General features: G+C 69.8%; 39 protein-coding genes. 19 read left to right on the top strand and 20 right to left on the bottom strand.

Features of this window, described 5'->3' with window-relative positions:
* Positions 1 to 176: 176 nt before the first annotated feature.
* Positions 177 to 938 carry an RNA methyltransferase gene (locus tag AB0J91_RS30255; RefSeq protein ID WP_363875722.1) on the bottom strand — a complete coding sequence of 254 codons (762 nt, stop codon included), beginning with the start codon at positions 936 to 938 and terminating at the stop codon, positions 177 to 179.
* 81 nt (positions 939 to 1,019) lie between these two features.
* Between AB0J91_RS30255 and AB0J91_RS30250 the strand changes: the two genes are divergently transcribed.
* Positions 1,020 to 2,456 (top strand): wax ester/triacylglycerol synthase family O-acyltransferase, encoded by a 1,437-nt coding sequence (locus tag AB0J91_RS30250; RefSeq protein ID WP_363875719.1) that lies wholly within the window; start codon positions 1,020 to 1,022, stop codon positions 2,454 to 2,456.
* Positions 2,453 to 2,950, top strand: a complete 498-nt coding sequence (locus AB0J91_RS30245) for a hypothetical protein (RefSeq protein ID WP_132673233.1) — start codon at positions 2,453 to 2,455, stop codon at positions 2,948 to 2,950. Before AB0J91_RS30250 ends, AB0J91_RS30245 begins: the two co-directional genes overlap by 4 nt.
* Here AB0J91_RS30245 and AB0J91_RS30240 read toward each other — a convergent pair whose 3' ends face one another.
* From AB0J91_RS30240 to aroA, 3 genes are all read right to left on the bottom strand, one after another.
* Entirely contained in the window at positions 2,951 to 3,805 is an 855-nt protein-coding gene (locus tag AB0J91_RS30240) for a hypothetical protein (protein ID WP_363875716.1), read from the bottom strand. It lies immediately after the preceding gene.
* A 154-nt stretch (positions 3,806 to 3,959) separates the two neighbouring features.
* Positions 3,960 to 4,967, bottom strand: a complete 1,008-nt coding sequence (gene rsgA, locus AB0J91_RS30235) for a ribosome small subunit-dependent GTPase A (RefSeq protein ID WP_363875713.1) — start codon at positions 4,965 to 4,967, stop codon at positions 3,960 to 3,962.
* 16 nt (positions 4,968 to 4,983) lie between these two features.
* Positions 4,984 to 6,252 (bottom strand): 3-phosphoshikimate 1-carboxyvinyltransferase, encoded by a 1,269-nt coding sequence (gene aroA, locus AB0J91_RS30230; protein WP_363875710.1) that lies wholly within the window; start codon positions 6,250 to 6,252, stop codon positions 4,984 to 4,986.
* Between the two features lie 126 nt (positions 6,253 to 6,378).
* Between aroA and AB0J91_RS30225 the strand changes: the two genes are divergently transcribed.
* From AB0J91_RS30225 to AB0J91_RS30215, 3 genes are read left to right on the top strand one after another with little or no spacing between them, the layout of a single operon-like run.
* Entirely contained in the window at positions 6,379 to 7,134 is a 756-nt protein-coding gene (locus tag AB0J91_RS30225; RefSeq protein WP_363875707.1) for an SOS response-associated peptidase, read from the top strand.
* Between the two features lie 20 nt (positions 7,135 to 7,154).
* Positions 7,155 to 7,871 carry an SOS response-associated peptidase gene (locus AB0J91_RS30220; RefSeq protein WP_363875704.1) on the top strand — a complete coding sequence of 239 codons (717 nt, stop codon included), beginning with the start codon at positions 7,155 to 7,157 and terminating at the stop codon, positions 7,869 to 7,871.
* Positions 7,868 to 8,479 carry an alpha/beta family hydrolase gene (locus tag AB0J91_RS30215; protein ID WP_210973735.1) on the top strand — a complete coding sequence of 204 codons (612 nt, stop codon included), beginning with the start codon at positions 7,868 to 7,870 and terminating at the stop codon, positions 8,477 to 8,479. Before AB0J91_RS30220 ends, AB0J91_RS30215 begins: the two co-directional genes overlap by 4 nt.
* A gap of 280 nt (positions 8,480 to 8,759) precedes the next feature.
* On the opposite strand, the gene ybaK is transcribed toward AB0J91_RS30215, so the two are convergent.
* Positions 8,760 to 9,236: a Cys-tRNA(Pro) deacylase gene (gene ybaK, locus AB0J91_RS30210; protein ID WP_363795766.1), complete on the bottom strand. Its 477-nt coding sequence runs from the start codon at positions 9,234 to 9,236 to the stop codon at positions 8,760 to 8,762.
* Between the two features lie 174 nt (positions 9,237 to 9,410).
* Between ybaK and AB0J91_RS30205 the strand changes: the two genes are divergently transcribed.
* Both AB0J91_RS30205 and rsrA read left to right on the top strand, forming a co-directional pair.
* On the top strand, positions 9,411 to 10,130 hold the full coding sequence (locus AB0J91_RS30205) for a sigma-70 family RNA polymerase sigma factor (RefSeq protein ID WP_363795768.1): 720 nt from the start codon (positions 9,411 to 9,413) through the stop codon (positions 10,128 to 10,130).
* Entirely contained in the window at positions 10,127 to 10,450 is a 324-nt protein-coding gene (gene rsrA / locus AB0J91_RS30200) for a mycothiol system anti-sigma-R factor (RefSeq protein WP_132623453.1), read from the top strand. Before AB0J91_RS30205 ends, rsrA begins: the two co-directional genes overlap by 4 nt.
* Before the next feature lie 196 nt (positions 10,451 to 10,646).
* On the opposite strand, the gene AB0J91_RS30195 is transcribed toward rsrA, so the two are convergent.
* From AB0J91_RS30195 to AB0J91_RS30185, 3 genes are all read right to left on the bottom strand, one after another.
* On the bottom strand, positions 10,647 to 11,285 hold the full coding sequence (locus AB0J91_RS30195) for a response regulator transcription factor (RefSeq protein WP_363875699.1): 639 nt from the start codon (positions 11,283 to 11,285) through the stop codon (positions 10,647 to 10,649).
* Positions 11,286 to 11,341: 56 nt separating this feature from the next.
* Positions 11,342 to 11,857, bottom strand: a complete 516-nt coding sequence (locus AB0J91_RS30190; RefSeq protein WP_363875696.1) for a DoxX family protein — start codon at positions 11,855 to 11,857, stop codon at positions 11,342 to 11,344.
* A 75-nt stretch (positions 11,858 to 11,932) separates the two neighbouring features.
* Positions 11,933 to 12,547, bottom strand: coding sequence for a macro domain-containing protein (locus AB0J91_RS30185; RefSeq protein ID WP_363875693.1), 615 nt, complete (start codon positions 12,545 to 12,547; stop codon positions 11,933 to 11,935).
* A gap of 175 nt (positions 12,548 to 12,722) precedes the next feature.
* Between AB0J91_RS30185 and pheA the strand changes: the two genes are divergently transcribed.
* The 3 genes from pheA to AB0J91_RS30170 are packed head-to-tail and all read left to right on the top strand — an operon-like array spanning position 12,723 to position 14,915.
* Positions 12,723 to 13,646, top strand: coding sequence for a prephenate dehydratase (pheA, locus tag AB0J91_RS30180; RefSeq protein WP_363875690.1), 924 nt, complete (start codon positions 12,723 to 12,725; stop codon positions 13,644 to 13,646).
* A complete protein-coding gene (locus AB0J91_RS30175) occupies positions 13,643 to 14,290 on the top strand; it encodes a histidine phosphatase family protein (protein WP_363875687.1) in 648 nt (215 codons plus the stop codon). Before pheA ends, AB0J91_RS30175 begins: the two co-directional genes overlap by 4 nt.
* Positions 14,291 to 14,336: 46 nt before the next feature.
* A complete protein-coding gene (locus tag AB0J91_RS30170; protein WP_363875685.1) occupies positions 14,337 to 14,915 on the top strand; it encodes a TIGR03086 family metal-binding protein in 579 nt (192 codons plus the stop codon).
* 69 nt (positions 14,916 to 14,984) lie between these two features.
* Here the strand turns inward: AB0J91_RS30170 and AB0J91_RS30165 are convergent, their stop codons facing one another.
* Together AB0J91_RS30165 and AB0J91_RS30160 are read right to left on the bottom strand one after the other, a co-directional pair.
* A complete protein-coding gene (locus tag AB0J91_RS30165; protein WP_363875682.1) occupies positions 14,985 to 15,335 on the bottom strand; it encodes a metallopeptidase family protein in 351 nt (116 codons plus the stop codon).
* A 1-nt stretch (position 15,336) separates the two neighbouring features.
* Positions 15,337 to 16,332, bottom strand: a complete 996-nt coding sequence (locus AB0J91_RS30160; RefSeq protein ID WP_363795783.1) for a septum formation family protein — start codon at positions 16,330 to 16,332, stop codon at positions 15,337 to 15,339.
* 147 nt (positions 16,333 to 16,479) lie between these two features.
* Between AB0J91_RS30160 and AB0J91_RS30155 the strand changes: the two genes are divergently transcribed.
* The 3 genes from AB0J91_RS30155 (at position 16,480) to serS (ending at position 19,822) form a co-directional block, all read left to right on the top strand.
* Positions 16,480 to 17,133 carry a hypothetical protein gene (locus AB0J91_RS30155; protein WP_363875679.1) on the top strand — a complete coding sequence of 218 codons (654 nt, stop codon included), beginning with the start codon at positions 16,480 to 16,482 and terminating at the stop codon, positions 17,131 to 17,133.
* Positions 17,134 to 17,136: 3 nt separating this feature from the next.
* Positions 17,137 to 18,300 carry a glutathionylspermidine synthase family protein gene (locus AB0J91_RS30150; protein WP_363875676.1) on the top strand — a complete coding sequence of 388 codons (1,164 nt, stop codon included), beginning with the start codon at positions 17,137 to 17,139 and terminating at the stop codon, positions 18,298 to 18,300.
* Between the two features lie 259 nt (positions 18,301 to 18,559).
* Positions 18,560 to 19,822: a serine--tRNA ligase gene (gene serS / locus AB0J91_RS30145; RefSeq protein ID WP_363875673.1), complete on the top strand. Its 1,263-nt coding sequence runs from the start codon at positions 18,560 to 18,562 to the stop codon at positions 19,820 to 19,822.
* Positions 19,823 to 19,889: 67 nt separating this feature from the next.
* On the opposite strand, the gene AB0J91_RS30140 is transcribed toward serS, so the two are convergent.
* Together AB0J91_RS30140 and AB0J91_RS30135 are read right to left on the bottom strand one after the other, a co-directional pair.
* Positions 19,890 to 20,516: an endonuclease gene (locus AB0J91_RS30140; protein WP_363875669.1), complete on the bottom strand. Its 627-nt coding sequence runs from the start codon at positions 20,514 to 20,516 to the stop codon at positions 19,890 to 19,892.
* A gap of 51 nt (positions 20,517 to 20,567) precedes the next feature.
* Complete coding sequence (locus AB0J91_RS30135; protein ID WP_363875666.1) at positions 20,568 to 21,440, bottom strand: LLM class flavin-dependent oxidoreductase; 873 nt, start codon at positions 21,438 to 21,440, stop codon at positions 20,568 to 20,570.
* Positions 21,441 to 21,559: 119 nt separating this feature from the next.
* On the opposite strand from AB0J91_RS30135, the gene AB0J91_RS30130 reads away from it, so the two are divergent.
* On the top strand, positions 21,560 to 22,372 hold the full coding sequence (locus AB0J91_RS30130; RefSeq protein WP_363875663.1) for an HAD family hydrolase: 813 nt from the start codon (positions 21,560 to 21,562) through the stop codon (positions 22,370 to 22,372).
* A 140-nt stretch (positions 22,373 to 22,512) separates the two neighbouring features.
* Here AB0J91_RS30130 and AB0J91_RS30125 read toward each other — a convergent pair whose 3' ends face one another.
* Both AB0J91_RS30125 and AB0J91_RS30120 read right to left on the bottom strand, forming a co-directional pair.
* The gene (locus AB0J91_RS30125; RefSeq protein WP_363875661.1) at positions 22,513 to 23,571 is read right to left on the bottom strand and encodes an N-acetylmuramoyl-L-alanine amidase; all 1,059 of its coding nucleotides are present in this window, start codon (positions 23,569 to 23,571) and stop codon (positions 22,513 to 22,515) included.
* Positions 23,572 to 23,705: 134 nt separating this feature from the next.
* Entirely contained in the window at positions 23,706 to 24,947 is a 1,242-nt protein-coding gene (locus tag AB0J91_RS30120; protein ID WP_363875658.1) for a glycosyltransferase 87 family protein, read from the bottom strand.
* 310 nt (positions 24,948 to 25,257) lie between these two features.
* Between AB0J91_RS30120 and glf the strand changes: the two genes are divergently transcribed.
* From glf to AB0J91_RS30095, 5 genes are all read left to right on the top strand, one after another.
* Positions 25,258 to 26,448, top strand: coding sequence for a UDP-galactopyranose mutase (gene glf / locus AB0J91_RS30115; protein WP_363875655.1), 1,191 nt, complete (start codon positions 25,258 to 25,260; stop codon positions 26,446 to 26,448).
* Between the two features lies 1 nt (position 26,449).
* Positions 26,450 to 28,405, top strand: a complete 1,956-nt coding sequence (locus AB0J91_RS30110) for a glycosyltransferase (protein WP_363875652.1) — start codon at positions 26,450 to 26,452, stop codon at positions 28,403 to 28,405.
* Positions 28,406 to 28,427: 22 nt separating this feature from the next.
* Positions 28,428 to 29,000 (top strand): phosphatase PAP2 family protein, encoded by a 573-nt coding sequence (locus tag AB0J91_RS30105; RefSeq protein ID WP_363795805.1) that lies wholly within the window; start codon positions 28,428 to 28,430, stop codon positions 28,998 to 29,000.
* Positions 28,993 to 30,093 (top strand): decaprenyl-phosphate phosphoribosyltransferase, encoded by a 1,101-nt coding sequence (locus tag AB0J91_RS30100; RefSeq protein ID WP_363875649.1) that lies wholly within the window; start codon positions 28,993 to 28,995, stop codon positions 30,091 to 30,093. The genes AB0J91_RS30105 and AB0J91_RS30100 overlap by 8 nt, the downstream gene beginning before the upstream one ends.
* A 126-nt stretch (positions 30,094 to 30,219) precedes the next feature.
* On the top strand, positions 30,220 to 31,812 hold the full coding sequence (locus AB0J91_RS30095) for an alkaline phosphatase D family protein (RefSeq protein WP_363875646.1): 1,593 nt from the start codon (positions 30,220 to 30,222) through the stop codon (positions 31,810 to 31,812).
* A 162-nt stretch (positions 31,813 to 31,974) separates the two neighbouring features.
* Here the strand turns inward: AB0J91_RS30095 and AB0J91_RS30090 are convergent, their stop codons facing one another.
* From AB0J91_RS30090 to AB0J91_RS30065, 6 genes are all read right to left on the bottom strand, one after another.
* The gene (locus AB0J91_RS30090; RefSeq protein ID WP_363875643.1) at positions 31,975 to 33,237 is read right to left on the bottom strand and encodes an NAD(P)/FAD-dependent oxidoreductase; all 1,263 of its coding nucleotides are present in this window, start codon (positions 33,235 to 33,237) and stop codon (positions 31,975 to 31,977) included.
* Complete coding sequence (locus tag AB0J91_RS30085; protein WP_363795813.1) at positions 33,234 to 33,632, bottom strand: GtrA family protein; 399 nt, start codon at positions 33,630 to 33,632, stop codon at positions 33,234 to 33,236. The genes AB0J91_RS30090 and AB0J91_RS30085 overlap by 4 nt, the downstream gene beginning before the upstream one ends.
* Complete coding sequence (locus AB0J91_RS30080; RefSeq protein WP_363875640.1) at positions 33,619 to 34,629, bottom strand: glycosyltransferase family 2 protein; 1,011 nt, start codon at positions 34,627 to 34,629, stop codon at positions 33,619 to 33,621. The genes AB0J91_RS30085 and AB0J91_RS30080 overlap by 14 nt, the downstream gene beginning before the upstream one ends.
* A 2-nt stretch (positions 34,630 to 34,631) precedes the next feature.
* A complete protein-coding gene (locus tag AB0J91_RS30075) occupies positions 34,632 to 37,625 on the bottom strand; it encodes an arabinosyltransferase domain-containing protein (protein ID WP_363875637.1) in 2,994 nt (997 codons plus the stop codon).
* Positions 37,626 to 37,760: 135 nt separating this feature from the next.
* On the bottom strand, positions 37,761 to 40,937 hold the full coding sequence (locus AB0J91_RS30070) for an arabinosyltransferase domain-containing protein (protein ID WP_363875634.1): 3,177 nt from the start codon (positions 40,935 to 40,937) through the stop codon (positions 37,761 to 37,763).
* 122 nt (positions 40,938 to 41,059) lie between these two features.
* Positions 41,060 to 41,884, bottom strand: a complete 825-nt coding sequence (locus AB0J91_RS30065) for a class I SAM-dependent methyltransferase (RefSeq protein WP_363875631.1) — start codon at positions 41,882 to 41,884, stop codon at positions 41,060 to 41,062.
* Positions 41,885 to 42,512: the final 628 nt, after the last annotated feature.

The raw sequence follows: 42,512 nt of genomic DNA, 5'->3' as shown, positions 1-42,512 counted from the left end.
AGAGTAAGACACCGCCGACACAATCCTTATGTGGGGTGGGCAGGAGAAGAAATTCTTCTGCCCACCCCATTTTTCATGCCCGAAAAACCCGCGGGAGAACGCAATCCCGGGCTAATCGACCGACGGACACCGCAGTAGTCGCAACGGCGAGAACTGCGGTGCCCGTCCCGAGCGGGTCAGCTGAGGCTGCGGCGGCGGAGTTCGAAGCAGAGGACCGCAGCCGCGCTGGCGACGTTGAGGGATTCGACCTCGTTGGCCATCGGGATCGACAGCGGCTGGGCGATGCGCTCCTCCACCTCTGTGGAGAGACCGGCGGTTTCACTGCCGAGCACGAACACGGCGCGGTCACCGAAGTCGGTGTTGTAGAGGCTGTGCTCCGAGTCGGCGTCGAGCGCGTAGAGCGGGTAGCCGGCCTCGGTGAGCATCTCGGCCGCTTCGGCCGCGGTGCGGCTGCGCAGCACGGGAGCGTGGAAGGCGACTCCGGCGGAAGCCTTGATGACCAGCGGGTCCAGTCCGGCCACGCCGCGGTGCGGCACGACGATGCCGTCGATGCCGGAGGCGGTGGCGGTTCGCAGGATCATGCCGACGTTGGCAGGAGTGGTCAGGCCGTCCAGCAGGAGGATGGTGCGCGGGGCGGTGGCGTGGTCGGCGAGCGCGTCCGCGAGCGGCCGCATCTTGCGGGCGACGACGTCGGCCACGACGCCCTGGTCGTGACGTCCGTTGCCGGCCAGCACCTTCACCCGATGAGCGCTCGCGCGCTGCACCTTCACGGCGCGGTCCGCGGCCGCCTCCTCGATTTCCGCGATGGCCCCACCGCGGAGTCCTTCCGCGACGATCACCTTGTCGACCCGCAGGTCGTAGTCGGCCAACGCCTCCAACACGGGCTTGCGGCCGTAGACGGTGACGAATCGGTCCTTCGGGGAAACTTCGCTGGTCACACCATCAAGTGTCACATGCCCGCGTTGCGGCCCGGCGGGTGAACCCCTCGGTCCGGCCGGGATGTGTGCCAGGATCTCCGCATGCCCGATCGCCTTTCCGCCGTCGACGCCTCCTTCCTCTACCTGGAGGACTACACGACACCGATGCACGTCGGCGGTGTCGCGGTTTTCCGCCGGCCTCGCAGCGATTTCGACTACGAGCACCTGTTGTCGATGGTGGATCGGCGGCTCGGTCTGGTGCCCCGCTACCGGCAGCGGGTGATGGAGGTTCCGGGCAGCCTGGCGCGTCCGGTGTGGGTGGACGATCAGGACTTCGACCTCACCTACCACGTTCGCCGGTCGGCGCTGCCGAAACCGGGCAACGACGATCAGCTGCACGACCTCGTGGCGCGACTGATGTCCCGCAAGCTCGACCACACCCGGCCGCTGTGGGAGCTGTACCTCGTCGAAGGCCTGTCGAAGAACCGTGTCGCGATCATCACCAAGACCCATCAGGCGATGATCGACGGCATCGGTGCGATCGACATCGGGCAGGTCATCTTCGACCTGCAGCGCAACCGCGAGATCGAGGACGTGGACGCGCTGTGGATGCCGCGACCGGCTCCGACCGTGGCTCAGTTGCTGGTGGAGGCGGCGACGGACGCGGTGCAGCGGCCGGGCGAGGTGGTGGAGAACGTCCGGGCGGCCATGGTCGACGCCTCGGCGACGGTGCAGAAGGTGACGCGCGCTCTCGGCGGCGTCGCTTCGGCCGTCCGGGCGGCAGTGGTGCCCGCACCCAGCGGCCCGCTGAACGCGCCGACGTCGACGCAGCGGCGGTTCGCCGTGGCGAAGGCGAAGCTGGACGATCTGCGGGCGGTGCGGCAGGCGCACGGCAGCACGGTCAACGACGTGGTGCTGGCGGTGGTCGCCGGCGCCCTGCGGAACTGGTTGCTCTCGCGAGGCGAGGTGGTCACCCCGTCGACGACGTTGCGGGCCATGGTGCCGGTGTCGGTCCGCGACGACGACGCGGAGGCGGACGCCGCCTACCAGGACACGGCGAGCCTGCCGGTCGGCACCGCGGGCAACAAGGTGTCGGCGTACCTCGTGGACCTGCCGGTGGGCGAGGGCAACCCCACGATGCGGTTGCACCAGGTCAGCCATGCCATGCGGGCGCACGCCGAGTCCGGCCAGTCGGTGGCCGCGGACGCCCTGGTGAAGGTCAGCGGTTTCGCTCCGCCGACGTTGCACGCGCTGGGCGCGCGGGTGGCCAACGAGTTCTCGGACCGGTTGTTCAACGTGCTGGTCACCAACGTCCCGGGGCCGCAGGTGCCGCTGTACGCGGCTGGGGCGAGGATGATGGAGATGTTCCCGGTGGTGCCGCTGGCCAAGAACCAGTCGCTGTCGGTCGGTGTCACCTCGTACAACGGCGCGGTGTACTTCGGGCTGAACGCGGATCGGGATGCGATGCCCGACGTCGGCGTGCTGGCGGCGATGATCGGTGAAGCTGTAGACGAGATGATCGGGACGGTCGACGCATGAGGATTTACCTGCCTGCCACGCTGCCGATGCTGCAGCAACTGGTGGCGGACAAGCAGATGCAGCCGCTGGGCGGGACGGCGTTCGCGCTGACTCCGGCGCTTCGCGAGTCCTACGCGACCGGCGACACCGAAGAGCTGGAGTACGCCGCGATGCGGGAGGCCGCTCGTGCCTCGTTGCGGCTCCTGGCCGCTGACGAGGAAGGCAAGATCGAGCAGCGGCGGGTGGTGATCTCCGCCGACGTGGACGACGTGACGCTGCGGCCGGACCTCGACCACGCGGTGGTGAAGGTGTCAGGCCCGGTGATCTGGAAGCAGCTCGCGGCCGTGCACGTGGACACCACCGAGGCCGAGGACGCGGTCCGGTCGGCGGCCGAGGTCATCGACGCCGCCGACCTGGGAGATCCGGACGCGGAGTTCGCCCTCGGCGACGCCGAGGATCACGAACTCGCCTGGTACGCGCCGCAGGAAGTCCCGTTCCTGCTCGAACTCATGTGATCAGCGCGGCGGCTGCGCCATCGGCGGGAGGTCGTCGAAGACTCCGACCTGGGCGGCCGGGGGCAGCTGGATGTCCACCGGGGTTCCCCAGTCGCGGTAGGTGGAGGTGAGCGAGACCTCGCCTGCCTGGGCGATGTTGGTGGTGGAGGCGAACTTGGCGGGAAGGCCCTGCTCGTCGAGCCACAGCTGGAAGCCGAGCTCGCGCTCGCCGTCGTCGGCGGCCCGCTGGAAGCGTTCGCGCTGCTGCTCGTCGGGGGCCGTCCTGGCGGCTTCCTCGGTGAGGATCCGCAGGTCGTAGCGGGTGGTGGGGCGGCCTTCGACGGTGTCGGGCGCCGACCCCTGGATGCGGGTGGCCTGCTCGACGCCGCTGAACGTGGCGCGCGGGTCGACGGATTCGTGCAGCTGGTCCAGGGCGGGGCTGAGCAGCTTCGAGCCGAAGTCCGAGCCGTCCTGGGAGATCTTCAGCCACGGCTTGGTCGCGTCCGGCCGGGCCAGCGGGGTGTTGAGGTAGCCGACCTCGTCCACGATGGACACGGCGAGCTTCTCGGTGCGCGCGTTGCGGGTCTTGCCGTCGAGCGCGAGGTCGGCCTGCGGGCCCCGGTACCGGACGGCTCCGTCGGCGTTGAGCTGTCCGACCACGCCGAGGCTTCCGGTCATGGTGGCGTGCGCGGTGCCGCGCGCGTTGATCTTGTTGATCGTGTCGGCGAGAAGGGCTTCGGCGACCGGACGCGGATCGGGACGGGCCATCGGCAGTGCCGCGTGTGGTTGGGGTGGCGCGCTGGTGCAGGCGTTGAGGGTTGCGGCAAGGGCGAGACCAGCGGACAGCACCGCAGTCCTGGTGCGGGCACGGGGCATCGGACGTGCTCCTCGGCGGGTGGCGGATGGCTTGGACGTCGTCGCTGGCCAACGCTAGCAACGAAGTTCCAAACCCACCGGGAACGCGATTCCCCATTAGAGGGATGGATTGAGCGCCGCGGTTGCCCCGCTCAGGGGGCCGCGCGCCGCACCGTCAAGCCTCGTCGAGACCGGCTCGGGAGCGCAGGAGGCGGCGGAGCGAGGCGAGCTGGTCGGAGCTGCCGCCTTCCTGCTCGGCGTAGGTGTCGAGGTAGCAGTCGGGGTCGTCGGCCCCACCGAGGTGGCCGCAGTTCGGCGGGCACTCCTCGGCGGCTTCGGCGAAACCCTCGAACGGGGCGATCACGTCGTCGGCGGTGACGTGGGCCAGGCCGAAGGAGCGGATGCCGGGTGTGTCGACGACCCAACCGTCGCCGGGCAGGGCGAGTGCGACCGCGGAGGTCGAGGTGTGGCGGCCCTTGCCGACGCCGCTGACCTCGCCCGTGGCTCGTTCGGCGGCCGGGACCAGCTTGTTGACCAGCGTGGACTTGCCGACGCCGGAGTGGCCGACGAGCGCGGAGACCCGGCCGGCGAGCATGTCGCGCAGCTCGTCGGGTTCGGCGTCGAGGCTGGTGATGGTGATCGGCATGTCCAGCGACGAGTAGCTGGCGATCCACTCGCCGGGGTCGGCCAGGTCGGCCTTGGTCAGGCACAGCACCGGCGCCAAGCCGCCCGCGTAGGCGGCGACCAGGCAGCGGTCGATGAATCCGGGGCGCGGTGGCGGGTCCGCGAGGGCGGTGACGATGATCAGCTGCTCCGCGTTGGCGACGACCACTCGTTCGTAGGGGTCGGTGTCGTCGGCGGTGCGGCGCAGCACGCTGGCGCGGTCGGCGACGCGGACGATGCGCGCGAGCGTGTCGGGCTTGCCGGAGACGTCGCCGACGACGCCCACCAGGTCGCCGACGACGACCGGGGTGCGTCCGAGCTCGCGGGCTCGCATGGCGGTGACGACGCGGCCCGGGTCGCTGTCGAGGGCGACGGTCCACCGGCCTCGGTCGACGGCGATGACCATGGCTTCGGCGGCGTCGGAGTGCTTGGGCCGCTGCTTGCTGCGCGGCCTGCTGCCCCTCCCGGGGCGCACCCGCACGTCGGACTCGTCGAGGTTCCGCCAGCCGCGCTTGCTCATCTGCGGGCCCCCGGGATCATGCGGGCTCCCCGAGCATCGCGGTCCACATCCCGGGGAAGTCCGGGATGGTCTTGCTGGTGGTGGCGATGTCCTCGACCAGCACGCCGGGCACCTTGAGGCCGAGAATCGCGCCCGCGGTGGCCATCCGGTGGTCGGCGTAGGAGTGCCATTCGGCGCCGGTCAGCGGGCGGGCGTCGATGATCAGGCCGTCCTCCGTCTGCTGGGCGTTGCCGCCGAGGTTGTTCAGCTCGGTCTCCAGGGCGGCGAGCCGGTCGGTCTCGTGGCCGCGCAGGTGCGCGATGCCGCGCAGGTGGGACCGGCCGGTTGCCAGCGCTGCCAGCGCTGCGACGGTGGGGGTGAGTTCGCCGACGGCGCGCAGGTCGATGTCGACCGGTGCCAGCTCGTCGGGGCCGGTGACGGTCAGGCCGTCGGAGTCGAGGCGGACGTCGGCGCCCATCTTGGTGAGGATGTCGCGGATCGCGTCGCCGGGCTGGGTGGTCCGGGCCGGCCAGCCCGGCACGGTGACGGTGCCGCCGGTGACGGCCGCGGCGGCCAGGAACGGGGTCGCGTTGGACAGGTCCGGTTCGACGTCCGCGTCGAGCGGGCTGATCGGGCCGGGTTCGACGCGCCAGGTGTTGCGCTGGGAGGCGTCGACGATGACTCCGGCGTCGCGCAGCATCGCTACGGTCATCTCGATGTGCGGCAGCGACGGCAGCGGAGGGCCGGAGTGCCGGACGGTGACGCCCTTGTCGAAGCGCGGGCCGGACAGCAGCAGGCCGGAGACGAACTGCGACGACGCCGAGGCGTCGATGGTGACCGTGCCGCCGGTCAGGTTGCCGCTGCCGCGCACCTCGAACGGCAGGGAGTCGCCGGTGATGTCGGCACCGAGCTCGCGCAGCGCGTCGAGCACGGTGCCCAGCGGTCGTGCGCGGGCCTGCGGGTCGCCGTCGAAGGAGATCCGGTCGGTGGCCAGTGCGGCGACCGGGGGCAGGAAGCGCATCACGGTTCCGGCCAGGCCGCAGTCGACCTCGGCTGGTCCGCGCAGGTCGGCCGGGGTGACCTGCCACGATCCGTCCGGGCCGTCGGCGATCGTGGCGCCCAGCGAGCGCAGCGCTGAGGCCATCAGCTCGGTGTCCCGGCTGCGCAGCGGCGCGCGCAGCGCGGAGGGCCCGTCCGCGAGCGCCGCGAGCACCAGAGCCCGGTTGGTGATCGACTTGGATCCGGGCAGCGGGACGGTCGCGCGCACCGCGCCGGTGGCGGCGGGAGCAGGCCAGAGCTGGGTCATGCACCAATGATCCCGCATTCCACCCGGGTATTTCAGCGCCGGGGCGGTCAGGACGCTCGCCTGGGATGAACGGGACTGCCAGGATGAAGTGGACACGCCGTCGATTCGCGGGAGGTTGGACTCCGGATGTGCGGCCGATATGCCTCCAGCAAGGATCCCGGCAAGCTCGCGGCGGAGTTCGCGGCCTTGGACGCCACCGGCGGTGCGGCGCCGGGCGCGGACTTCAACGTCGCCCCCACCAAGCGGGTGCTGACGGTCGTCCAGCGGCATCCGCAGGACGAGACCGGGGAAGCCGATCTGGAGCGGACCGAGCGGTCGATCCGGGTGATGCGGTGGGGTCTGGTGCCGTTCTGGGCGAAGGACAAGTCCATCGGCAGCCGGATGATCAACGCCAAGTCGGAGACGGTGACCAGCAAGCCGGCGTTCCGGAGCTCGATCAAGCGCTACCGCTGCCTGGTCCCGGCGGACGGTTGGTACGAGTGGAAGCGCGAGGGTGCTGCGAAGCAGCCGTACTTCATGACCCCGCCGGACGGTTCGAGCCTGGCGATGGCGGGCATCTACTCGACCTGGCGGGAGAACGACGAGGCCGAGCCGCTGGTGACCTGCTCGGTGCTGACGGCGGCGGCGGTCGGCCCGCTGACCGACGTGCACGACCGGATGCCGCTGCTGCTGCCGCAGCGGGCGTGGTCGCAGTGGCTGGATCCCGATCAGCCGGACGTGTCGGACCTGCTCGCGCCGCCGTCGCTGGAGATCGCCGAATCGCTGGAGGTCAGGCCGGTTTCCACGGCTGTCAACAGCGTCCGCAACAACGGTGTGGAACTGCTCGATCGCGTGTCTCTCGACGCGGGGGAGAAGGCGGTAGGTTTGGACCGGGAGAAGTAGTCGAGTCGAGGTGAGAGCGGATGTGTGGTCGCTACGCCGTGCGGCGGGACCCGGCGGCGTTGGCCGAGGAGTTCGCGGCCGCTGATCGCACGGAGGGCGCGACCGTCGCGGACTTCAACATCACGCCCACCAAAACGGTTCCGATCGTGGTGCAGCGCGGTGACGAGCGCAGCGTGCGGCCGGTGCGCTGGGGCCTGGTGCCGACCTGGGCCAAGGAGGCCGACGGCGGGCCGCCGATGATCAACGCGCGGGCGGAGACGATCACCGCCAAACCGGCTTACGCGGAATCCGCGCGGCGGCGCCGCTGCCTGATGCCGGCGACGGGTTGGTACGAGTGGAAGCCCGGTGACAAGCGGCGTCAGCCCTACCTGTGCCGGCGTCGAGACGGCGCGAGCATGGCGATGGCCGCGGTGTTCTCCGCGTGGTGGGACCCGAGAACTGCCGGTGAGCCGCTGGTGACGTGCGCGGTGGTCACCACCGACGCGGTCGGCGAGCTCGCCGACGTCCACCACCGGATGCCGCTGGTGCTGCCCGAGGAGCGCTGGGCGGACTGGCTGGATCCCACGCGCAGCGAGATCGACGAGTTGCTGCGTCCTGATCCCGGCGTGCTCGGCGAGTTGGCGCTCCACACCGTGTCGACCGAGGTGAACAGCATGCGCAACAACCATCCTGACCTGCTGGAACCTGCCGATCCGGTGCCCGAGCCGGCTGAGCAAGCGGCGTTGTTCGAGTCATGACCAGCATCGAGGTCGACACCCCGCACGGCCCGGCACGGGCCGAGCTGCACTGCGCTGAGGAAGGTCGTGCCGCGCTGCTGCTGGGGCACGGCGCGGGTGGCGGGATCAACGCGCCCGATCTGGTGGCGGCGACTCGCGCGGCCACCGATGCCGGGGTGCACGTGGCGCTGGTCGAGCAGCCCTACCGGGTGGCCGGCCGCAGGGCTCCGGCACCGGCCAAGCAGCTGGACGCGGCGTGGCTGGCGGTGGTCGAAGACCTCGGCGAGCGCTGGTTCGCCGATCTGCCGCTGATCTTCGGCGGGCGTTCCTCCGGGGCGAGGGTGGCCTGCCGCACCGCGGATGAGGGTGAGGCGGAGGCGGTGCTGTGCCTGGCGTTCCCGCTGCACCCACCGGGCAAGCCGGAGAAGTCTCGGGCGTCGGAGATCGACGCGGTGGAGAACCCGGTGCTGGTCGTGCAGGGTGAGCGCGACGCGTTCGGCAGGCCCGAGCCGGCGCACAACCGCGAGGTCGTGCTCGTGGCGGGGGATCACTCGCTCAAGGCTGACGTCGATGCCGTGCACCGGGCGACGTCGGAGTGGCTGACGCGGGTGCTGCGGCTGATCGACTGACCTCGCTCGGGCGAGTGATTTCGGTTGTGGAGCCGTGCGCTGCGATTTCTTCCTGCGCAGGTGGGAGGCCTGGCGCCGGGGCGTGATCACCATCTGAAATTCGCGGCCTTGCTCTTCCGCGTCCGGAGTCCTCAACATCGGTCGGCGCTGGGCCCCCGAGCTCGTGCAACCGGACAGGGCGATTACCCGATCTTGTCCGGCGCGGGGTGCGGCTGTTGCGCGGCAGCGGCACCAGGTGCCGAGGGGAGCGGTCCTCCGGGGTCGCTCCCCTCGGGCCCGCTCAGGCCGAGATCTCGGCGAAGGTCGCGCTCAGCAGGTCCGCCAGTTCGTTCGGGGACAGCTCGATCTCCAGTCCCCGGCGTCCCGCGCTGCAGAAGATCGTGTCGAAGCCCTGAGCGGAGGTGTCGATGACGACCGGCAGGCGCTTCTTCTGGCCCAGCGGGGAGATGCCGCCTGCGACGTAGCCGGTGGCTCGTTCCGCCGCGGCGATCTCGGCCATCTTGGCCTTCTTGCCGCCGGCGGCAGCGGCCAGGGCTTTCAGGTCGAGTTGCCCGGTGACGGGAACAACACCGACGGTGAGGTTGCCGTCGACGTCCGCGACCAGCGTCTTGAACACTCGATCGGGTGATTGGCCGAGTGCTTCGGCGGCTTCGAGTCCGAACGACTCGGCACGCGGGTCGTGGTCGTAGGCGTGCACGCGGTGCGTCACGCCCTTCTTGGTCAACAGCGCCGTCGCCTGGGTTCCCTTGCCTGCCACGCACGTCACTCTAGAGCCCGGAATAGCGCCTCCGGAGGTGGTGTTGAACCCAGCGTGACGATGGATTCGACGAACACCTGCGTGCTGGACCGCCCACCGCGCCCGCAGCTGTCGCCGCCAGGAAATGGCAGGACAGCGCGGGTATCCTCGAACACGGACCATGCGAAGGAGTGCATGGGTTCGTCGTCTGCCGCCACGTCGTCCGGGCGGCGGGAAAGGAGCCTGGTGCCGAGCACCCCAGAGGACTCTGCCAACACCGCGCGCACCGACGCTGTCACCACGCAGGACGTCGAGCGGGCGGAGGAGACCGACGCGCAGCGCGCGGCCCGCTTCGAGCGGGACGCGATGCCGCTGCTGGACCAGCTCTACGGTGCGGCGCTGCGGATGACCCGCAACGCCCAGGACGCCGAAGACCTCGTTCAGGAGACCTACCTGAAGGCGTTCTCGGCGTTCAAGTCCTTCACCCAGGGCACGAACCTGAAGGCCTGGCTGTACCGGATCCTCACCAACACCTACATCAACGGCTACCGCAAGCGGCAGCGACAGCCGCAGCAGCAGCCGACCGATGAGATCGCCGACTGGCAGCTCGCGCAGGCCGAGAACCACACGTCGACGGGACTGCGCTCGGCCGAGGTCGAGGCGCTGGACCGGCTGCCCGACACCGACGTGAAGGCCGCGCTGCAGCTGCTGGCCGAGGAGTTCCGCATGGTCGTGTACCTCGCGGACGTGGAAGGTTTTGCGTACAAGGAGATCGCCGAGATCATGGGCACTCCCATCGGCACCGTCATGTCGAGGTTGCACCGTGGTCGCAGGCAGCTGCGTGAGATGCTCACCGACGTCGCCCGTGATCGAGGCTTCATGCGGGAGACCCAGCAGGAGGTGAGCACTTCATGAATTGCGGTGAGCCGGACGAGGCATCCTGCCAGGACGCGCTCGCCGAGGTGTGGCTGTTCCTGGACAACGAGTGCGACCAGGCGCGGCGCGAAGCCGTGCAGCGTCACCTCGATGGTTGCGGAACGTGCCTGGAGCACTTCGGCATCGAGGAACACCTGAAGGCGTTGTTGCAGCGCAAGTGCAGCGGTGAGCACGCTCCGACGGAGCTCAAGGACCGCCTGCGCTCGTCGATCCGCGAAGCGGTCCTGAGCAAGGCCGAGATCACCGTCGAGCACGGGCCAGAAGGAACCTCGGTAGAGGTCCGAGCGAAGAAGGCTTAGATCTCTTCGGGAATTTTGCGTGACGGTGCGGGTGGCGGAGCCTGACACGCCGCCTGGACTCCGGGCGCCACTCCTCATGCATGCCAATACACGTCGTCGCGGCGTCCTCGCCAGGCGACGTGTCAGAACCCGCGGCCGTGCCGGCTGCTCGGGTGGGGCAAGGAGAAAGCGCCTACGGCGCTTGCCCGCTGTTTCCTCAGGTCTTCTCCCTGCGGGCTACCCAGGCCGCTGCTTGGGTTCTGCGTTCCATGCCGAGCTTGGCCAGTACTGAGGTCACGTAGTTCTTGACGGTCTTCTCCGCCAGGAACAGGCGCTCTGCGATCTGGCGGTTGGTCAGGCCCTCGCCGATCAGCTCCAGCACCTTGCGCTCGCGCTCGGTGAGGGCGGCGAGCTCGTCCGGTTCCGGGCTGCTGGACTGGCGCAGGTGGTCGAGCACCCGCCCGGTGGTGACCGGGTCCAGCAGCGAGCGGCCGGCGGCGACCTCGCGGACGGCGTTGACCAGGTCTTGGCCGCGCACCTGCTTGAGCAGGTAGCCCGACGCGCCCGCGTTGATCGCGCCGACCAGCGCCTGCTCGTCGTCGAAGGCCGTCAGGACCAGGCAGTACGGCGCGTCGTCCAAGGCCCGCAGCTTGCGGCACAGTTCCAGTCCGTCGCCGTCGGGCAACCGCATGTCGATGACCGCGACGTCCGGCGCGGTGGCCTGAGCGCGCGTCAGCGCCTCGTTGACGCCACCGGCCTCGGCGACGATCTCGACGTCGGGTTCGGTGTCCAGCAGGTCTCGCAGACCTCGCCGGACGACCTCGTGATCATCGACCAACAGCACCCTGACCGCCACGACGCCCACGCTAATGGGCGCCGGTGGCGGTCCGCGCAGCAGTGCCGCGTTTCGGGCTACTTCTTCTTCGCACCCGTCTTCTTCGCGTTCTTCGCGCCGGTCTTCTTCGCGGTCTTCTTGGCGATGCGGGCGCTCTTGCGGGCCCGGTAGCCGACGCTGGGCTTGCCGCCGGTGTCGACCGCCGCCAGCAGCACGCCGCCGAGCAGACCCAGGTTCTTCAGGAAGTGGATCTGCTGCTCTGAGCGCAGCTGCGGGTCGTGCTCCTCCCAGAAGCGGTGCGCGGCCAGCGTGGTCGGGACGATGCTGCCCGCCAGCAGCAGCGATGCCATTCGCGGGAACTTGCCCAGCGCCAGCAGCGCACCCGCGCCGATCTTCACGGCGGCGTCGATGCGCACCAGGGTCTCGGGGTCGGTCGGCACCTGCTCGGGCAGCACGTGGCGCACGGGGCCGGTCGCCTTCTCCAGCAGCGGCGCAGCGCCCTTGGCGTGGTTCGGGGTGTCCTTGAGGGCACCGATCCCACCCATGATGAAGATCGAAGCCAGCATCGGACGAGCCAGACGGCGGATCAGCATCGGGGGAACCTCCTAGATGGGTCGTCTTGAGCCTGACCGTACTTTTCAGGGCCCCGTTCCGCCTGGCAGCGGGCGTCAGTGCAGATCGACCTGGGCGAACACTTCGTCCCATGCGGCCGCGACCTGGCGGGCGCACAACTGCGGGGCCGCGCCGCCGATCCCCGTGCCCAGGCCGGGCATCGCGATCGAGTGCACCACCTGGTGCACCGGGGCGCCGTTGTCGAGCACCGCGCTCGCCCACAGCCGCAGCATCGCGCGGGCCGCGAGGTAGGGGTGCACGGTGTCGGCGGGCAGCGTCTCGCCGGGCTCGCGCATGGTCGGTGCGCTGATCAGCCAGATCGGGTTGGGGACACCGGTGGGGACCAGCAGCGCCTCGCCCACCGGCAGCTCGCCGCCGTGGTAGGCGAGCACGGCGCTGCGCACCTGCTCCTCGACCTCTGGGAAGGCGCGGGCGTACACCGCGTCGATGCCACCGCGCATCCAGCCGTAGGAGTTGGCGGGGCTGACGACGGCGTCCACCTGAACGTCGAGAACCGAGCCTTGATGAACGGAAATGCCGGGCCGGCTTTCCGCGATCTCCTGCCATGCAGCGGCCAGCGGCTCGTCCAACGCGCACAGGACGAGCTGCAGCTCCGGCTCCGCTCCTTCTGCCGATGAGCGCCCCGAATCTGCGGTCACGCCCCACAGCATCGCAGGAATGCACCGCGTAGTGGCATTGGGTAGGTCACATCCGCGACGACGTGGCGTTTAGCCCCGCGGAGCGGGGCCGGAACGGTCACGGAGCGTGGAAACCCCTCAGTAGCCGTTGAAAAAACGTTCATGTGGCCCAATCCGGGCGGCCTTGCGCGGCCCGTAACCTGGGCGGGTGCCAGAAATCGCCTACCTCGGTCCGCCGGGAACCTTCACCGAGCAAGCGACTCGGCTGCTGACCGCCGACTTCGACGCCGAACTCGTGCCCTGCGAAACCGTGCCGGTGGCGCTGGCCGCGGTGCGCTCGGGGGAGGTGCTGGCCGCCGGGGTCCCGGTGGAGAACTCAGTGGAGGGGTCCGTTCCGGCCACGCTCGACGCGCTGACCGTGGACGATCCGCTGGTCGCGGTCAAGGAGGCCGTGATCCCGGTCCAGTTCGACGTGTTCGCTCAGCCGGGCATGACGCTGGGGGAGGTCGCGACCGTGGCCAGCCATCCGCACGCGCTGGCGCAGGTGCGCGGCTGGCTGGCCGAGGCGCTGCCGAAGGCCGACGTCCGCGCGGTCAGCTCGACCGCCGCTGCGGCCGCCGCCGTCGCCGACGGCGAGTACGACGCGGCGATCTCCGCGCCGGTGGCCGGTGAGCACTACTCGTCGCTCGACCGCCTGGCGACCGGCATCGCCGACGTCCGCGACGCGGTCACCCGGTTCCTGCTGCTCCGCAGGCCGGGGACGCTGCCGGAGCCGACCGGCGCGGACCGGACGTCGATCTGCGCGGTGATCGGCGACGAGGTCGGCACGCTGTCGGACATGCTGGCCGAGCTGTCGCTGCGCGGCATCAACCTGAGCCGGATCGAGTCCCGGCCGGTCAAGGACCACTTCGGGCACTACCGCTTCTACCTGGACTTCGACGGGCACGTGGCCGACGCGCGGATCGGCGAGGCGATGGCGGCGCTGCAGCGCCGCTGCGACTCGGTGCGCTTCCTCGGCTCGTACCCGAAGGCGGACCGGAAGCCCGCGTCGGTGCGGCCGGCTTCGTCGGAGCAAGCGTTCCGGAACGCGGCCGAGTGGTTGGCCGCCGTGCGTGCGGGGAGGCTCGCGTGAGTGATTTCGAGTTGGCGGCGCCGGAGGGCGTGCGGCTGGTGCTGGCCCGCCACGGGCAGACCCCGGCGAACGTCGCCAAGCTGCTCGACACCCTTCCGCCCGGCCCGGGGCTGACCGAGCTCGGGCAGCAGCAGGCCGAGGAGCTCGCCGAGCGGTTGGCCGCGCGCGAGGACAAGATCGTCGCGGTGCACGCCAGCGGGGCGCGTCGCGCGCAGGAGACCGCCGAGCCGGTCGCGCGGCGGCTGGGCCTGCCGTTGCAGCTGGCGGAGGGCACGCACGAGGTGTTCGTGGGTGAGCTGGAGGGGCTGGGCGGTCCGGCGCTGGAGGTCTTCGACGACGTCTACGCCCAGTGGCACGGCCACGACCTGGACGTGCCGATGCCCGGTGGCGGGGAATCCGGCCGCGACGCGATCACCCGGTTCCTCATCGGTGCCCGCACCGCCCTGGAGGGCGTGTCCGAGGGCACGGTGGTGATGGTCAGCCACGGCGCGATGCTGCGGCTGGTCGCGGGCGTGCTGGTCGAGGAGGTCACGAGTGCCGAGGCCGACTCGCTGCACCTGCCCAACACCGGCCTGATCGTGATCGAGTCCGACCCGACGACCGGCACCGGCTGGCGCTGCCTCACCTGGGACGGCCTGCTCTAGACCGGTCAGCGGGCGGGTGTCGGTGGTGAGCCCTACGGTGCCGCTCATGGTCGACGCGAATGCGCAGATCGGCGTGCTGGCCGCCGAATCCCTGGAGTTCTTCGTCGGAGCGGTGCAGCGGGTTCCGGCCGATCGCTGGGACGAGCCCTCCAACCTCGACGGCTGGAGCGTGCGCGACCTCGTCGGGCACGTCACCGGCAGCGCGACGAAGATCGCGACGCTGCTGGAGGACGGGGAGGTCTGGAACACCCCGTCCGAGCCGGCCGACTGGGTGTGCGCGGACCCCGCCGCGGAGCTCCGCGAGATCGCCGAGCGGATCCGCCGCGCGCTGCCCGGAGCCGATCTGGAGGCGCCGCGGCCCTCACCGGCCGGGGAGGTGCCGCTGCGTCAGGCGCTGGCGTTCCCGGTCGCGGACCTCGCCATGCACGGCTGGGACCTGCACCGCAGCTGCGGGCGCTCGGTCGAGCTGCCCGCGGACCTAGAGGCCTTCTGCCGGGCGTTGATCGAGTCCGTGCCGGAGCAGGCCATGCGGCGGCCGGGTGGCTTCGCCGCCGCCAAGACCGCGCCCGAGCGGGCGACCTCGACCGAGCGGCTCATGGCCCACCTCGGCCGCTCCGTGGACTAGGAGTTGCTCAGGGATCCGTTGCTCGGCGGTGCGAGCTGAAGTCCCACACCTGCAGTTCTCGAACGGGGTTCAGCCCCAGCCGAGTTCGTGGAGCTTGTCGTCGTCGATGCCGAAGTGGTGGGCGATCTCGTGGACGACGGTGATGGCCACCTCGTCGACCACCTCCTCCTCGTCCTCGCACATCGCCAGCAGCGGATCGCGGAAGATCGTGATCGTGTCCGGCAGGACGCCGCTGTAGGTGTGGTCGCGTTCGGTCAGCGCGATGCCCTCGTAGAGGCCCAACAGCTCGGGGTCCTCGGGGTGGGCGTCCTCGACCAGCACCACCACGTTGTTCATCGCGGTCGCGAACTCCGGCGGGAGCCGGTCCAGGGCGTCGCCCACCAGCTCGTCGAAGCGGGCGCGGGTCATCTCCACCGGCATGTCAGCGCGGCTGCTCGGTGGCGGGGGCGCCAGGCTCGGTGGGTGCCGTGTCGCCGGCCGGGGCCGTGCCGACCTGCACCCGGCCCTTGATGCTGCCGCTCACGGGCGCGAGCCCGCTGCCATCGGGCAGCTGCGCGCTCAGCTTGCAGTTGACCTGCCGCGAACCGGCCGCCCAGCTCTCCTCGGACAGGGTGTCCCAGTAGACGATCAGGCCCTTGTCCTTGGCCGCCGTCGGTCCGCCCGCGTAGGCCGCGGTCAGGTCCAAGCACCTGGTGGCCAGGAAGCCGTCCTGGTCGTTCTCCGACGGGAAGTCGCCCTGGAACTGATCGGCCAGGTTGATCACGGCGCTGAGCTCCACCGCGTGCGGCCGTGCGCAGTCGACAGGGTCCCAGACCTGGGTGCCGTTGATGCCCAGGCAGCGGCCCGCCGGGTAGACGTTCGACTGGTCCATCTTCGAGGCCTCGCCGGTGATCGGGAACAACTTCCCGGATGGTCCCGGCTGCTGCAGGCCGCAGTGCAGCGTGCGGTCGCCGTCGGCCCAGCCCTCCTGGCTGGGGGTGAAGGCGCCGACGGTGAAGCGGCCCTCCTTGTCGAACCTGCCGCCCAGGTACTGGTCGGAGACCTCGATGCAGCGCTGCTGCTTGACCTCCTGCCACTGCTGGGTGCTCGGGAACGGCGCGGTCGGGCCGAACTCCCGCAGGTCGTACGGGCCGGTGACCTCGAACAGGTGCGGTTCGGCGCAGGTGACCTTGCGGATGTCCGCGGCGTCCGGCTCGGTCCAGTTCAGGCACTCACCGGCGCGCGTCTCGAAGACGACCTCGGGCGCGGGCGCCTCACCGATCCCCGCCGGGCCGCCGACCTTGCCGGACTCCATCGGCCAGTTCAGCAGGATGCTGACCGTCAGGATCAGCAGTGCACCGATCGCGGCCGCGACCATCACCAGCTTGGCGTTGGGCGGCTTGCGGCGGGATTCGGGTGTGCGCTCGGGCTGGACCATCGAACCCATCATGCCTGGCGCAGATGTGGGCTGGCAGCCATCCGCGCCGGAAGTGGAGAGGAAAGGAACTCATTCGTTGCCGTGAGCGTCCATTCATTGAGTAGTGTGGCGCTTGGGAGTGGGGCAATGACGGAGAATGGCAAGCCAGTGTCAGACAACGAGCGGCCGCAGGGGGGCTCCTCCCCGGACGAGCCGACCCAGCAGATGCCGGCGGACGCCCAGGGGCGGATCCGCTACCAGGACCCGCAGAGCACGACGCCGCGCGAGCCCACGCTCGCCGAGCAGAAGGCCAGGCAGATGGCCGAGCAGCGTCGTGCCGAGGCCGAACGCGCCGAGCAGGCGGCGGCCGCTGCGAAGACGGCCAAGCGCCGGAAGATGCTGATCGGCGGCGGTGCGACCGTCGGTGTCGTCGCGCTCGTCGCGGCGATGTACTCGGCGTCCGAGGTCAGCGCTCAGGCCAACGCCTCGACCGAGTACTGCGCGACGGACCAGAACGGTCAGCCCGGTGTTCGCGACCAAGACGACTACTGCGACGAGAACTACGTCAACAGCCACGGCGGGTACACCCACGGTGGCATGTTCTTCATGCCGATCATCCTGCCCGGGGGCGGCTTCGGCGGTCACCACTCGTACCGGTACGCCTACACCCCGGCGGGCACGGCCCCGCCTGCGATCGGTTCGCCGGCGGCCGGATCGACGTTCAACAAGCCGTCCGGTAGCACCGTGAAGAACACCAAGGGCTCGACCGTCCAGCGCGGTGGGTTCGGGATCTCCAGCAAGTCCGGTAGCAGCGGGAGCTGACGAGTGAAGCGCAAGACCGGGGCCCGGCGCCCGGACTGGCAGTCGAAGGTCGAAGAGCTCGGGCTCGTCTTCGGGACCCCGGCGCGCGCCGCCGACGGCAGCAACCGGCCCTACTGGGACGAGGGCGTGCACTACGAGTTCAGCCTCGACGAGGTCCTCTCGCTGGAGGCCGACGTCGAACTGCTGCACTCGATGTGCCTGGACGCCGTCGATCACGTGATCACCACCGAGCGGTACAAGGACTTCGGCATCCCCGAGTGGGTGTGGCCGCACATCGCCGAGTCCTGGCGCCGTCGCGACCCGCACCTCTACGGGCGCTTCGACCTGCGCTACGACGGCTCCGGTCCCGCCAAGCTGCTGGAGTACAACGCCGACACGCCGACCTCGCTGCTGGAAGCCGCGGTCGTGCAGTGGCACTGGCTCACCGAGGTCCACGACGGCGACGACCAGTGGAACTCCATCCACGAGAAGCTCGTGGAGCGCTGGGGCGAGATCAAGCCGCAGCTGGCGACCAACGAGGTGCACTTCACCTGGTCCGCCCAGGAGCACACCGGTGAGGACAACCTCACCGCCGCCTACCTGCAGGAGACCGCCGCCGAGGCGGGCCTGAACACCGTCGGCCTGGCCATCGAGGAGATCGGCTGGGACAGCCTGCTGGAGCGCTTCGTCGACCTCGAAGAGGCGCCGATGAACTCCGTCGCCAAGATCTACCCCTGGGAGTGGATGGTCGACGACGAGTTCGGCAAGCACGCGATCACCACGCTGCCGGCCACCCAGTGGGTCGAGCCGCTGTGGAAGATGCTGCTGTCCAACAAGGCGCTGCTGGCGATCCTCTGGGAGATGCACCCCGGGCACCCCAACCTGCTGCCCACCTACCTGGACCAGCCCGGACTGCTGACCGAGTACGTGCGCAAGCCGCGGCTCGGGCGCGAGGGCAACAACATCACCATCGCCGCGCCCGGCTGGGAGACCGAGACCGGCGGGTTCTACGGCGAAGAGGGATTCGTCTACCAGGCGTTCGACCCGCTGCCCGAGTTCGACGGGATGCGGCCTGCGCTCGGGGCTTGGGTCGTCGGGGACGAGTCCGCCGGGTTGGGGATTCGGGAGACGGCTGGGTTGATCACCGATGATGGGGCGGCGTTCGTACCGCACCGGATTCCTCAGTGAGTTGGTTCTTGCTGCTCTGTGATTTTTTGGCTGGGCGCGGCGCGAGTGACGGGACCTGAGCGGTCTTCTGGCGTTCGAGACTTCTACTGCACACCAGAGAGCCGCTCAGAACCCGCGGCGGTGCCGGTTGCTTCGTGGGGGTAGTGAGAAAACGGCTTCGCCGGTTGCCTGACGGTGTTGCCTGGGGAAATTGGGGTCGCTTGGTTTGTGGGCACCCTGGGCACGCCGTGTTCCGGTGGGCCGACTACGCTGACCAGCTGTGATCGACCTGAAGACGCTACGCGATGATCCGGAAGCGGTGCGCGCGTCGCAGCGCGCACGTGGTGAGGACGCGTCCCTGGTGGACGCGCTGCTGTCCGCCGACGAGCGTCGCAGGTCCGCGGTGTCCCGGGCGGACAACCTGCGCGCCGAGCAGAAGCAGTTCGGCAAGCAGGTCGGCAAGGCCAAGGGCGAGGAGCGCGACGCGCTGCTGGCCCAGGCCAAGGAGCTGGCCGCGCAGGTCAAGGAGGCCGAGGGCGAGCAGTCCGAGACCGACGCCGAGCTGCTGCGGCTGCAGAAGGCCGTCTCGAACGTCGTCGAGCCCGACGTGCCGCCGGGCGGCGAGGACGACTTCGCGGTGCTCAAGCACGTGGGCGTCCCGCCGGAGTTCGACTTCGAGGTCTCCGACCACCTGGAGCTGGGCAACGCGCTGGGCGCGTTCGACATGGAGCGCGGGGCGAAGGTCTCCGGCGCTCGCTTCTACTTCCTCACCGGCATCGGCGCGCAGCTGGAGCTGGCGCTGCTGAACATGGCCGCCGCGCAGGCGACCGCCGCCGGGTTCACGCTGGTCGTGCCGCCGGTCCTGGTGCGTCCGGAGATCATGGACGGCACCGGGTTCCTCGGCGCCCACTCCAGCGAGGTGTACCGGCTGGAGGAGGACGACGCCTACCTGGTGGGCACCTCCGAGGTTCCGCTGGCGGGCTACCACTCGGGCGAGATCCTCGACTTCGCCGACGGTCCCGCGCGCTACGCGGGCTGGTCGACCTGCTTCCGCCGCGAGGCCGGCTCCTACGGCAAGGACACCCGCGGCATCATCCGCGTGCACCAGTTCAACAAGCTGGAGATGTTCGTCTACTGCCGGGAAGAGGACTCCCGCGACGAGCACCAGCGCCTGCTGGCCTGGGAAGAGGAGATGCTGGCCAAGATCGAGGTGCCCTACCGGGTGATCGACACCGCGGCCGGTGACCTCGGTTCGAGCGCGGCCCGCAAGTTCGACTGCGAGGCGTGGGTGCCCAGCCAGGGGACCTACCGCGAGTTGACGTCGACCTCGAACTGCACCACGTTCCAGGCGCGACGGCTCAACACCCGCTACCGCGACGCCGACGGCAAAACCCGCTTCGCGGCCACCCTCAACGGCACCCTGGCGACCACCCGCTGGATCGTGGCGATCCTGGAGAACCACCAGCAGGCCGACGGTTCCGTGCGGGTTCCCGAGGCGATGCGCCCGTTCCTGGGAGGCCTCGAGGTCCTCGAACCCAAGTGACCGCAGGCTGAAACGTCGACGAGACCCCGGTTCCGCCGGGGTCTCGTCTCTTTTCGGCTGAAGCCTCTCACCGCACGGCGGAGGCGAGGTTGCGGTCGAGGGTGCTGCGGACCAGGGCGGCGGCGAGCCTCGCGAGGTCGGGGCCCTCGACCAGGTCGGCGAGCTTGTCCGGGTCGGTGGGCAGGCCCAGCTTCTTCGCGCCGCTGAGGGCCTTGCCGTCGAAGTAGGGGCGCAGTTCGGGCCAGACGAGCTGAGCCTCGCGGCAGAAGATGTCGGCGCCGACCGGGCCCAGGCGCGGCAGATCCATCAGGAGCCTGCGCAGCTCCTCCGGATCGTCGTCGGACTTGGCCCGGAGTTTTCGCAGGTCACCGTGGTAGCGGTCGAGGAGCAGCTCGGCGCCTTCACCCAGGGCGGTGGACGTGCTCTCGTCGTAGCGCCGGTAGTGCGCGCGGCCGAGGGCGTCGACGCGCTGCTGCCAGGTGGCGTCGAACATCTTCTGCGGGCTGTTCCACTGCGCCAGCTCACGGGCGGCGTCCACCGCGATGCCCGCCTTGATCCGCGTCGACAGCAGCACCGAGAGCACCGCCAGCCGGTACAGCGGTGAGGGCTTGTTGGTCAGCGTGATCCCGGCTTCGCTGGCGAAGCTGGTCCCCGCCTCGTCGAGCAGGGTCTGCACCTTGGTCCGCACCGACATCGTCACCACCTCCTGCCGACGACGGATACCCACGTCGACGGGGTGGCACACCTACAGCTCGGGGAGGACCTCGGTGGCGATCTCCTCGACCGTGGACTCCTTGCCCGCGTACGGGCTGTCGGCTCGGGGCCAGTGGGTGATGACGTCGGTGAAGCCGAGTTCGTCGGCGCGGCCGACCACGTCGCGGAAGTGCTCCACACTGGACAGTGAGAACTCCGGTGCGGCGTCGACCTGCAGGTACCGGTGCACCTTCGCCGGGTCGCGGCCCTGCTGGTGGCAGATGTCGGTGAAGCGCAGCGACAGCTCCGCGACCGCGCGCCACCAGCTCTCCAGGTCGTCCCCGCCTCGACCGGTGGTCACCCAGCCCTGGCCGTGCTGCGCGGCCAGCTCCATCGAGCGGGTGCCGTTGGCGGCCACGACGAACGGGATGCGCGGCAGCTGCACGCAGCCGGGCGCGCGGCGCGCCTGCACCGCCGAGTAGTAGGTGCCGTCGTAGTCGGTGACGTCGAAGCGCAGCACGTGGTCGAGGAGTTCGAGGAACTCCGCGAAGCGGTCGGAGCGCTCCGGCGGCGTGAGCTCGGGCTGTCCCAGCACGTTCGCGTCGAACCCGGTTCCGCCCGCGCCGATGCCGAGGGTGATGCGGCCGTCCGCGATGTCGTCCAGGGCGGTCAGCTCGCGGGCGAAGTGCACCGGGTGCCGGAAGTTCGGGGAGGCGACCAGCGTGCCGAGCCGGATCGTCGAGGTGACGGTGGCGGCCGCGGTCAACGTGGGCACCGCGTCGTACCAGGCCTTGTCCACCAGGGAACGCCAGCCGAGGTGGTCGTAGGTCCAGGCGTGGGCGAAGCCGTACTCCTCGGCCATCCGCCACAGCGGCTCGGCAGCCCACCAACGGTGTTCGGGCAAGATCACGATCCCAACGCGCACGGGTAGACGGTACTGGTCTCGCTCAAGGGCGTTCGACCCGATCAGGTGACGAACGTCCCTTCGCCCTCTTACCAGCCACGACGCCCGCGAGCGGTGGTGCGGCGGGCATGATGGGGCGCGTGCGTGAACCTGGCCTGGTGGCATCAGACGTGGACGGAACCCTGCTCGATCCGATGGAGGAGGTGTCCGCCCGGACAGCGGCCACGGCCGGCCGGGTCGTCTCGTCGGGAACGCCGTTCGTGCTGGTCACCGGTCGTCCGCCGAGGTGGATGCCGCGCGTGGTCGCCGCTCTCGGGGTGTCCGGCATCGCGGTGTGCGCCAACGGCGCGGTCACCTACGACACCGCCGCCGACCGGGTGCTGCACAGCCACGACATCGATCCGGTGACGCTGCACGACGTTGTGCGGGAGCTGCGGCACGAGCTGACCGGCTGCGCGTTCGCGGTCGAGCGCGCGACCCGCACCGCCCACGACGACCTGCGCGAGCAGTTCCTCGCCGAGGCCGAGTTCCACCGCGGCTGGATGAACACCGACATCCGCGTCGCGCCCACCGACGAGGTGACCGGCAAGCCCGCGATGAAGCTTCTGGTGATGCACCCGGGGATGAACAGCGCCGAGCTGTCGGTGGCCGCCGCCGAGATCATCGGCGACCGGCTCCGGTCCACCTACTCGACGGAATCGGGCCTGATCGAGTTCTCCGCGCCGGGCGTGGACAAGGCGGCAGGACTGGCCGCCGTGGCGGCGGATCTCGGCATCGCGCGGTCGGAGGTGATCGCCTTCGGCGACATGCCCAACGACGTCCCGATGCTCACCTGGGCCGGTCACGGCGTGGCCATGCGCAACGCCCACCCGGACGCCCTCGCGGCGGCCGACGAGGTCACCACGACCAACGCGGAGGACGGCGTCGCCCAGGTCCTCGAACGCTGGTGGTGAACACTCCAGGGGCGCCTCCCCGGCCCGGGCAGGCGCCGCTCAGCGGTAGGTGGTCCCGGATTTCAGTGGAAATCGGGCCCCGGGTTTCAGTGGAAGTCGGGGACCGGACTTCAGTGGAAATCCGGGTCTTCCGGGTGGGTTCAGGGCTGGGTGGAGCGTTGGGCCTCGGACGCCTGGGACCGGATGGCTCCGAGCTGGTCGTAGCCGCGCTTGCCGGGGCAGGCCGTGTGGGCGGCGTCGCGGTGGCCGAAGATCGTGGGCAGCGTGACCTCCGTGCCCGCCGGGTACTTCGAGCCCTGGGGCGCTTTGGAGACCAGGCGGGTGGTGCCCTCGGCCGGAACGCCCTTGGTCTTGAGCTTCCAGGCCGCCACGTTCGCCACCGAGCGAATCATCTGCGACGCGGGCGTCACGCCGTCGTAGTTGCCCATCATCGAGATGCCGAAGGTGTGGTCGTTGAACCCGCGCACGTGACCGCCGATCGTCTCGCCCGCGAGACCGCCGGTGCGGCCCTCGAAGACGGTGCCGCACTTGTCGACCAGCGCGTGGTAGCCGATGTCGCCCCAGCCCAGCTCGACCGCGTGGTACTGGTAGATGCCGCGCACGATCTTGGCGGACTCGCCGCAGGTGTAGCCGTTGGTGCCCGCGGTGTGGTGCACGACGGCGGCCTTGGTGGTGGTCCGCTCGACCGGCCAGGTCATCTTCGACTCGTCAGCGCCCCACTGCGCGCGGGTGACCACCGGCGGAGCGCCCGCGACAGGCGTGCTCGCCTTGGGCGAGGCGGCCTGCTCGCCGGGGTCGATGCCGATGAACTGCAGCCGGTCGGTGACGTCCTGACCGTGCTCGTCCGCGCGGACCTGCACGTCGTTGCTGCGGCCGGTCCACATCGGCTCGCTGCCGCCCTCCTCGGCTTCCAGCGGAGTCCACGAGCTCCAGCCCTCCGAGGTGCGGGTGCGCACCTCGATGCGGTCCGGCGCGGGTCCTCGCCAGGTGAATCCGACCAGTTCGAAGGCCTTCTCGCTGTGCACCTCGCGGACCGCGGCCCGCGTGGTGGCCACGTCGTGCAGCGGGATTCGGACGGTCTGCGCCTCGGGCGGTTCCGGGGTCGGACCGGCGGCGCCGGGAGGCCCGGAGATCGGAAGAACGGCCATGGTCAGCAGGGCGGTGGCCGCCAGCCTCGGACGTGCGGACCGAAAACGCATGGGCGATACCTCGCTTCGACTGGAGGGCGAGCGTCCTTTTTCGACACACGCTTCCTGGCGAAGAACGAGTATGGGTCCGAAACAGATCACTCGCCTTCCGGAACTCCGTTATGCCCGAATCCGCGGGTCGGGATTCAGCGTCCCGGAATGAGAGAACCGTTCGGGAATTCCGGGGAATTCACCGGTCGCCGCCCGAATCGCACATAAGCCACCGCCGCGCACACCAGGAATCCGATCCCGATCAACGTGTAGGCGTTGCCGACGATCTGCTGCGAGAAAGTCCAGTCGAGTTCGCGATCACCGGTGTTGGGCAGGTACCACTGCGGCCCGGCCAGAACCGTGATCGCCGAGATCACGACCGCGATGGTCATCCCGTGCCAGCGGTTGCGCAGCGACATCATGAACACCAGCGCCAGCGCGGGACCGGCCCACACCCAGTGGTGCGACCAGGAGATCGGCGAGACCAGCAGGACCCACACCGCGTTGAGCACGAGCGCCAGCGGCACGTCGCGCACGCTCAGCGCGTAGCGGATGCCCATCACGGCCAGCGCGAGCAGCAGCAGCGATCCGGTGACCCACAGCGAGTCGAGCGCGAACCCGGTGAGCTCCTGCTTGGCCAGCAGGCTGCGCAGCGTCAGGTTGCCCGCGTAGACGGTGCCGAAGGAGTCACCGGTGGACAGCATCTTGTCCAGCCACCAGTCCGCCGAGTCGTGCGGCGCGGCCAGCAGTCCCAGGAACACGGTGGAGGCGAAGGTGACGCCGGTGATGGACATGGCCCGGTAGTCCCGGCGCAGCAGGAAGAACAGCAGGAAGCCCAGCGGGGTCAGCTTGATCGCGGCGGCGATGCCGACCAGCATCCCGCGCGGCCAGCGGGTGCGCGGCAGCAGGCAGTCGGCGGCGACCAGGCCCATGAGCACCAGGTTGATCTGGCCGTAGTTGAGGGTTTCGCGGGCCGGTTCGATCAGCGTCAGCCACGGCAGCAGCAGCGCGGTGGCCACGGCGACCCGGCCGGCGTGGGGCGCGAGGTATCGCGAGGAGCGGGCCAGCGAGTAGGCGGTCAGCAGGATCGCCAGGTGCGAGCACAGCGCCACGACCACGACGGCGGCCTTCTCGGACATCCAGGTCAGCGGGACGAACAACAGCGCGGCGAACGGCGGGTAGATGAAGGGCAACGTCGCGGAGTCCGGCGATTCGGGGGTCAGATCGTCGCCGTAGACCTGGTAACCGTTGAGCCACGCGCGCGCACCAAGCCGGTAAATCTCGGTGTCCATGTAGCCGCGGGTGTCGATCCAGTGCACGAACCAGACCGCCAGCACCTCGAGCACGATCGCCGCGATCAGCAAGTGACGCCCGTCACGGGCGCGGGTCGACCCCACAGCTCACCACCCAGTGTTGCGCGCCCGTCCCGGAGTCTCGGACCTGCGTGAAAGGGTTTCACCGGCGCGTCGATACGGCGCGATGGTAGCGCCCGCACGACTCGCCGGGCGGGTCGCCTAACGGGTATTAACAGCCACGAATAGTCGCCGCCGGTGTCGCGGCAGTCACCCCCGACGGGTGATGAAATGCCTGGACAACGAGGAATGGGCGGTCTTCGGGAGTGATATCGACACTCTTCGTGGTCATATGTAGCCAATAACGTCAACGCGGTTTCGGGGTGGCATCGCGCTACAGCTACCCTCGACGACTGTGAGCTTCGCAGGCTATGACCTGATCGTTGTTGGTTCCGGATTCTTCGGCCTCACGATCGCAGAGCGCGCCGCCACCCAGCTGGACAAGCGGGTGCTGGTGCTGGACCGACGTGACCACATCGGGGGCAACGCCTACTCGGAGGCGGAGCCTGAAACCGGTATCGAGGTGCATCGCTACGGCGCGCACCTTTTCCACACCTCGAACAAACGCGTGTGGGATTACGTAAACCAGTTCACCGAATTCACCAACTATCAGCACCGGGTGTTCACCAAGCACCAGGGGCAGATTTACTCGTTCCCGATGAACTTGGGGCTGCTGTCCCAGTTCTTCGGTCGTGCGTTCACCCCGGACGAGGCGAAGGCGCTGGTCGCCGAGCAGGCGGCCGAGATCGACACCGCGGACGCGCAGAACCTTGAGGAGAAGGCGATCTCCCTGATCGGCCGCCCGCTGTACGAGGCATTCGTGCGCGGTTACACGGCCAAGCAGTGGCAGACCGACCCCAAGGAACTGCCCGCGGCGATCATCAGCCGGCTGCCGGTTCGCTACAACCTCAACAACCGCTACTTCAACGACGACTTCGAGGGGCTGCCCGTCGAGGGCTACACCGCGTGGTTGGAGAAGATGGCGGAGAACCCGAACATCGAGGTCCGGTTGGCGACCGACTTCTTCGACGTTCGCGGTGAGCTGCCCACCGACGTCCCGGTCGTCTACACCGGTCCGCTGGACCAGTACTTCGACTACGCCGAGGGCGAGCTGGGCTGGCGCACCCTGGACTTCGAGACCGAGGTCGTCAACACCGGTGACTTCCAGGGCACGTCGGTGATGAACTACGCCGACGAGGAAGTCCCCTACACCCGGATCCACGAGTTCCGGCACTTCCACCCCGAGCGGGACTACTACCCGACGGACAAGACGGTGGTCGTGCGCGAGTACTCGCGGTCCGCGGAGAGCGGGGACGAGCCCTACTACCCGATCAACACCCCGGAGGACCGGCGCAAGCTGGAGGCCTACCGCGAACTGGCCAAGAACGAGGCCAAGGAGCGCAAGGTCATCTTCGGTGGTCGACTGGGCACCTACAAGTACCTGGACATGCACATGGCCATCGGCTCGGCGCTGAGCATGTTCGACAACAAGATCGCTCCATACTTCACCGAGGGCCGTTCGCTGGACGGCTCGCTGGAGGACTGACGTGACCGACCGGACCCCCCGAGAGCCCAACGCCGCTGGGGAGAGCAAGCTCAGCGACGTCACTTCGGTGCGCGCCGGGACCTCGGACGTGGCGCCCGAGCAGGTGCTGCAGCGGATCGTGTTCCCGCGCGGCGAGGACCCGCTGGACGTGCGTCCGCTCTACATCGACGAACCCGAGGCGCTGGCCAGCACGGCCACGGTGGTCTCCCGGCGCAACCTGCGCGTGCCCGCGCACAGCAAGATCTCGCTCGCGTCCTACTTCAACGCCTTCCCGGCCAGTTACTGGAAGCGTTGGACCAAGATCGAAGAGATCGTGCTGCGGCTGCAGGTCAAGGGGTCCGGTCGGCTCGACGTCTACCGCTCGAAGTCCAACGGCGACAGCGTTCACCTGCAGGGCTCCAAGGTCTCCAGCGAGGACTGGACGTCGCTGGAGTTCAAGGTGTCGCTGCAGCCGTTCGAGGACGGCGGCTGGATCTGGTTCGACCTGTTCACCAACGACGTCGCGCTGGAGATCAACGACGCCGCGTGGACCACCGACCAGCCGATGCCCAAGCAGCAGGTCGTGGTCGGCACCACCACCATCCGGCCATCGGAGTGCATCGAGGCGCTCAAGACCCTCGGTGAAGACCCGCAGGTCATGGCCGTGGTGGAGCGGGTCATCGTGGCCGATCAGGGCCCGCAGAAGATCCACGAGGTCGAGGGCTTCGACGAGGCCGCCAAGGCCATCGGCGACAAGCTGCACGTCATCGAGCAGGACAACCTCGGTGGGTCCGGCGGTTTCGGCCGGGTCATGTACGAGGGCATCCACAACTCCAACGCCGCCCAGGTGATGGTCATCGACGATGACATCGCCCTGGAGCCGGACGGTGTGCTGCGGGCCAACGCCTTCGCGCGCGCCGCCACCCACCCGGTCATCGTCGGTGGTCAGATGCTCAACCTGCAGGCCCGCTCGCGGCTGCACACCATGGGCGAGGTCGTCGACCTCGGCCAGGGCATCTGGCGCGCGGCGCCGGGCGCGGTCACCGACCACGACTTCGCCAAGAAGCCGCTGCGCAAGACCAAGAAGCTGCACCAGCGCGTCCACTCCACCTACAACGGCTGGTGGATGTGCCTGTTCCCCCGCGAGATCATCGAGCGCACCGGGCTGCCGCTGCCGCTGTTCATCAAGCACGACGACTCGGAGTACTCGCTGCGCGCGGGCGGGCACGGCTACCCGACGGTGACGCTGCCGGGTGCGGCGATCTGGCACATGCCGTGGACCGACAAGAACGACGCCACGGACTGGACCGCCTACTTCCACACCCGCAACCGGCTGATCCTGGCCGCGCTGCACAGCCCAGAAGAGGTCAAGAACAACATCGTCAAGCAGGGCCTCAAGCTCACGCTGCGGCACCTGCTGTCGATGGAGTACTCCACGGTCGCGGTCCAGCAGAAGGCCATCGAGGACTTCCTGAAGGGCCCGTCGGGCCTGTTCGACAGCCTGCGCACGGCGTTGCCCGAGGTGCGCGAGCTGCGCAAGGACTACGACGACGCCAAGACGCTCCCGTCGGCGCGGGAGTTCCCGCCGCCGACCGCGGACCCGATCATGGCCGAGGGCCTGCTCAACCCGCCGGTGAACCCGGCGGTGATCGCGGCGCGCGCGTCCAAGGCGCTGCTGCACAACCTCAAGGAGCCCGCGCACGACGCGTCGGACCGGCCGCAGCTCAACGTTCCGGCCGCCGCCGCCCGCTGGTTCCTGCTGGGCAACCTGGACAGCGCCACGGTGTCCAACGCCGACGGCAGCGGGGTGGCGTTCCGCCGCCGCGACCCGGAGACGTTCCGCCGGCTGGGCTTGGAGTCCTTGGCCAACTACAAGCGGCTCGGCCAGGAGTGGGCGCGGCTGCGCGAGGAGTACCGCGCCGCGCTGCCGGAGCTGACCAGCGCTGAGTCCTGGAAGCAAGTCTTTGATCCCAAATGACGCCGACTTTCCCGGAGACGAAGTGGCAGAGCTGACTACGCTGATCGCCCCCGAGGACGTGACCGACCTCAAGCAGGACGAGCAGGTCACGGCCGAGACCATCGCGCTGCGCAAGGTGCAGGGCGCGTTGGCCAAGCCCGCGGTCGTCAAGACGGCGCACGCGATGTCGCTGTTCGGTGAGCACGCCGCAGGGTGGCTGGCCATCGGCGCGGTCGGTGCGCTGGTCGACCGCAAGCGCCGCGGTGAGTGGGTCACCGCCGCGGCAGGGGTCGCCGCCGCGCACGCGGCGTCGATCGCGGTCAAGCGGGTGGTCCGCCGCCCGCGTCCGAAAGACCCCGAGATCCAGGTGCTGGTCGGTACGCCGAGCCAGCTGAGCTTCCCGTCCTCGCACGCGACGTCCACGACGGCCGCCGCGGTGCTCTACGGCGGGTTGACCGGCAAGAAGCTGACCCCGGCGATCGTGCCGCCCATGATGGTCAGCCGACTTGTCCTGGGGGTTCATTACCCGAGCGATGTGGTCGCCGGTTCGGTGCTCGGCGGTGCCGTTGCACTGGTCACCCGGCGGTTCATGAGACGGCGGAGGAACCGTGCCTGACAACAAGCAAGCTTCGACTGACACGGCCGAGGCCGCCGAGGCAGTCGACACCGCCGAGGCCTCCAACGGTTCGAAGAAGGCCGAGGTCGAGTCCGACGCGGAAGGCACCATCGGCGCCGAGTTCGGCGACGAGGTGCTGGAGCCGGAGGCGAAGAAGACCGACGACGAGAAGGACAAGTCGTCGGACGCCTACCACGCGAAGGTGACCGCCAAGGCGGGCACGCCTGCCGGTCTGGCGACCGGTCTGATCAAGGAGCTTCGCCCGAAGCAGTGGGTGAAGAACGTCCTGGTGCTGGCCGTGCCGTTCGCGGCGGGCGAGATCCTGGACCCGGCCATCCTGCTCGACGCGGTGATCGCGTTCGTGGTGTTCTCGATGGCCGCTTCGGGCATCTACTTCGTCAACGACGCGATCGACGTCGAGGCGGACCGGCAGCACCCGACCAAGCGCAACCGCCCGATCGCGGCCGGCCTGATCCCGGTGCCGATCGCCTACGTGGTGTGCGTGCTGCTGCTGGGCGGCTCGCTGCTGATCTCGGGTCTGACGAGCATGCAGCTGCTGGCGGTGATGGCGCTCTACATCGCGGTGCAGCTGGGCTACTGCTTCGGCCTCAAACACCAGCCGGTGATCGACCTGTGCATCGTGGCCTCCGGGTTCCTGCTGCGCGCCATCGCCGGTGGTGCGGCGGCGAACCTGGTGATCACCCAGTGGTTCTACCTGATCGTGGCGTTCGGCTCGCTGTTCATGGTGGCGGGCAAGCGCTACGCCGAGGTGAAGCTGGCCGCCGAGACCGGCGCGAAGATCCGCAAGTCGCTGAAGGCGTACTCGCCGTCCTACCTGCGGTTCGTGTGGGCGATTGCGGCCGCGATCACGATCATGACCTACTCGCTGTGGGCCTACGACATCCGCGAGTTCGAGATGTCGCGCTGGGGCCTGATCTCCATCGTGCCGATGGTGATCGCGATCCTGCGGTACGCGGTGGACATCGACAAGGGTGTCGCCGGTGAGCCGGAGGAAGTGGTCCTCAAGGACAAGGTCCTGATGGTGCTCGGCGTGATCCTCGCCGGCTGCCTGTTCCTGGCGTTCTACCTGTAAGCAGCGCCTTTCGTCGAAGCCCCCGGTCCGAGTGGCCGGGGGCTTCGACGTTCTGCACGGTTTGTTCATCGTCGATCACCGACGCGTTCACCCGGTCCGGTGAGAGTGGTCGGAGTTCCCGAATCGATGGAGGACCCGACGCTCATGGACAAGTCCGATTCGTTGCTCTCCCGCCGCAGCGTGCTGATCGGCGGTGCCGCCGGTGCCGCGGCGCTGACCGTCGCCGGGGCGCCGTCCGCGCTCTCGTTGCCGGGTGCCGGTGCGGCCCGCCGGGGCGAGGTCTTCAGCCTCGGGGTGGCCTCCGGCGATCCGCTGCCGGACGGTTTCGTGCTGTGGACGCGCCTGGCCGCCGACCCGCTCGCCGAGGACGGCATGGGCGGCATGCCGGCCAAGACGATCCCGGTGGAGTGGGAGGTCGCCGAGGACGAGCTCTTCACGCGCGTGGTGCGCCGGGGTGAGGCTCCGGCCGCTCCCGAGATGGGCCACGGCGTGCACGTCGAGCTGGAGGGCCTGCGGCCGGGCCGCGACTACTTCTACCGGTTCCGCGCGGAGGGCTCGGTCTCGCCCGCGGGGCGCACCCGGACGGCGCCGCTGCCGGGCACGATGGGCGAGCTGTCGATGGCCTTCGCCTCCTGCTCGCAGTACGAGCACGGTTACTTCACCGCTTACCGCCACCTCGGCGACGAGCGTCCGGACCTGATCCTGCACCTGGGCGACTACCAGTACGAGTACCAGGCGGGCGATTACGTGGCGCCGGGCGGCAACCCGCGCGATCACGCTGGCCCGGAGACCGAGACTCTGGCCAACTACCGGCAGCGGCACGCCCAGTACAAGGCCGACCTCGACCTGCAGCACGCGCACGCCGCGGCCCCGTGGGTCGTGGTCTGGGACGACCACGAGCTGGACAACAACTGGGCCGACGAGATCTACGAGCACCCCGACGAGCCGCAGCCGAACTTCCTGGAGCGCCGCAAGGCCGCCTTCCAGGCGTACTACGAGAACATGCCGCTGCGCCGCGCCCAGGTCCCGCAGGGCATCGACCTGCGGCTGTTCCGGCGGGTCGAGTGGGGTTCGCTGGCGACGTTCCACATGCTCGACACCCGCCAGTACCGCGACGACCAGGTCGGCAACGACGAGTTCCCGACCCAGGACCCGGCCCGGCTGGACCCCAAGCGCAGCCTCACCGGCGCCGAGCAGGAGCGCTGGCTGCTGCAGGGCCTGCGTTCGTCGCGTGCGCGCTGGGACGTCCTGGGCCAGCAGGTCATGTTCGCCGAGATCGACTACCTCAACGGCGAGGACCAGGCCTACAACCCCGACGCCTGGGACGGCTACGTCGGTTCCCGGCAGCGGGTCATCGAGGGCTGGAAGCAGGCCGGGACCCGCAACCCGGTGGTGCTGACCGGCGACGTCCACACCCACTGGGCGAACGAGATCCACGACGGTGAGGACGTGGTGGCCACCGAGCTGACGGCCACCTCGATCACCAGCGGCGGCGACGGCTCGGCCGAGCTGAAGGACAAGGAGAAGGCCTACCTGGCCGAGAACCCCCACGTCCGCCTCTACAACAACCAGCGCGGCTACATCTCCACCAAGATCACCGAGACGGAGATGACGGCGACCTACAAGGTCCTGCCCTACGTCTCCAAGCCCGGTGCCCCGGTCGAAGACCTCGCCACCTTCACCATCCAGGACGGCACCCCGGGCCTCAACGAGGCCTGACGCCCGAGTTTCAAATTTCGCGCGAAGTTCGACTCCGGAGTTCGGGGTTCGAATTTCGCGCGAAATTTGAATTCTTCACCCGGCCGCGTGGTTGGCCACCCGGGAGCAACACTCCGTGGTCGGCTTGGAGCGGGCGCCCCCGACTCCGGTGTGGCCCTGTGCTCAGCGGAGGCCGAGGCTCTCGGTGATCTCGTGCGCCATGCCGATGGCGTAGGACTGGCCTCGGTCCTGGGGGTAGATCTGGGACATCGTGGCCAGCGTGACGCCGGGCATGTGGGTCTTGTGCGGCGGGATCAGCGAGCGGTACGTCGGGGTGACGATGGGCTGGGCGAACCCGGCCTTGGAGAAGTGCCACTCCTTGATCCAGGACTCGTCGAACTCCGGGTTGAGCCGCTTGAGCCAGGGGATGTAGTTCCGCAGCAGCTCGGCCGGGTCGGTGGTGAAGCGCCAGTCGTCGCGCGGCACGTAGTTGCCCACGTAGACGACGTGGTTCCCGCCGTACTCCTGCCTGTCGACCATGTTGGTGTGCTCCACGACCGCCAGGAACGGGAACTCCGGGTCGTTGATGTTGAGCCAGTAGTACGGGATGACGCTGCGGTCGACCTCGAGGATGAAGCAGGTCGCGCCCAGGTACTGGTTCCGCCACAGCACGTCGTCGGATTCGATGTCGGCGGCCTTGGCGAACGCCGGCTGCGGGACCGTGACGATGAGGTGGTCGAACTCGTAGCTGCTGCCGTCCGAGGTCCGCACCTGCACCGCCTCCGACGGCTGGGTGATGGACGAGACCGGCTTGCTGAACTCGATCTTCCCGCCGCGTTCGGTCACCGCGTCGGTCAGCGCCCGGTAGACCTGGTCGAAACCGCCGTGCACGTAACCGAGTTCGAACGTGCGGCAGTGGATCCGCGCCCACAGCCACGCCATCGAGATCTCCTCGGCGCGGTCGCCGAACTTGCCCTTCAGCAGCGGTTCCCAGATGGTCGAGGTGACCTTCTTGCCCGCCCAGCGCCGCATCCAGTCCAGCGCGCGGACCCCGTTGAACCGGGAGCCGTTGCGGATCACCTTCAGCGCGGCCGAGGACGCGCCGAACCGGAACCGGTCCAGCATCGAGAACTCGGAGAACTTCAGCATCTCCACCGGTGTGCCGAAGTCGTGCAGCCGGCCCTTGAAGTACACGCCGGTGGTCGGCTTGTGGAACCGCAGCCGGTCGCTGAGCCCGAGGTCCTCGATGAGCTCGATCATCGCCTCGTCGCTGCGGAAGCTGTGGTGGTAGAAGCGCTCCAGCGGGGTGCCGCCGACCTCGATGGAGGCCGCGAGCCCGCCGAGCTCGGCGGAGGCTTCCAGCACCGTCACCTCGTGCCCGGCGCGCACCGCGTCGAAGGCCGCGGTCAGCCCGGTCGCACCGGCGCCGACGATCCCCACTCTCATCCGAAACTCCACCTCTTGTTGATCGTGTACTGGAACAGCAGGACCACCGGCAGGCTGGCGAGCTTGACCAGGTTCGCGTCGATCCCGAGCCACGTGGAGAACACCGCCAGCAGCAGGAACGTCAGCACGATCCCGGCGATGCCCACCGCGTAGAAGCGCAGGAACCGCACCAGGATCCGGTCGGTCTTGCGGAAGTTGAACAGCGAGTTGAGCACGAAGTTGTTGGTGATCCCCGCAGTCGTGCTCAGGGCGTTGGCCAGCTGGTGGTGCATCCCGAAGTGGTTGAACAGCACCAGGAAGAGCAGGTAGTCCAGCAGCACGCCGCTACCGCCGATCACGGCGTAGAGCAGCAGTTCCCGGCTGATCAGCCGGGAACGCGGCTCAAGCTTCGTCATGCCGGATCACATCCCGGACGATGTAGAGGGGGCGTTGTTGCACTTCGCTGTAGATGCGGCCGATGTAGCTGCCGATGACTCCCAGCGACAGCATCTGCAGCCCGCCCAGGAACAGCATCACGACCATCAGCATCGTCCACCCCGAGACGGTGACTTCGGGGAAGAAGAGCCGCAGCGTCACCGAGTAGATGATGCCCAGCAGCGCCAGGGCCAATGCCGCGAACCCCATCCGGGTGATCAGCTTGAGCGGGGCGGTGGAGAACCCGGTGACGCCGTCGGCGGCCAGCCGCAGCATCTTGCGCATCGGGTACTTGGTCTCGCCCGCGACCCGCTCGTCCCGGTCGAAGAGCAGTTCCTGCTGGTTGAACCCCATCGAGGCGACCATGCCCCGGATGAACCGGCTGCGTTCCCGGAACGTCCGCAGCTCCTCGGCGGCGCGCCGGTTGAGCAGCCGGAAATCGCCGGTGTCGACCGGGATGTCGACGTCGGAGCAGCTGCGCAGCAGCCGGTAGTAGGTGTGCGCGGTGGCCCGCTTGAACGGGCTGTCGCGCCGGGACCGCCGCCGCGCCTGCACGACCTCGGCGCCGGCCAGCCACGCGTCGATCATCTCCAGGCTGACCCGAGGCGGGTCCTGCAGGTCGGTGTCCATCACGATCACCGCCTCTCCGGCGGCGTAGTCCAGGCCCGCGGTGATGGCGATCTGGTGGCCGAAGTTGCGCGCGAAGTCGACGACCCGCACGCGGGAATCGTTCTTCGCGATGTCGTGCAGGACGCGCAGCGATCCGTCGGCGGAACCGTCGTTGACGTAGACGAACTCGTAGTCGAACTCGGGTCGCGTGGCGACGGCGTCGGTGAGCTCGGTGTGGAAGTGCTTGATCCCCTCGGCCTCGTTGTAGACCGGCAGCACGTACGAGATCAGTTGCGGTGATTCGGCCTCGGAGTTCCGCGCCTGCTTCGGAACCGGGATTCCGACCTCGTGGCGGATCGTGTCGGACATGGTCACTCCCCTCGCCAACCCCACCGTGGAGCTTCAACGCGTTGGACGTCGAATCGGTTGCCCGGGTAGGGGTATTGCACCTCGATGAGGTGGCCCCACTCGGAGTATTCGGGTGTTTTCTCGTAACCGTTGAGCCTTGTCGGGATCTCTTCTTGAACACCGACGTCCCGAACTCCGGCGAACGCCCCGCCGATTCCGCGTTCGAACGCTGCGGTGCCGCCGAACCCCATCGAGTTCGGCGGGGTGATCAGGTACGCGGGGGCTTGGACGAGACCGCTGCCGACCTGCGGCAGGTCCCGCAGGCACGGCACGTTCCAGGTCATCGACCAGTCCACGTACGTCGGGGCCTTGTCCTGCATGTACTCCGTCAGCGGGATGACCTGCCGGATCCGCGGTCCGCTGACCGCGACCCAACCCGCGGGGTCGGTGGTGCCGTCGCTCGCGGTGATGCGGACCCTGTCGGCGCCGGCCGGGATCTGCGCCGGGGACAGGTGCATGTCCCGCCAGCCGGGGTGGTCCTGCGCCTCGTCCTCGATGACGTGGTCGGTCGGGTAGGCCTCGCGCTCGTCGGAGTCCATCCAGGTGTCGTCGAGCACGACCTCGCGCGTCCCGCCGGGCCCGGAGAACTCCAGAGCGACCCGGTTGCCGTCGCCGCTGCGCCCGGCCACCCCGAAGGCGAGCTCCTGGTCGGGGGCCAGCGCCGGCAGCGGGAACCAGCCGCTGGTCAGCGTGCCGGTGTTGATCTGACCGCCGGTCAGGCTGCCCCACACCGGGACGTCGGCGGGCGGGGTGAAACCCGGTGCGAAGCCGGTGCCCTCGGTGAACCCGGCCATCTCGGCGCCGTCGCCGTCGCCGCCGCGCAGCCCCGCCACGTCCGGGGTGACGACGATCTTGTCGGCGATGCCGCAGCTGCCTCCGCGCGCGGCGGCGATGTTCTGCGCGCCGATCGAGTAGGCGTCGCCCTGCCTGATCGGCGCCGCCACGAAGGAGCCGAGCACGATCGTCACCGCCACCCCCATCGCCGTGACGCACACCAGAGAGGGTGTGCGGATCAACGCCCGCCGCACCCGGTCGTCACCTCTCCTGAACAGCGCGGATGCGGCCATCAGCAGACCGGCGACCAACAACCAGACCAGCGGGTTGTTCAGCGGCCGGACCGGACCTTCTCCCCAGGGCACCCCGTACTGCGAGTGCAGGAACCAGTTGTTCTTGCCGGAGAAGACGAGCGCGGCCGCGCCACCGGCGAGCACGGTTCCCACCAGACCGGCGACGAGCACCACCCGGTCCCGGCTCGCGGTGACCGCGGCGACGCCGACCAGCACGACGCCCGCGGTCACAGTAGCCGCTCCGACGCCGGCGAGCGCGCCGAAGTAGTGCGTCCACTTCGACGGCGTGAGGGTCATCAAGGCCATGCTGAGCAGCAGCGATGCCGCCGGGACGTGCGCCAGGCGCAGGCCGTCGGCACGACCGGCCCTCCGGTGGCGCAGCAGCACCACGACGCTGAACGCCGCGACGACGAGGGTGAGCAGGACGGCGGCGCGGCGCGCGACGTCGCCCTGCAGGTCGAAGCCGAGCAGGTACTGCCAGCGCATGACCTCCTGGAACCACGACACGTTCGGTCCGTAGTAGCTGTGCAGGTCGGTGGCCTTCGCGGCGCCGAACAGCGACTGGTCGGCGAACATCGCCACCACGCCGACCGAGGCGATCCCGGCCAGCAGCGCAGCCAGCCCCACCCCGGCCATCCGCCACAGGCGCGGCGCGAGCACCAGGAACGGGGCGATCGCGGTGATGCCCATCGGGTTGACCGCGATCGACAGCCCGGCCGCCAGCGCCGCCACGCCCAGCCACACCCGCCGCTCGGTGCGGGCGGCCTGCAGCACCGCCGCCAGCACGGCGGTCAGCCCCAGCGCCTCGAACGCCTCCGGTCGCACGCCCATCCCGAACGGCAGCCACCAGGACAGGAAGGCCACCGCGGCCAGGACCCGGACCAGCGGCCGGTGGTGCTGTCCGGGAACGGCCGCGCCGAGCACGCCCCGGCTGAGCACCAGCCAGGTGAGCACGGCGGCGAGGATGCTGGGTATGCGCATGGCCAGCGGGTTCTGGTTCCACTCGGCGACGTGCATCAGCAGCTGCTGGACCAGCGTGAACGGTGATTCGGAGGCGTTCTCCCAGCGGTAGTAGTTGCCGATGTCGCCGGTGCGCAGCCCGTTCTGCACGGTCACCGAGGCGAACGAGTCGTCCGGGCTGTTCGGGCCCAGCAGCCACCAGCCCGCGAGCACGGCCAGCAGCCCCAGGTCGATCACGTAGCCGGACAACCGGTGCGCCAACCGTGGGACCGGGCGTTCGACCGCTCCGCGGCGTCGGCGGTCCAGCGTCGCCAGGATCGCGAAACCGGCCGCCACCAGCAGCAGCTGGGCGGCGATGAGCAGCAGCTTGCCCTGTGTGGGGGACGTTTCGAACCAGTTGGCGGTGACCACCTGGACCTCGGTGCCGGTCGCCTCGGCGGGGGAGAGCTGGGTGGTGAACGCGACGATGTCGCGGATCCCGGAGGGCACCGAGGCGGTCTGGTCGCCGATGCGGGCGGTGGCTCCGGTCGGGCCACCGTCGATGGCGACGTCGCAGCCTTCCCCGATCGGCGCGCGCAACGCCTCCCGCCCCGCCACCAGGGCGATCACGTGGTCCTGGGCGGTGGTGACGGCGAAGCCCTCGGTGGGCTGACCGGGCGGGCGGGAGGACACCAGCGTCGTTGGCTCACGGTCCTGACCTGCGCGGACGACCTCGCACGGGACCCGCACGTGCACCTCGTCCGGGTGGTAGGGCACGACGAAGGCGAGCGTGCTCTCCGCCGGCTGCCCGGCCATCGGCCAGGTGACCGTGACCCGGTCGCCGACGACCGGCGCGAACGGCACGGCGACCGCGGCCAGCACCGCCAGGACGCCGACGACCAGGCCGAGGGCGTTCGCGAGACGGCGGCGCGGCGTGGGCGCGGCGGGCATCGGAGGAGAGGCGTCCGCGGTTCGCTCGATCCCGTCCAGCAACGTTCCCCCAGCTCAGCGGTGTTCAGCGGGTCAGCCGCAAATCGGTCCCGGGAAAGTCAGTTTCGGGCATCCGGCGGTGACTCGCACAAACGATCACTCCTGTTCGAAGGGGTAGGTCCCGTCGCCGTCGGCTCCGCGGACGCGTTCCCGCTGGCGAGTCGTGGTGTAGGAATCGCGTTCGCGTTCGTAGCGGACCACGAGCAGGTGACCCCAGTCGTAGCCCGGCGTTCCGCGCAACCGGGTGGGCAGCTCCATGCGCTGCGAGAGCATCGGCACCCCGGCGAACACGCCGCCGAGGTTCGGGTCGTAGGCCATCGAGCCCTCGCCCTCCGGGGGCGTGATCAGCATCCGGGGGCTCGCCGCGACACCGCGGCCGACCTGCGGGTAGTCGGTCCGGCAGGGGAACACGAAGCTCATCGGCCAGTCGATCAGCAGCGGCCCCTGCGCGTCCAGGGCCTGCCGCAGCCCGACGACGTCGCGCACCACCGGGCCGCCGAGGCTCAACCAGCCCTGCCGGTCGGTGCTGCGGTCGGTGGCCAGCACCCGGACCCGGTCCGCGCCCGCCGGGACGTCACCGGGTTCGACGGTCATCGAGCGCCACGCGGTGAAGTCCCGCCAGTCGTCGTCGCGGCCGTGCCGCGGGTCCTTGAACGGCAGGTCCACCGGCGGCGGATCGCGGAGCACCTCGCGTCCCAGCGGACGGTTCCCGGCGGCGAACTCCAAGGTCAGCGAGTTGCCCTGCTCGGGACGGCCGGACACCCACATCGACAGGACCTGCTGCGCGTTCACCTGCGGCAGGCCGAACCACGGGGTGATCAGCGTGCCGGTGTCCTGCGCACCGCCGTCCCGGCTGGTCCAGGCGAAATCGCTGGCCCGGCGCGCGGTGGGCTCGTCGGCGCGCGGATCGTCGGGATCGTCGGGCTCGGGGAGCCGCAGCGGCTCGCCGGGGTTCTCCAGGCGCAGGTCCGGCTCCTGCGGCAGACCTCCGCCGGTGGTGAACCCGTCCAGCTCGCCGGTGTCGTCGGGGTCGATCTGGGTGAGGGGCTCGGCGATGGGCATCGCCTGCACCTCGTCCTCCAGCCCGCAGCTGGACGCCTCGTGGCTGAGCCGGTTCATCCGGGCCACCGAGAAGCGGTCGCCCATCGTCTCCGGCACCGACAGGAACGAGCCCAGCAGCACCAGCGCCATCGCCAGCGCCGACCCGGTGAGCACCGAGACCGGAGCGACCGTCCACATCAGACCGCCGAGGGCGCGGGACCGCAGCCGCATCCGGATCAGCAGCCCGACGAGCGTCAGCAGCCCGGCGACGAGCCCGAGGAGCATCCACAGCACGGGGCTGTCCAGCGGCAGGTCCGGCCGGACCGGGGTGTCCGCCCACGGCATCGCCAGGTTCGACTGCCACGGCCAGGCGTTCGGGCCCATGAACGCCAGACCCGCCGCCACCGACGCCGCCACGGTGCCGAAAACGCCCAGCAGGCGGGCTTCCCGGTGCCCGTCGGCCAGCGCGCCGACCCGCACCAGCAGCACCACGGTCACCGCCACCAGCGCCGGACCGACACCGATCAGCGCACCGAAGTGGTGCGTCCACTTCGACGGCGTCAGCCACAGCGCGGCCAGCACCGCGGCCACCGAGCCCAGCAGCACCGGCAGATCGGGCACGGCCGTGGTGCGGTGCAGTCGGCGCATCGCGCACGCTGCGGCGATCAGCACGGCCGTGATCACCAGGAACACGACGAGCCGCTTGCCGGCGACGCCCCACATGCTGGTGCCGAGCAGCTTCGCGTAGCGGTCGATCTCCTGGTACCAGCCCAGGCTCGGCCCGAACTCGTCGTGCACCTCGGTCGCGTGGAGCACCCCGTTCCAGGACGAGTCGGCGAACATCGCCACCAGACCGACCGAGCCCAGGCACGCCAGCAGCACGACGCGGACCGGTACCACCGCCCAGCGCGGCAGCGCTCCGGGACGCATCAACAGCGACCAGATGCGCGGCGCGAACACCAGCACCATCAGCACCGCGCTGACCCCGGTCGGCGTGATCGCCAGCGTCAACCCGCACACCAGCGCGGCCACGCCCAGCCAGCCGAACGGCGCGCTGCTGCGCGAGGCCCGCAGCAACGACGCGACCAGGATCGACGTGCCCAGCGCCAGGAACGGCTCCGGGCGGATCCCCAGACCGTAGGGCAGCCAGCAGGCGAGGAAGAACACCGCTGTCACCAGGTGCAGCGGGAACCGCCTGCGGCCCCGGCAGATCGGGGCGACGATGCCGCGGCTGACCACCAGCCAGGTCAGCAGACCGGCTGCGGCGCTGGGCATCCGCAGCCAGAACGGCTCCAGGCCGTCGGCCGACCACCAGCGCATGAAGTGCTGCACCAGCGTGAACGGCGCCTCGGAGGCGTTGAACCAGCGGTAGTAGTTGCCGACGTCGCCGGTCTCGGCGTAGTTGCGGACGGTCATCATCGCGAAGCCGTCGTCGTCGGTGAGCGGCCCGACGAAGAGCCACCCCCAGATCACCGCGGCGACTCCTGCGTCCACCGGCCACAGCAGCGGGTTCGGGCGGAACCCGCGCAGCGCGGGCGGGGTGTGCGCGAACAGCAGCAGCAGCGAGCACAGTCCGAGCAGCAGCGCCGCCTCGATCAGGCTCCGCTTGGTCTCGGTGGGGGAGGTGTCGGCCCACGAGTAGGTGCGCGCGCTGACCGAAAGCCCGTGCAGCTGGTCGGGTTCCAACGAGGTCGCGAAGGTGAACACCTCGGGCGCGGGCACACCGGGAAGCGTGACCGGCGCACGTCCGGCGGGTTCGACGACCGAGCCCGCGCCATCACCGCGCACCGTCAGACCGCAGGACCCTACGGGAAGTTCCACCTCGCGCTCACCCAGCAGCAGCCGGGGACGTCCGTCCTGGGTGGACAGCACGAGCCCGTCGCGGTCGCTGCCCGCCGGAAGGGTGCTGAGCACCGTCGTCGAGCCGTTGCCCCCCAGCGCGGCGCGCATGGTCGCGCAGGGCACGGTCGCGCGGAACTCGGCGGGCCGGTAGGGCGTGATGAACGCCGTCGTCGTGGGGTTCTCGTCCGTCGCCGCCGGCCAGTGCACCTCGGTGCGGTCGAGCAGCACCGGCGCCAGCGGAAGCGCGATCGCGCAGCACAGTCCCGCGACTCCCAGGCACAGCGCGATCACGTGCGCCAGCCACTTGCCCCGGTGCGAACGCCGAGGGACGTCGTCGACCCGCGCTTCAGCGGGCGCTTCGACCGGTGCCGTGCTCGTCAGGTACTTCACCCTGCTCGTTCTCCCGGGGTGGTCGGGGCGATGCCGGTGAGGGAACCGCGTTGAGTTTCATGCAGTTTCACGACATCCACCGCGCTCCGGGTTGTCCGACACGCCGAACCTCCAGGGAAGAGTCAGTGGGACCTGCGTGCGACGGCCATGAGATGGGGGCTGGCCCCGAGCAGCTCGGGCGCCGACTCGACCTGGCGGATCGCCCGCAGCGTCGCGTCCCGGTACTCCGGTTCGCTCAGCCGGCGGGTGTCGGCGGCCCAGGCCGCCACGCTCTCCACCGCCACCAGCTCGATCGCCCGGAAACCCGCGTCTGCGACCTCGTCGCGCAGGTCGGCGGGCCGGTGGAAGTAGGTGAGGGTGAACCAGTGCGGGAACTCGTCGGGCCTGGTGTTGCGGTGCAGGCCGTCGCGCAGCGCGCCCTGGACGAGCTCCTGGAAGTCCGGGTTGACGATGTCGCCCATCGCCACGCCGTCGAAGGTCGACGCGTAGCGCGACACCGCCGCCGCGAGCAGCACGCCTCCCGGCTTGAGCACCCGCTGCGCTTCGCGCAGCGCGCGCAACCGGTCGGCGCGTTCCAGCAGGTGGTAGAGGGGACCGAGCAGCAGCACCGCGTCGGCGGTGCCGTCGGCGAAGGGGAGGTCCCGCGCGTCGCCGACGGTGCAGCCGGCCAGCGGCGCGGCGGGCTGGGCGGCGGACGCCTCGGCCGCGGCCGTCACGTGCGGAGCCCAGGCGTCGACCAGGTGCACCGCGTAGCCGTCGCGGGCCAGCGGAAGGGCGTAGGCTCCTTCGGCACCGCCGATGTCGTAGACGATGCCCGGCGCAGGCGGCAGGTGTCGACCCAGCAGTTCGGCGGTGCGCAGCGCCTCCAAGTAACCCCAGGTGCTGAGGCGATCCCGCTCCGGACCGAGCCGGTAGTACTCGGCGATGGCCGTCTCGAAGTCGTCCACGAATGATCAGGTTACTGGGGGCGTCCAGTCGTTCACACGCAGTCCTGAGAAGTTCTTCCTTGATAGGCCGAACGGGCGAAAAGTGCCTTTGCGCTTTCGATTCCGCGTGGGTGGAGAAACCTCGGAACCGCCCCGGGCGTCCAATGGAAGTCCGCTCGCGGACGTTCCGTGGGTCCCCCGGTTAGTGAGGGCAGGCGGAGGACCCACGGACGCGGATGCCTGGTGAACCCCACTTCTCCGGCCATCCGCGCTTCCCGATGCGCGCCGCGCGTCTGGAAGCTCGGCGGGCGTCGCGACGCCCGCACAGTTACAGATCGCTGCGAGAGGGCGAAACGTTGCCCGTTCGCGGCAAAATTGTCCCGATCGAGAATTCCGTTCCAGTGGTCTGGACAAACCGGGCGGCCGAGATCGAATTCTGGACCTCTCCGGGATCCGCGGTCAACCCGGGAAATGCGAAAGGGGCCGCCGGGATTCACCCGACGACCCCGTTCGGCCGAAGCGCTCGATCTCAGGGCCGGGGGGGCGGGGGGGGGCCCCCCCGCGGCCCCCCCCCCCCACAGGGGAAGCCACCGCATGAAAACAGACAAAAGGATTACCAAACGGTGGTGGGGGGGGTGGGTGTTTTGGA

This window comes from Saccharopolyspora sp. NPDC049357, assembly GCF_040677225.1.
Lineage (GTDB): Bacteria > Actinomycetota > Actinomycetes > Mycobacteriales > Pseudonocardiaceae > Saccharopolyspora.
This window is presented reverse-complemented; position numbering and strand designations above follow the sequence as displayed.

Coding starts and splice junctions, on each gene's coding strand:
- AB0J91_RS30250 (WP_363875719.1), top strand. CDS start 1,020: ATGCCCGATCGCCTTTCCGCCGTCGACGCCTCCTTCCTCTACCTGGAG.
- AB0J91_RS30245 (WP_132673233.1), top strand. CDS start 2,453: ATGAGGATTTACCTGCCTGCCACGCTGCCGATGCTGCAGCAACTGGTG.
- AB0J91_RS30240 (WP_363875716.1), bottom strand. CDS start 3,805: ATGCCCCGTGCCCGCACCAGGACTGCGGTGCTGTCCGCTGGTCTCGCC.
- rsgA (WP_363875713.1), bottom strand. CDS start 4,967: ATGAGCAAGCGCGGCTGGCGGAACCTCGACGAGTCCGACGTGCGGGTG.
- aroA (WP_363875710.1), bottom strand. CDS start 6,252: ATGACCCAGCTCTGGCCTGCTCCCGCCGCCACCGGCGCGGTGCGCGCG.
- AB0J91_RS30225 (WP_363875707.1), top strand. CDS start 6,379: ATGTGCGGCCGATATGCCTCCAGCAAGGATCCCGGCAAGCTCGCGGCG.
- AB0J91_RS30220 (WP_363875704.1), top strand. CDS start 7,155: ATGTGTGGTCGCTACGCCGTGCGGCGGGACCCGGCGGCGTTGGCCGAG.
- AB0J91_RS30215 (WP_210973735.1), top strand. CDS start 7,868: ATGACCAGCATCGAGGTCGACACCCCGCACGGCCCGGCACGGGCCGAG.
- AB0J91_RS30205 (WP_363795768.1), top strand. CDS start 9,411: ATGGGTTCGTCGTCTGCCGCCACGTCGTCCGGGCGGCGGGAAAGGAGC.
- rsrA (WP_132623453.1), top strand. CDS start 10,127: ATGAATTGCGGTGAGCCGGACGAGGCATCCTGCCAGGACGCGCTCGCC.
- AB0J91_RS30190 (WP_363875696.1), bottom strand. CDS start 11,857: ATGCTGATCCGCCGTCTGGCTCGTCCGATGCTGGCTTCGATCTTCATC.
- AB0J91_RS30185 (WP_363875693.1), bottom strand. CDS start 12,547: ATGCTGTGGGGCGTGACCGCAGATTCGGGGCGCTCATCGGCAGAAGGA.
- AB0J91_RS30170 (WP_363875685.1), top strand. CDS start 14,337: ATGGTCGACGCGAATGCGCAGATCGGCGTGCTGGCCGCCGAATCCCTG.
- AB0J91_RS30165 (WP_363875682.1), bottom strand. CDS start 15,335: ATGCCGGTGGAGATGACCCGCGCCCGCTTCGACGAGCTGGTGGGCGAC.
- AB0J91_RS30160 (WP_363795783.1), bottom strand. CDS start 16,332: ATGGTCCAGCCCGAGCGCACACCCGAATCCCGCCGCAAGCCGCCCAAC.
- AB0J91_RS30140 (WP_363875669.1), bottom strand. CDS start 20,516: ATGTCGGTGCGGACCAAGGTGCAGACCCTGCTCGACGAGGCGGGGACC.
- AB0J91_RS30125 (WP_363875661.1), bottom strand. CDS start 23,571: ATGCGTTTTCGGTCCGCACGTCCGAGGCTGGCGGCCACCGCCCTGCTG.
- AB0J91_RS30095 (WP_363875646.1), top strand. CDS start 30,220: ATGGAGGACCCGACGCTCATGGACAAGTCCGATTCGTTGCTCTCCCGC.
- AB0J91_RS30090 (WP_363875643.1), bottom strand. CDS start 33,237: ATGAGAGTGGGGATCGTCGGCGCCGGTGCGACCGGGCTGACCGCGGCC.
- AB0J91_RS30085 (WP_363795813.1), bottom strand. CDS start 33,632: ATGACGAAGCTTGAGCCGCGTTCCCGGCTGATCAGCCGGGAACTGCTG.
- AB0J91_RS30080 (WP_363875640.1), bottom strand. CDS start 34,629: ATGTCCGACACGATCCGCCACGAGGTCGGAATCCCGGTTCCGAAGCAG.
- AB0J91_RS30075 (WP_363875637.1), bottom strand. CDS start 37,625: ATGCCCGCCGCGCCCACGCCGCGCCGCCGTCTCGCGAACGCCCTCGGC.